Source organism: Streptomyces sp. NPDC007084 (assembly GCF_040703595.1).
Classification (GTDB): domain Bacteria; phylum Actinomycetota; class Actinomycetes; order Streptomycetales; family Streptomycetaceae; genus Streptomyces.
The window spans coordinates 1-57,671 of the sequence record NZ_JBEYFY010000035.1; the positions used below are offsets into that span (position 1 = coordinate 1).

General features: G+C 71.0%; 40 protein-coding genes, 2 tRNA genes and 1 pseudogene (1 of these 43 running past the window's edge). 15 read left to right on the top strand and 28 right to left on the bottom strand.

All coding sequences use genetic code 11. From position 1 onward, the window contains the following. From AB0912_RS24600 to AB0912_RS24610, 3 genes are all read right to left on the bottom strand, one after another. The coding region (locus tag AB0912_RS24600; RefSeq protein ID WP_366703246.1) for an Rne/Rng family ribonuclease at window positions 1–3,754 on the bottom strand (3,754 nt) is incomplete at its 3' end. 260 nt (window positions 3,755–4,014) lie between these two features. Beyond that, window positions 4,015–4,803 carry a TIGR03936 family radical SAM-associated protein gene (locus tag AB0912_RS24605; protein WP_366703248.1) on the bottom strand — a complete coding sequence of 263 codons (789 nt, stop codon included), beginning with the start codon at window positions 4,801–4,803 and terminating at the stop codon, window positions 4,015–4,017. A 48-nt stretch (window positions 4,804–4,851) separates the two neighbouring features. Next, window positions 4,852–6,063 (bottom strand): hypothetical protein, encoded by a 1,212-nt coding sequence (locus AB0912_RS24610; protein WP_366703250.1) that lies wholly within the window; start codon window positions 6,061–6,063, stop codon window positions 4,852–4,854. A gap of 403 nt (window positions 6,064–6,466) precedes the next feature. On the opposite strand from AB0912_RS24610, the gene AB0912_RS24615 reads away from it, so the two are divergent. From AB0912_RS24615 to AB0912_RS24625, 3 genes and pseudogenes are all read left to right on the top strand, one after another. Next, window positions 6,467–7,162 (top strand): DUF899 family protein, encoded by a 696-nt coding sequence (locus AB0912_RS24615; RefSeq protein ID WP_366703252.1) that lies wholly within the window; start codon window positions 6,467–6,469, stop codon window positions 7,160–7,162. Window positions 7,163–7,522: 360 nt separating this feature from the next. Then, a pseudogene (locus AB0912_RS24620) lies at window positions 7,523–7,843 on the top strand (recombinase family protein); the annotation flags it as partial. Between the two features lie 292 nt (window positions 7,844–8,135). Continuing rightward, on the top strand, window positions 8,136–8,603 hold the full coding sequence (locus AB0912_RS24625) for a hypothetical protein (RefSeq protein ID WP_366703254.1): 468 nt from the start codon (window positions 8,136–8,138) through the stop codon (window positions 8,601–8,603). A gap of 310 nt (window positions 8,604–8,913) precedes the next feature. Here AB0912_RS24625 and AB0912_RS24630 read toward each other — a convergent pair whose 3' ends face one another. The 11 genes from AB0912_RS24630 to AB0912_RS24680 all read right to left on the bottom strand — a co-directional run bounded on the left by AB0912_RS24630 (window position 8,914) and on the right by AB0912_RS24680 (window position 25,239). Next, window positions 8,914–10,884 carry a TIGR03960 family B12-binding radical SAM protein gene (locus AB0912_RS24630; protein ID WP_366703256.1) on the bottom strand — a complete coding sequence of 657 codons (1,971 nt, stop codon included), beginning with the start codon at window positions 10,882–10,884 and terminating at the stop codon, window positions 8,914–8,916. A gap of 142 nt (window positions 10,885–11,026) precedes the next feature. Beyond that, window positions 11,027–12,793, bottom strand: a complete 1,767-nt coding sequence (locus tag AB0912_RS24635) for a CYTH and CHAD domain-containing protein (protein WP_366703258.1) — start codon at window positions 12,791–12,793, stop codon at window positions 11,027–11,029. A gap of 265 nt (window positions 12,794–13,058) precedes the next feature. Next, entirely contained in the window at window positions 13,059–14,255 is a 1,197-nt protein-coding gene (gene rodA, locus AB0912_RS24640) for a rod shape-determining protein RodA (RefSeq protein ID WP_366703260.1), read from the bottom strand. Window positions 14,256–14,289: 34 nt separating this feature from the next. Then, on the bottom strand, window positions 14,290–16,554 hold the full coding sequence (mrdA, locus tag AB0912_RS24645; protein ID WP_366703263.1) for a penicillin-binding protein 2: 2,265 nt from the start codon (window positions 16,552–16,554) through the stop codon (window positions 14,290–14,292). 61 nt (window positions 16,555–16,615) lie between these two features. Next, the gene (mreD, locus tag AB0912_RS24650) at window positions 16,616–17,287 is read right to left on the bottom strand and encodes a rod shape-determining protein MreD (protein WP_366703265.1); all 672 of its coding nucleotides are present in this window, start codon (window positions 17,285–17,287) and stop codon (window positions 16,616–16,618) included. 18 nt (window positions 17,288–17,305) lie between these two features. Continuing rightward, a complete protein-coding gene (gene mreC / locus AB0912_RS24655) occupies window positions 17,306–18,247 on the bottom strand; it encodes a rod shape-determining protein MreC (RefSeq protein WP_366703267.1) in 942 nt (313 codons plus the stop codon). Between the two features lie 220 nt (window positions 18,248–18,467). Then, window positions 18,468–19,487: a rod shape-determining protein gene (locus tag AB0912_RS24660; RefSeq protein WP_081217257.1), complete on the bottom strand. Its 1,020-nt coding sequence runs from the start codon at window positions 19,485–19,487 to the stop codon at window positions 18,468–18,470. A gap of 404 nt (window positions 19,488–19,891) precedes the next feature. Next, the gene (gene ndk, locus AB0912_RS24665) at window positions 19,892–20,305 is read right to left on the bottom strand and encodes a nucleoside-diphosphate kinase (RefSeq protein WP_366703269.1); all 414 of its coding nucleotides are present in this window, start codon (window positions 20,303–20,305) and stop codon (window positions 19,892–19,894) included. A gap of 153 nt (window positions 20,306–20,458) precedes the next feature. Further along, the gene (locus tag AB0912_RS24670) at window positions 20,459–20,866 is read right to left on the bottom strand and encodes a DUF4233 domain-containing protein (RefSeq protein ID WP_366703271.1); all 408 of its coding nucleotides are present in this window, start codon (window positions 20,864–20,866) and stop codon (window positions 20,459–20,461) included. 5 nt (window positions 20,867–20,871) lie between these two features. After that, the gene (locus AB0912_RS24675; protein ID WP_366703273.1) at window positions 20,872–22,407 is read right to left on the bottom strand and encodes a folylpolyglutamate synthase/dihydrofolate synthase family protein; all 1,536 of its coding nucleotides are present in this window, start codon (window positions 22,405–22,407) and stop codon (window positions 20,872–20,874) included. A gap of 207 nt (window positions 22,408–22,614) precedes the next feature. Further along, on the bottom strand, window positions 22,615–25,239 hold the full coding sequence (locus AB0912_RS24680; protein WP_366703275.1) for a valine--tRNA ligase: 2,625 nt from the start codon (window positions 25,237–25,239) through the stop codon (window positions 22,615–22,617). Between the two features lie 136 nt (window positions 25,240–25,375). Between AB0912_RS24680 and AB0912_RS24685 the strand changes: the two genes are divergently transcribed. Beyond that, window positions 25,376–26,338, top strand: a complete 963-nt coding sequence (locus tag AB0912_RS24685) for a hypothetical protein (RefSeq protein WP_366703277.1) — start codon at window positions 25,376–25,378, stop codon at window positions 26,336–26,338. Window positions 26,339–26,412: 74 nt separating this feature from the next. On the opposite strand, the gene clpX is transcribed toward AB0912_RS24685, so the two are convergent. The 5 genes from clpX to AB0912_RS24710 form a co-directional block, all read right to left on the bottom strand. Next, a complete protein-coding gene (gene clpX, locus AB0912_RS24690; protein WP_366703279.1) occupies window positions 26,413–27,699 on the bottom strand; it encodes an ATP-dependent Clp protease ATP-binding subunit ClpX in 1,287 nt (428 codons plus the stop codon). A 160-nt stretch (window positions 27,700–27,859) separates the two neighbouring features. Next, the gene (locus AB0912_RS24695) at window positions 27,860–28,540 is read right to left on the bottom strand and encodes an ATP-dependent Clp protease proteolytic subunit (protein ID WP_366703281.1); all 681 of its coding nucleotides are present in this window, start codon (window positions 28,538–28,540) and stop codon (window positions 27,860–27,862) included. Window positions 28,541–28,658: 118 nt separating this feature from the next. After that, entirely contained in the window at window positions 28,659–29,264 is a 606-nt protein-coding gene (locus AB0912_RS24700; RefSeq protein ID WP_060897745.1) for an ATP-dependent Clp protease proteolytic subunit, read from the bottom strand. 424 nt (window positions 29,265–29,688) lie between these two features. Then, entirely contained in the window at window positions 29,689–31,071 is a 1,383-nt protein-coding gene (gene tig, locus AB0912_RS24705) for a trigger factor (protein ID WP_366703283.1), read from the bottom strand. Window positions 31,072–31,281: 210 nt separating this feature from the next. Then, window positions 31,282–31,358: transfer RNA gene (locus tag AB0912_RS24710), tRNA-Pro, on the bottom strand. A gap of 162 nt (window positions 31,359–31,520) precedes the next feature. Between AB0912_RS24710 and AB0912_RS24715 the strand changes: the two genes are divergently transcribed. Next, a tRNA-Gly gene (locus AB0912_RS24715) sits at window positions 31,521–31,594 on the top strand. A gap of 153 nt (window positions 31,595–31,747) precedes the next feature. On the opposite strand, the gene AB0912_RS24720 is transcribed toward AB0912_RS24715, so the two are convergent. Further along, window positions 31,748–31,942, bottom strand: a complete 195-nt coding sequence (locus tag AB0912_RS24720) for a hypothetical protein (protein ID WP_016435177.1) — start codon at window positions 31,940–31,942, stop codon at window positions 31,748–31,750. A gap of 659 nt (window positions 31,943–32,601) precedes the next feature. Between AB0912_RS24720 and AB0912_RS24725 the strand changes: the two genes are divergently transcribed. After that, the gene (locus tag AB0912_RS24725) at window positions 32,602–33,849 is read left to right on the top strand and encodes an acyltransferase family protein (RefSeq protein WP_366703286.1); all 1,248 of its coding nucleotides are present in this window, start codon (window positions 32,602–32,604) and stop codon (window positions 33,847–33,849) included. A gap of 73 nt (window positions 33,850–33,922) precedes the next feature. Here AB0912_RS24725 and AB0912_RS24730 read toward each other — a convergent pair whose 3' ends face one another. Beyond that, entirely contained in the window at window positions 33,923–34,378 is a 456-nt protein-coding gene (locus AB0912_RS24730) for an HD domain-containing protein (RefSeq protein WP_366703288.1), read from the bottom strand. A 70-nt stretch (window positions 34,379–34,448) separates the two neighbouring features. After that, the gene (locus AB0912_RS24735) at window positions 34,449–35,621 is read right to left on the bottom strand and encodes a PP2C family protein-serine/threonine phosphatase (RefSeq protein WP_366703290.1); all 1,173 of its coding nucleotides are present in this window, start codon (window positions 35,619–35,621) and stop codon (window positions 34,449–34,451) included. Between the two features lie 170 nt (window positions 35,622–35,791). Between AB0912_RS24735 and AB0912_RS24740 the strand changes: the two genes are divergently transcribed. Further along, a complete protein-coding gene (locus tag AB0912_RS24740) occupies window positions 35,792–37,021 on the top strand; it encodes a GNAT family N-acetyltransferase (protein WP_366703292.1) in 1,230 nt (409 codons plus the stop codon). Between the two features lie 138 nt (window positions 37,022–37,159). On the opposite strand, the gene AB0912_RS24745 is transcribed toward AB0912_RS24740, so the two are convergent. Continuing rightward, window positions 37,160–37,969 (bottom strand): DNA-formamidopyrimidine glycosylase family protein, encoded by an 810-nt coding sequence (locus tag AB0912_RS24745; RefSeq protein ID WP_366703294.1) that lies wholly within the window; start codon window positions 37,967–37,969, stop codon window positions 37,160–37,162. 212 nt (window positions 37,970–38,181) lie between these two features. Continuing rightward, the gene (locus AB0912_RS24750) at window positions 38,182–38,670 is read right to left on the bottom strand and encodes a ribose-5-phosphate isomerase (protein ID WP_366703296.1); all 489 of its coding nucleotides are present in this window, start codon (window positions 38,668–38,670) and stop codon (window positions 38,182–38,184) included. A 259-nt stretch (window positions 38,671–38,929) separates the two neighbouring features. Between AB0912_RS24750 and AB0912_RS24755 the strand changes: the two genes are divergently transcribed. Beyond that, window positions 38,930–40,429 carry an amino acid permease gene (locus tag AB0912_RS24755; protein ID WP_366703298.1) on the top strand — a complete coding sequence of 500 codons (1,500 nt, stop codon included), beginning with the start codon at window positions 38,930–38,932 and terminating at the stop codon, window positions 40,427–40,429. A 139-nt stretch (window positions 40,430–40,568) separates the two neighbouring features. Here AB0912_RS24755 and AB0912_RS24760 read toward each other — a convergent pair whose 3' ends face one another. After that, a complete protein-coding gene (locus tag AB0912_RS24760) occupies window positions 40,569–42,677 on the bottom strand; it encodes a serine/threonine-protein kinase (RefSeq protein WP_366703338.1) in 2,109 nt (702 codons plus the stop codon). Window positions 42,678–42,860: 183 nt separating this feature from the next. Here AB0912_RS24760 and AB0912_RS24765 point away from each other — a divergent pair, with 183 nt between their 5' ends. Beyond that, window positions 42,861–43,580, top strand: a complete 720-nt coding sequence (locus AB0912_RS24765) for an LPXTG cell wall anchor domain-containing protein (protein WP_366703340.1) — start codon at window positions 42,861–42,863, stop codon at window positions 43,578–43,580. 158 nt (window positions 43,581–43,738) lie between these two features. Here the strand turns inward: AB0912_RS24765 and AB0912_RS24770 are convergent, their stop codons facing one another. Then, window positions 43,739–44,323: a biotin transporter BioY gene (locus tag AB0912_RS24770; protein WP_366703300.1), complete on the bottom strand. Its 585-nt coding sequence runs from the start codon at window positions 44,321–44,323 to the stop codon at window positions 43,739–43,741. 610 nt (window positions 44,324–44,933) lie between these two features. Here AB0912_RS24770 and AB0912_RS24775 point away from each other — a divergent pair. Together AB0912_RS24775 and AB0912_RS24780 are read left to right on the top strand one after the other, a co-directional pair. Further along, a complete protein-coding gene (locus AB0912_RS24775; protein ID WP_366703302.1) occupies window positions 44,934–46,331 on the top strand; it encodes an amino acid permease in 1,398 nt (465 codons plus the stop codon). 341 nt (window positions 46,332–46,672) lie between these two features. Further along, window positions 46,673–46,882 (top strand): hypothetical protein, encoded by a 210-nt coding sequence (locus tag AB0912_RS24780; RefSeq protein ID WP_366703304.1) that lies wholly within the window; start codon window positions 46,673–46,675, stop codon window positions 46,880–46,882. 183 nt (window positions 46,883–47,065) lie between these two features. On the opposite strand, the gene AB0912_RS24785 is transcribed toward AB0912_RS24780, so the two are convergent. Next, the gene (locus AB0912_RS24785) at window positions 47,066–47,734 is read right to left on the bottom strand and encodes a DsbA family protein (protein WP_366703306.1); all 669 of its coding nucleotides are present in this window, start codon (window positions 47,732–47,734) and stop codon (window positions 47,066–47,068) included. Between the two features lie 200 nt (window positions 47,735–47,934). Here AB0912_RS24785 and pepN point away from each other — a divergent pair, with 200 nt between their 5' ends. From pepN to AB0912_RS24800, 3 genes are all read left to right on the top strand, one after another. Beyond that, the gene (pepN, locus tag AB0912_RS24790; RefSeq protein ID WP_366703308.1) at window positions 47,935–50,571 is read left to right on the top strand and encodes an aminopeptidase N; all 2,637 of its coding nucleotides are present in this window, start codon (window positions 47,935–47,937) and stop codon (window positions 50,569–50,571) included. Between the two features lie 459 nt (window positions 50,572–51,030). Further along, the gene (locus AB0912_RS24795) at window positions 51,031–52,083 is read left to right on the top strand and encodes a hypothetical protein (RefSeq protein ID WP_366703310.1); all 1,053 of its coding nucleotides are present in this window, start codon (window positions 51,031–51,033) and stop codon (window positions 52,081–52,083) included. Between the two features lie 184 nt (window positions 52,084–52,267). Next, complete coding sequence (locus AB0912_RS24800; protein WP_366703312.1) at window positions 52,268–52,834, top strand: cysteine hydrolase family protein; 567 nt, start codon at window positions 52,268–52,270, stop codon at window positions 52,832–52,834. Between the two features lie 88 nt (window positions 52,835–52,922). Here the strand turns inward: AB0912_RS24800 and AB0912_RS24805 are convergent, their stop codons facing one another. After that, on the bottom strand, window positions 52,923–54,707 hold the full coding sequence (locus AB0912_RS24805) for a TIGR03767 family metallophosphoesterase (RefSeq protein WP_366703314.1): 1,785 nt from the start codon (window positions 54,705–54,707) through the stop codon (window positions 52,923–52,925). A 794-nt stretch (window positions 54,708–55,501) separates the two neighbouring features. Here AB0912_RS24805 and AB0912_RS24810 point away from each other — a divergent pair. Beyond that, window positions 55,502–57,671, top strand: partial view of a S8 family serine peptidase gene (locus tag AB0912_RS24810; protein ID WP_366703316.1) — the 5' portion only. The gene runs 1,139 nt beyond the window's last position; the window shows 2,170 of its 3,309 coding nt (coding positions 1–2,170); the start codon lies at window positions 55,502–55,504; the stop codon falls past the right edge of the window.

The window sequence follows — 57,671 nt, forward strand, 5'->3', positions numbered from 1 at the left end:
GCGGACGGGCCGGAGCGGCGCTCTCGGCCGCAGCCGGCTCGGGGGCGGGCTCGGCCTCGGGTGCCTCGGGTGCCTCGGCGACGGGCGCCGGAGCGGGGTCCGTGACCGCGACCGTCACGACGGTCTCCTCGGCCTCCTTGGGCGAACCGGCGGGCGCGGACACCTTCCGGGTCGCCCGGCGCCGCGTACGGCCCTTGGGAGCGGCGTCCTCCTCGGCGACGGCGGCCACGGGGGCCGGCGTCTCCTCGGCGGGCGCCTCGGCCACCGGCTGCTCGGCGACCGGCTGCTCGACGGCCGGCTGCTCGGGAGCAGGGGCCTCGACGACCGGGTCCTCGACGGCGGCCGGCTCGGCCTCGGCGGCCTCACGGGACCGCGCGGCGGCCCGCTCGGCCCGCTCCTCGCGGCGGCTCCGGGGAGCGCGCTCCTCGGACTTCGGGGCACCGGCCGGAGCCGAGGCACGCCGGGTGGCGCGGCGCCGCGAACGACCCCGGCCCGCCGCGGCCTCCGCCTCGGCGACGCTGCCGTACAGCTCCTCGTCCGGCTGGAAGTCCGGCTCAACCGCCACGGGCGCGGCGACCTCCGCGGCCAGCTCGGCCTCGGTCTCGACCGTCTCCGGCTCCTCGGCCGTGTCGTGCGTCTCGTGCGTGTCGTGGTCGTGGTCGTGCTCGTGCGTCTGCTCGGCACCGCCACGGCCGCGCTTCTTGCGCTTGCCGCCGCCACCGACGGACGTCGGCTGCTCCATGTGCACGATGACACCGCGGCCGTTGCAGTGGACGCAGGTCTCGGAGAACGACTCCAGCAGGCCCTGGCCGACCCGCTTACGGGTCATCTGGACCAGGCCCAGCGAGGTCACCTCGGCGACCTGGTGCTTCGTACGGTCACGGCCCAGGCACTCCAGCAGGCGCCGCAGGACGAGGTCGCGGTTGGACTCCAGGACCATGTCGATGAAGTCGATGACGACGATGCCGCCCAGGTCGCGCAGCCGGAGCTGGCGCACGATCTCCTCGGCCGCCTCCAGGTTGTTCCTGGTCACGGTCTCTTCGAGGTTGCCGCCCTGGCCGGTGAACTTGCCGGTGTTGACGTCGACGACGATCATCGCCTCGGTCTTGTCGATCACCAGCGAGCCGCCGCTCGGCAGCCAGACCTTGCGGTCCAGCGCCTTCATGAGCTGCTCGTCGATCCGGTAGGTCGCGAAGACGTCGACCTCGGAGGTCCACTTCGAGAGCCGGTCGGTCAGGTCGGGCGCCACGTGCGCCACGTAGCCGTGGATGGTCTCCCACGCCTCGTCACCGCTGACGATGACCTTGGAGAAGTCCTCGTTGAAGATGTCGCGGACGACACGGACGGTCATGTCCGGCTCGCCGTAGAGCAGCGTCGGCGCGTTGCCCGTCTTCGCCTTCTTCTGGATGTCCTCCCACTGCGCCTGCAGCCGCTCGACGTCACGGCGCAGCTCGTCCTCGCTCGCACCCTCGGCGGCGGTGCGCACGATGACGCCCGCGTCCTCGGGGACGATCTTCTTGAGGATGGTCTTCAGACGCGCGCGCTCGGTGTCGGGCAGCTTGCGGCTGATGCCGGTCATGGAGCCCTCGGGCACGTACACCAGGTAGCGGCCCGGCAGGGAGACCTGGCTGGTCAGACGCGCGCCCTTGTGGCCGATCGGGTCCTTGGTGACCTGCACCAGGACCGACTGGCCGGACTTGAGGGCGGACTCGATACGGCGCGGCCCGCCCGACATGCCGAGCGCCTCGAAGTTGACCTCACCGGCGTAGAGCACGGCGTTGCGGCCCTTGCCGATGTCGATGAAGGCGGCCTCCATCGACGGCAGCACGTTCTGGACCTTGCCCAGGTAGACGTTGCCGACGTACGAGGTCGACTGCTCCTTGTTGACGTAGTGCTCCACGAGCACGTTGTCCTCAAGGACGCCGATCTGGGTGCGCTCGCCGCTCTGGCGGACGACCATCACGCGCTCGACGGCCTCGCGGCGGGCCAGGAACTCGGCCTCGGTGATGATCGGGACCCGGCGGCGGCCCTGCTCGCGGCCCTCGCGGCGGCGCTGCTTCTTCGCCTCCAGACGGGTGGAGCCCTTGATGGACTGCACCTCGTCGGACGGGTGGTCTTCCTTCTTGCCGCGCGGCTCGCGGACCTTCACGACGGTGCGCTCGGGGTCGTTGTCGCCCGGCTCGCTGTCGCCGCCGGAGTCACCGGCGCGACGGCGGCGGCGCCGGCGGCGCCGGCTGCTGCTGGAGCCACCCGGCTCCCCGCGCTCGTCGTCCTCGGACTCCTCGGCGTCCTCCTCGACCTGCTCGGCGGTGTCCTCGGCGTCCTGAACGGCCTGCTCGGCCGCGTCGTCGTCCTCGGCGGAGTCGGCCGAGTCGTGGTCGGCGTCGGCGGACTCACCGCGGCGGCGGCGACGGCCACCGCGACGGCGGCGGCGACGGGAGCCCGCGGACTCCTCCTCGCCGTCGTCGCCCTCGGCGATGTCCTCGGCGTCCTCCGCCGGCTCGGCGTCCTCGACGGTCGCCTGCGGCTCCACTACGTCCTGCGGCTCCACGGCCACGGCGACCGGCTCGTCCTCGACGGCCCGGCGACGGCGGCGGCTGCGCCGGCCGCCGGTGGGCTCCTCGACGGCCTCGGCCGGCTCGGGGGCCTCGACGGGCGCGGGCGCCTCGGTGCTCGCTCCGGCCGCCTCGGCTGCGGCGGCTGCCGCCGCCCGCTCCGGCGTCTGGAACATCGGCTCGGTGAACACCGGCGCCTGGAACACGGCGACGGCGGGGCGGCCGGGGCGGCGCGCGGACTCGTCGTTCTCCTTCGGCGCGGGCGCCGAGAAGCCGACGGCGGCCTTGCGGGTGGCGCGGCGGCGGCCACGGCGCGGGGCGCCTTCCTCGGCCGGCGCGGAGTCCGCGACGGCCTCGGGACGCCCGGCCTCGGCGGGCGTGCTCTCCGCGGACCGGGTATCGGCGGACGTGCTGTCCGCGGACTTGCTGTCCGCGGGCTTGTTCTCGCTGGTCACGGGCGCCTCCACACGCTCGTCGGCGGCGTCACCCTCGGGGGCGCCGGCCGGGGCGGAGACGCGCCGGGTGGCGCGGCGGCGGGTACCGCGGCGGGGAGCGGCGTCCTCGGCCACGGTGTCGGCGGGCGCCTCGGCGGCGGCCTCCACGGGGGCGGCGACGGGCTCGGCGGGGGCCGTCACGGTCTCGGCGGCCTCGGCGGGGGTCGCGGTGGGCGCGGTGACCCGGCGGGTGGCGCGGCGGCGCGGACGGGCGGCGGGAGCGGGCTCCTCGACGGCCGCCGGGGTCTCCTCGGCGGCCTGGGCCGCGGGCTCGGCGACGGCCGCGGCGGCGGGCACCACGGTCTCGGCGGTCTCGGCGGCGGCCTCCGGCGTGCCGGCGGGTGCGGAGACCCGGCGGGTGGCACGGCGGCGCGTACGGCGCGGCGCGGCCTCGTCCGCCTCAGGCGCTTCGGTGACCTCAGGTGCCTCGGCGGGCGCTACGGCCTCGGCCGTCTCGTCCGTCTCCTCGGCCTCGGCGTCCACGGTGTCCGGAGCGGCGGCGGACTCGTCCGCGACGGGGCCGGCGGACGCGACGGCCGGTATGGCCGGCGCGGTGGTCTCGGCCACGGCCTCGGCGGCGGCGGTCGGCGGACCGGCGGGGCGCGAGGCGGCACGGCGGCGGCGCCGCGGCGGCAGGGTGTCGCTGGGGGTGTTGTTGTCGTCGGCGCCCGTGGCGGGCGCGGCGGGTTCGGTCGGCTCAAGCATGCGGGTGGATCTCCCGTCAGGCTCCCGGGCGCCGCGCCTGGTCCGGCAGTGCCGGTGACGTCCGCGGCTCGCGCGATGCGCGGTGCCGCCGTCCGGGGCGCGGGCGCCGCACGGGAGCTCTCTGTGTCCTGTCTCGCCGGTTCCGTACGCCATGTGTGCGTACGGCCTGGCGAAAGTCTTGTGGTCGGTGCGCTGCCCGACCCAGGTGGCTCCCGGATACGAGGGCGGCGCTACGACGTGCGTCCTTACGCGGGACTTCCTTACGCCGACGCCTTCGCGGTGGCAGTTTCTGCGGCCCCGGCGCGAACGGCTGGGGCGGCTGCGACTGCCTCGCGGTCGGGCGCGAGCGGGTCGGTCACCGTGCCGGTCTCTTCATCGAACAGCCCCTGCGCCAGCCTGGTCACCGCTGCGGCGACCGGCGGCGCCAGGTCGGCCACGGCGCTGAGACCGGACAGGACGTCGTCGGGTCGAACGGCAGGCGTCACGTGCCGAACAACCAGCCGCAGTATCGCACAGGGCTGGTCGCTCGGCCTATCAGCCTGGGGACCGTGCGTCTCCGGAACCGTCTGGAGAGCCGCCACCGGGCCACGGGCATCGAACGTCCGTACCCCGTTCTTGGTCTTGCGGCGGACCTCGACGGTCTCGGCCGCCGTGAAGGCCTCGACCGCGCGCTCCGCCTCGGCCGGTTCCACTCCGTCCAGGCGCAGCTCCCACACGGAGGCGGTGAGCCGGTCGGCGAGACCCGAGGTGCGGGCCTCGACGGCCTCGATGATGTCGAGGCCCGAGGGCATCGACTCGTCGAGAAGCTCACGCAGGGTCTCCGGGTCGCGGGCCTCGGTGAGCGCGATCTCCAGGTACTCCGCCTCGCTGCCCGTGCCGGTGGGTGCGGCATTGGCGTACGACACCTTGGGGTGCGGGGTGAACCCGGCCGAGTACGCCATCGGGACGGCGGCACGGCGCAGGGCGCGCTCGAAGGCGCGCTGGAAGTCACGGTGGCTGGTGAACCGGAGGCGGCCGCGCTTGGTGTAGCGCAGTCGGATGCGCTGCACCGCGGGTGCGGGAGGCGGGCCTTCGGGCTGTCGCTTCGCCAGTGTCGCTCAGTCCTTCGTGAGTGCGGTCGTACTGCTACCAAGAGTACGTGTCCGGGCGGCGACCGGTTCCCGCGGACCGAGTGGCTCCGCTTCCCGGGGTGCGCCGGGGCGTTGTTCCGGTCCGCCGCCGGGCCGCTCGTGCGGTGCCGGGGCGAGCCGGGGTTCGGCTGCCCGGGCGAGCCGGGGTTCCGGTGCCGGGGCGAGCCGGGGTGCCGGGGGCGGGCCGAAGAGAAGGCGGCGGAAGTCGGCGCGGGCCTGGCGGGCGCCGTCGCGGGCGGCGGCCAGGGCCTGCCGTGCCGCCCGTCCGGCGACGCGCGCCGCCTCGGCGGCGGGCTTGAGGACCAGGTCGCGGACGGTGTGTCCGACCGGCGTCAGCACCGTCCGGTAGGCCCAGCGGGCCGGATCAACCAGGGTCCAGCGCAGCAGCCGTCCGAGGAACCGGCCGACGGCGAGCGAGATGTGTCCGGCGACACGCCAGGCGTGCCCGAGCGCCTCGCCGATCTCCCGGCCGACGACGGCGAGGAACCGGCCGGCCGGGGCGAGCACCCAGCGCCACAGCGCGAGCGCGGGCAGCACCAGCAGCAGGCGGGCCGTCCAGTAGAGGACGGCGCCGACGCCGACCAGGATCATCCGTACGACCCACACGAGCCCGGTGAGTATCAGGACGACCGTCCTGCCGACGGGTGCGAGCACCCAGGTGTAGAGCCATCCGGCGGGCACGACCACCAGGTGGCGGGCCAGCCAGACGAGGGCCGTCCAGATCCCGCCCCCGACGGCGGCGAGGACCAGCCCGATGCCCCGGAGCAGCGCGGCGACGGCGTGCCCGACCGGGGTGAGCAGCCGGGCGTACGCCCAGCCGAGCAGCGCCCCGATCCCGGCGGCGAACCAGGTGACCGCGTGGCCGAGCGGGGTCAGGATCGTGCGGTACAGCCACCCGGCGGGCACGACGAGCAGCACCCGGCCGAGCCAGGCCAGCGCGATGCCGGCCGGGACGAGGACGTACCGCCACAGCGCGACGAACGGCCAGACGAACACGGCCCGCGCCACCCACCCGAGGAGCCGCCCCAGCGGACGCAGCAGGGTGTCCCGGAGGAACCGTCCACCCACGGCACACGCGTCCCACACCATCCGCACCGGCACGACGAGCACGAGCACGACGATCCGCACCGGGACGCGGATCGCGACGGCGAGACAGCCCTCGGCGGCGGCACCGGGCATCTCGGACGGCGCGGGGGTCCCGGGGGTCCCAGGTGGCCCGAGGGGGGTCCCAGGTGGCCCGGCAGGGGTCCCAGGTGGCCCGGCGGGCGGCTTCTCCAGATCCATACCTGCCTAGACGCAGCGCCCGCCCCGATGGATGCGCCCGACGCGCTGCGCGGCCCCCGAAATCGCCGCGCACGCGACACCGACCGAACCGCGCCGGACAAACCGCGCCGGACGAAAAGCGTCGGCCGAACCGCACCGGAGGAACCGTCATACGGGCCCGAGCCATGGGAACTTCACCCCGAACCGATCAGTCCCGCCCTCGCCGGTCGTCGTGGACCGATGAGTTCCCGCTCGCCGCGGAGTCTGCCCCTCGTACGGAAAGCCGGGTACCCGGGTAAGCCGAGCCTTGTGAGGGACCATGACCGTCCACGCACTGCCCCCTGTTGTCGACAGCGCGACCTGGGAGAAACGGCTGGAGGCCCTGCGGGCACGGGAGAAGGCCGCTACGCGGGAGCTGGACGCCATCGCCGCCGAGCGCCGGCGACTGCCGATGGTCGAGATGCCCGCCTACACGCTGGAGGGCGCGGACGGCCCGGTCCGGCTCGCGGACGTCTTCGAGGACAAGCGGCAGCTCATCGTCTACCACCACATGTGGTTCGCCGGCCAGGACTGGCAGTGCTCGGGCTGTACGGGGTTCACCGCCCAGTTCACCCGCCTGGAGTTCCTGGACGCCTACGACGCCCGTTTCGTCATCGTCACCCAGGGCCCCATCGCCGAGGCGCTCGCCTACAAGGAGCGGGTCGGCAACCGGATGCCGTGGTACTCGACGGCGAACAGCCCCTTCGGCGCGGATGTCGGCGCCCCGCCCGGCGGCGGCTTCGCGGTCAACGTGTTCCTGCGCGACGGCGACACCGTCCACCGCACCTGGCACACCGACGGCCGCGGCACCGAGCAGCTGAGCCACACCTTCCCGCTCATCGACCTGCTGCCCTACGGCCGCCAGGAGGAGTGGCAGGACTCCCCCGAAGGCTGGCCCCAGTCCCCCACGTACAGCGGCTGGGCCACGTCCCAGGCCATCGCGACGGCCTACGGCCCCCAGGCGGAAACTCCCTGACCCCACCGGTCCCAAGGCACTCCCTCCCCACGGGGCAGGGGGCGCTTCCCAAACCCCCCAAACACCCGCGCCTGCGACCCGACCCGGCCTCTTTGCCCTGAAAGACAAACGCCGGCGAGCCCCCTTGCCGGTCAGGGCAAAGGGGCTCGCCGGTCGCACAGTCACGCACAGGGCGGTACGGGGCTCAGTCTCAGGCCCGGTGTCCCGCTCACCTCAGTGAGAGTGGCCGGTCGATGCCGGCGTCGGGGCCGCGTTCTTTACCGTCAGCGGAAGCAGTTTCTTGCCTGTCGGGCCGATCTGGATGCTGGTGTCTATCTGCGGCTATATGCCAACATGCCCAAAACCGCTACGGTGCTGAACATGGCGAAGCGAACGAGGACGCGCACCGCAACTGACCGCAGCCAATACTCAGTTGAGGCCGAGTGGACGGCAGCGGACGTAGCCCCTTTAAGAGAGCTGAAGAAGGCTGAAGCACGCTTACCCGACGACGCCCCACGAGCCCTGCTGTCCGTACGGCTGTCCGTGCTCACCGACGACACGACGTCCCCCGTCCGCCAGGAGCTCGATCTCCGAAAACTGGCCCTAGACCGCGGTTGCCGAGTCATAGGCGTGGCCAGTGATCTCAACGTGTCGGCGATGAAGGTTCCGCCGTGGAAGCGCAAGGAGCTCGGGGACTGGCTACTCTTGCGACCTGATCTACGTGCCGAGAGCCTTGAGGACGGCAGCTGTTTCTGCCTGGCCGCCGTCCTTCAGAGCCTTCACGAGGCACCTCACCTCAGTGCTCGAGTCCATTGGTTCGGAGCGCTTGTGACCGCCAGAGGCAGCAACTCCGGGCGCCGACTGAGCAAGCCCCCGGCCCTTGGGCGGTACCCGGCGGGTGCTCGACGCGAAGACGGCATGTTGTAGCCTCAGCGCGCTGACCAGCGGGGTCGTCCCAGAACCGGTCCCGATGCTGGCCCTTCGGAGGGGTGACGTGATCAAGCGAGTACAGAAGATTTCCGGGGCGACCTTGGCGGCAATCGTCGTCTTGTCCGCGTGTAGTGGCACCAAGCCCAAGGAAGTGACGTCCTCCCCGAGGCCGACATCGAGCTCCAGCAGCGAGGCCAGCACGCCCAAGCCTCGGAAGGACAGCGGCAAGGCTGATGCCGCGCTCACCGATAGCTGGGGTTCCTCTCGCGCATCCATGAGCTCGGACGCCGAAGGCATAGTCATACTCCACATCGATGGCCCGCGGGTCGAACTGATCGGGTCTCACCGCTGTCGAGGCAAGGTGGCCAAGGAAGACGGGCTGAACGTCATCAGGCTCAAATGCGATGACGGCAACACCGACCGAACTGTTGGACGGGTGTACGGGCTCTCGGCGAAGACCATGACCGTTGACTGGGAGGGATTCGGGGCCGACATGTTCCTGCGTGCTACACACGCAACTGGTTCGGCCTGAGCTGACGAGTCAAGCCGTCGGTCCGCGGATTCGCTCCCCGGCGAACAGCAACGAGGCTCCCCTTCCCTGTCAGCAAGGGGAGCTCGCAGGGTCGTACACGTCACGCAGAAGCCAATCCGGGCCTCAGACCCACTCCACCTCAGAAAAGATGTACAGCGAGGCCTCAGGGCCCGGCAGAGGCGTCCGGAGGGGTACTGGTGGCACCGACGGGCGAGAGGGCGAGGCGCCAGCCGCGGACAGCGCAGTCGTCACCTCGTCCTCGCTCGCTCCCGCCAGCACCTCCATCACCCGATCGAGTGCCCCGCTCACCTCAGTGAGAGTGACCGCTCGATGCCGGCGTCGGGGCTGCGTTCTTTACCGTCAGCGGAAGCAGTTTCTTGCCTGTCGGGCCGATCTGGATGCTGGTGTCCATCTGGGGGCAGACGCCGCAGTCGAAGCACGGGGTCCAGCGGCAGTCGTCGACCTCGGTCTCGTCCAGGGCGTCCTGCCAGTCCTCCCAGAGCCAGTCCTTGTCGAGACCGGAGTCCAGGTGGTCCCAGGGCAGGACCTCCTCGTAGGAGCGCTCGCGGGTGGTGTACCAGTCGACGTCCACGCCGTACTCGGGGAGCGTCTTGTCTGCGCAGCGCATCCAGCGCTCGTACGAGAAGTACTCGCGCCAGCCGTCGAAGCGGCCGCCGTCCTCGTAGACCGCGCGGATGACCGAGCCGATGCGGCGGTCGCCGCGGGACAGCAGGCCCTCCACGATGCCCGGCTTGCCGTCGTGGTAGCGGAAGCCGATGGAGCGGCCGTACTTCTTGTCGCCGCGGATCTTGTCGCGGAGCTTGGTGAGGCGGGCGTCGGTGTCCTCGGCGGAGAGCTGCGGCGCCCACTGGAAGGGGGTGTGCGGCTTGGGCACGAAGCCGCCGATGGAGACCGTGCAGCGGATGTCGTTCTGGCCGGAGACCTTGCGGCCCTCGGCGATCACGTTCATCGCCATGTCGGCGATCTGGAGGACGTCCTCGTCCGTCTCGGTCGGCAGACCGCACATGAAGTACAGCTTCACCTGGCGCCAGCCGTTGCCGTAGGCGGTGGAGACGGTCCGGATGAGGTCCTCCTCCGAGACCATCTTGTTGATGACCTTGCGCATGCGCTCGGAGCCGCCCTCGGGCGCGAACGTCAGGCCGGAGCGGCGGCCGTTGCGGGTCAGCTCGTTCGCCAGGTCGACGTTGAAGGCGTCCACGCGGGTGGAGGGCAGGGAGAGACCGATCTTGTCCTCCTCGTACCGGTCCGCGAGGCCCTTGGCGATGTCGCCGATCTCCGTGTGGTCGGCGGAGGACAGCGAGAGCAGGCCGACCTCCTCGAAGCCGGTCGCCTTCAGGCCCTTCTCCACCATCTCGCCGATGCCCGTGATGGACCGCTCCCGCACCGGACGGGTGATCATGCCCGCCTGGCAGAAGCGGCAGCCGCGGGTGCAGCCGCGGAAGATCTCCACCGACATGCGCTCGTGGACGGTCTCCGCGAGGGGGACCAGGGGCTGCTTCGGGTAGGGCCACTCGTCGAGGTCCATCACCGTGTGCTTGGAGACGCGCCACGGGACGCCCGACTTGTTCGGGACCACACGGGCGATCCGGCCGTCGGGGAGGTACTCGACGTCGTAGAACGCCGGGATGTAGACGTTTCCGGTCTTCGCCAGGCGGAAGAGGACCTCCTCGCGCCCGCCGGGGCGGCCCTCCGCCTTCCAGGCGCGGATGATCTCCGTCATGTCGAGCACGGCCTGCTCGCCGTCACCGATGACCGCCGCGTCGATGAAGTCGGCGATCGGCTCGGGGTTGAACGCGGCGTGCCCGCCGGCCAGCACGATCGGGTCGTCGAGGGTGCGGTCCTTCGACTCCAGCGGGATGCCGGCCAGGTCGAGGGCGGCCAGCATGTTCGTGTAGCCCAGCTCCGTGGAGAAGGACAGGCCGAACACGTCGAAGGCCTTCACCGGGCGGTGGCTGTCCACGGTGAACTGGGGGACCCGGTGCTCGCGCATCAGCTCCTCCAGGTCGGGCCAGACGCTGTAGGTGCGCTCGGCGAGGACGCCCTCGCGTTCGTTCAGCACCTCGTAGAGGATCATGACGCCCTGGTTGGGCAGGCCGACCTCGTACGCGTCGGGGTACATCAGCGCCCAGCGGACGTCGCAGTCCTCCCACGGCTTGACCGTGGAGTTGAGTTCTCCGCCGACGTACTGAATGGGCTTCTGCACATGCGGGAGCAGGGCTTCGAGCTGTGGGAAGACCGACACAGCGGTTTCGGCAGACATCTCGCGAACCTTCGTGAGCCGACAGGGGTGACCATCCAGCGTAGCGCGGACCGGAGGGCCCTCTGCCCACGGCCAGCCCCGACGGTCGCCCCGGCCCCGCCCCGGTCCGGCTCCGGTCCGTCTGACGGCCGTCAGACGGGCGTCAGACGGACGCCTGTGCCGCCGTCGCCCGCCAGGCCTCCGGCAGCGCCGCCTCCGCCTCCGCCGCGCGCCGCTCCTCGCGCCCGTAGAGCACGCCGTAGGTGAACGCGCTCTCCCCGGCCGCGTGCGCCAGGGCCGCGAGTTCCCGCAGGGCCTCACGGGTCATCACGCTGTCCTGGTGGTCCCCCAGGAGGCCCTGGAGGGACTTCATCGCCTTGGCGAGCGAGGCCGCGGGGGCGCCGAGTGCCGGGGTGGCGGCCTCGGCGGCGTAACGGGTGCGCTTGGCCTTCTTGCGGGCCTCGTGCATCGCGAGGTCGCGGTCGGTGCCGGGCTGTCCGTCGATCGCCTCCGCGACGAGTTCGCCGACCCGGGCGAAGTCCTTGCGGACGGCCTTGGCGATCACCTTTCCGGGGTCCCCGGCGGCGCCCTTGAGCAGCGGCGGCTCGGTGACGAGGGCGTCGAGGGCGGTCAGCAGGGCGAGATAGCGCTTGCCGTCGAGGACGGCGAGCAGGCGGCGCCGGGAGCCGCCGTGGCGGGCGTGCGCCCAGGTGCGCAGCCGGGTGCGGACGGGCCCGGTGACCAGCGGGCGGGGCAGTTCCCCGAGGGCGTGGGTGAGCCGGTCGGTGAGCACCTCCCGGTCCCGGTCGACGCCGAGTTCACCGGCCAGCCACTTCAGCTCGTCGCCGATCGGGCCGGTGACGGCGGGGTCGAGGAGCCTGGCGTACGAGCCGAAGGCGCTGCGCATCCGGCGGGTGGCGACGCGCATGCTGTGCACGGAGTCGGGGAGGTCACGGCGGACGGCGGGATCGAGTTCGACCAGGGCGTCGCGCTGGGTACGGAGGTAGGCGAGGACGTGATCGCCGGCGGTGCGGAGTTCCGCGGCGGGTTTCCGGGCGGGTTCCGCTGCGGAGGCGGGTTCCGCCGCGGAGGCGGATTCGGCCGCGAAGGTGGGCTCCGCCGCGGAGGCGGGTTTCCGGGCCCGCTTCCCGGCACGCTCGCCGGCCCCCTTGCCCGCTGGCACTCCGGTCCCCTTGCCCGCTCGCACTCCGGTCCCCTTGCCCGCCCGCGCTCCAGTCCCCTTGCCTGCCCGCGCTCCGGCCCCCTCGTATGCCCGCTCGCCTGTCTCCGCGAGGGCCTTGGCGAGTTTGGAGGGGGCGGCGGAGCGGCGGAGGCCGGCCTTGCGGAGTTTCTTCTCCACCTTGTCGAGGAAGGCGGGGTCGCCGTCGTCGGCGAGTTCCACCTCGATCTCGGTCCAGGCTGCGGTCGCACCGGCCGAGCGCCCGCCCCCGTCTCCGCCGCCGCCCTCACCCGCGCCCCCGTCGAGCCGCTCCGCGCGGACACGGTCGAGGCTGACCTCGGCGAGCAGCGCGCCTGAGGCGTCGACCAGGTGGCGGACGTCACGGGCGGAGACCAGGCGGACGAGCGGGACGAGTTCCGCCTCGCGCACCCGGGAGCGCACCAGGCCGGACAGGGCACGCGGCACGGTGTCGGAGAGGGGCGCGCGGATCTCGTCGCGGACGCCCTCGGAGACGGGGAGTTTGAGGTGCCAGCCGGCGTCCGCGCCCCCGGTGCGGCGGCGCAGGGTGACGGAGGCGGCGGCGAGGCGCTGGTCGGGCGTGTCGTAGTAGGTGGCGTCGAGTTCGGCGAGGCCCTTGTCGACGACGGCGGCGACACCGGGGACGCCGCTCAGGTCCGGCAGGCCGCCGGCGCCGCTCTCGCTCGCGGGACCTTCGTACTTGCGCTCGATCTCGCGTTTCGTGTCCGCCATGAACCGAATCTAGACGCGATGTACGGCTCTGGGCAGCCCCTGACCGGCCTCTCCTGGCCGATCGAGGACCCGTACGCATACCCGCCACGGCCTCGTACGGGTACCCGCCGCGGCCCCGTACGCGCACCCGCACCCGATCCCGATCCTGACCGGATGTCACGATCCCGATCCCGACCGGATGTCACGATCCCGATCCCGATCCTGACCGGATGTCACCCCACAGCGGCCTGGGCGACACCCGGCAAGGGCTCGTCGCGGCGGCGGCCTACGCCGACATGGGCCGCTGCACCCTGATCGACTGCAACAGCCCCACCGCGACCCACACGGCGAACATGGAGGACCCTCCGTAGGAGACGAAGGGCAGGGGCAGACCGGCGACCGGCATGATGCCGAGCGTCATGCCGACGTTCTCGAAGGCCTGGAAGGCGAACCAGGCGATGATGCCGGCGGCGACGATCGTGCCGTACAGCTCGGTGGTCTCGCGGGCGATGCGGCAGGCGCGCCACAGGACCACGCCGAGCAGGACCAGGATCAGGCCCGCGCCGACGAAGCCGAGTTCCTCACCTGCGACGGTGAAGACGAAGTCGGTCTGCTGCTCCGGCACGAACTGGCCGGTCGTCTGCGAGCCGTGGCCGAGGCCGGTGCCGAAGAGGCCGCCGGAGCCGATGGCGATACGGGCCTGGTTCGTGTTGTAGCCGACGCCGGCCGGGTCGAGGTCGGGGTTGGCGAAGGCGGCGAAGCGGTTGATCTGGTACTCGTCGAGGATGTGGAGCTGCCAGACGGCGACCGCGCCGAGGGCGCCCGCGCCGATCAGACCGAACACCCAGCGGTTGGAGGCGCCGGAGGCCAGCAGGACGCCGAGCACGATGACGACCGCGACCATGATGGTGCCGAGGTCGGGCATGAGCAGCACGATCAACATCGGTACGGCCGCGAGGCCGAGCGCCTGGACCACCGTGCGGTGGTCGGGGTACTGCTTGTCGCCCGCGTCGACCCGCGTGGCCAGCAGCATCGCCATGCCCAGGATGATCGTGATCTTGATGAACTCGGCGGGCTGGAGCGACAGTCCGCCCGCGACGAGCCAGTTGCGCTGGCCGTTGATGGTGGCGCCGAGCGGGGTCAGCACCAGCAGGATCATGAAGACGGACAGGCCGTAAAGGATCGGCACGGCCGTGCGCAGGGTGCGGTGGCCGAGCCAGATTGTGCCGATCATCAGACCGATGCCGATGCCCGTGTTCATCAGATGGCGGATCAGGAAGAAGTACGGGTCGCCCTGGTTGATCTCGGTGCGGTTGCGGGTCGCCGAGTAGACGAGGGCCGAGCCGATCAGCGAGAGCGCGGTGGCCGACAGCAGTATCGGCCAGTCGAGCCGGCGCGCGACCGAGTCACGGGCGAACAGCCGTGTCCAGCCCGCGCGCTCGGGTCCGTACCCGGAGACGGAGAAGTTGTTGGCTCCGGTCATGTCAGGGTCCTCAAGCCGTTGGTCGCCGCGGTCGTCATGTCAGGACCCTCTTCCCCCGTCGCCCGCCCGGGCGGCCCCCGCGCCTGCGGGTGTCCCGGTTGGCGGCCGTCGGTGAGGCGGTGGTGCCCGCGGGCAGGTCCTGGTCCTGGTCGGTCGTGGCGTCCCGCAGGGCGTCGTTGGCCTGGAGGTCCTTGACGGGGTCCTTGGAGACGGGCGGCGAGTCGATCGAGCCGTCGCTCTGGATCTTCGGCAGACCCTTCTGCGGGGTGGGCAGGAGGGCCTTCTTCCTGTCGATGGTGCCGTCGGCCGAGACGCCGTAGAGCGCGTTGTAGATCTTGCGGACGGCCTCACCGGAGGCTCCCGAGCCGGTACCGGCCTGGGAGATCGTCATGATGATCGTGTAGTCCTTGGAGTACGTGGCGAGCCAGGAGGTCGTCTGCTTGCCGTAGACCTCGGCGGTACCGGTCTTGGCGTGCAGCGGGATCTTGTCCTGGGGCCAGCCGCCGAACTTCCAGGCGGCGGTACCGCGGGTGACGACGCCCGCGAAGGCATCGTTTATCCCCTTGAGCGTCGCCTGGTCGACGGGCAGTTTGCCGTTCTTCTTGGGCTTGATCTCCCGGACAGTCTTGCCGTCGGGGCTGACGAGCGCCTTGCCGATGGTCGGGGCGTAGAGGGTGCCGCCGTTGGAGACGGCGGAGTAGATGGCCGCCTCCTGGATCGGGGTGACGAGGGTGTCACCCTGGCCGATGGAGTAGTTGATCGAGTCGCCCTCGCGCATCCGGTTGCCTTCGAGGCAGTTCTCGTACGCGATCTGCTCGACGTACGTGCCGCCCTTCTTGCCGGTCTTGCACCAGACGGCCTTGTTGGCCTTCCAGTAGTCGGCCTTCCACTTGCGGTCGGGGACGCGGCCGGTGACCTCGTTGGGGAGGTCGATGCCGGTCTCCTTGCCGAGGCCGAACTGGTGGGCGGCCTTGTAGAAGTAGTCCTTGGGGGTCTTCTTGGGGTTGATGCCCCCGTCCTTCTTCCACTCGCTGTCGGAGAGGCCGTAGAAGACGGTGTCGCAGGAGACCTCCAGGGCCCGGCCCAGCGAGATGGGGCCGAAGCTCTCGCCCTCGAAGTTCTTGAAGACCTGGTTGCCGACCGAGTAGGAACTCGTGCACGGGTAACGCCCGTCGAAGGCGTATCCGGCCTCGACCGCGGCGGCCGTGGAGACCACCTTGAACGTCGAGCCGGGCGCCGACTGGCCCTGGATGGCGCGGTTCAGCAGCGGATAGTTGGAGTCCTTGCCGGTGAGCGCGGTGTAGTCCTTGCCCGAGATGCCGCCGACCCAGGCGTTCGGGTCGTACGAGGGGTTGGAGGCCATGGCGACGACCCGGCCGGTCTTGGCCTCCATCACCACGACGGCACCGGAGTCGGCCTTGTAGTTCTCGCCGGTGATCTTGTCGAACTGGGTGCGGGCGACCTTCATCGCGTCGTTCAGCTCGTACTCGGCGACGCGCTGGACGCGGGAGTCGATGCTCGTGACGAGGTTGGCGCCGGGCTCGGCCTTGTCGCTCTTGGCCTGGCCGATGACGCGGCCGAGGTTGTCGACCTCGTAGCGGGTGACGCCGGCCTTGCCGCGCAGCTCACGGTCGTACTGGCGCTCCAGGCCGGAGCGTCCGACCTGGTCGGAGCGCAGGTACGGCGAGTCGGTGTCCTTGGCCTTGGTGATCTCGGCGTCGGTGACCGGGGAGAGGTAGCCGAGCACCTGGGCGGTGTTGGCCTTGCCGGGGGCGGCGTAGCGGCGGACGGCCTCGGGCTCGGCGCTGATGCCGGGGAAGTCCTCGGAGCGCTCGCGGATCTGGAGGGCCTGCTTGGCGGTGGCCTCGTCGGTGATGGGGATGGGCTGGTAGGGGGAGCCGTTCCAGCAGGGCTGCGGCGTCTTGGCGTCGCAGAGGCGGACCTTCTCCATGACGTCCTTGGGCTTCATGCCCAGGACGCCGGCGAGCTTGGTGAGGACGGCCCGGCCGTCGTCGCGCATCTTCAGCAGGTCGGTGCGGGAGGCGGAGACCACGAGGCGGGTCTCGTTGTCGGCGATCGGCACGCCGCGGGCGTCGAGGATCGAGCCGCGCACGGCGGGCTGGACGACCTGCTGGACGTGGTTGCCGGAGGCTTCCTTGGCGTATTCGTCGCCGTTGCGGATCTGGAGGTACCAGAGGCGTCCGCCGAGGGTGCCGAGGAGGGAGAGTACGAGAATCTGGATGACGACGAGCCGGATCTGGACCCGTGGGGTCCGGCCGGTCTCCGGGATGTTGGTCACTGCTGGTGCCTCCCCCTCTCAGTGTGTGTGCGTGCCCCGCGTGTGCGTGCCCTCGGTGTCATCACAGGCGCTTCACGCCCTTGATGCGGCCGGCGCGGGCGACCCGCGCCCTGGCCGCCTTCACGCGCAGTCCGCCGCGCTGGCCGCCGATGCGCAGTCCGGTGCCGGCGCCCGCCCAGCCCGTCGAGACGTCGGCGGCCTTGGCGGCGGAACCGGCGTCGGAGAGCGGGTCGTTCTCGGCGCGCCGGGCCAGGGCCATCACGACGGGGACGACGAACGGGGCGAGCAGCAGGTCGTAGAGGGTGGCCGTGAACAGCAGGCTGGTGAGCCCGACGTGACGGGCGGCGGTGTCGCCGACGAGGGCGCCGACACCGGCGTAGAGCAGGGTGGAGCCGATCGCGGCGACGACGACCACGGCCATCGGGCCGGTGGCCGACTTGAGCCGGCCGTTCTCGGGCTTGACCAGGCCAGCGCAGTAGCCGATGACGCAGAGCACCAGGGCGTAGCGTCCGGCGGCGTGGTCGGCGGGCGGGACGACGTCGGAGAGGAGACCGGCGCCGAAGCCGATGAGGGCGCCGCCGACATGGCCGTAGACCAGGGCGAGGGCGAGCACGGTCAGGAGCACCAGGTCCGGGACGGCGCCCGGGAGGTGCAGACGGGCGAGAACGCTCACCTGGATCACCAGGGCGACGACCACCAGGGTGACGGAGAGCAGCATCCTGTTGAAACGCATGGGATTCGGCTCCTCCTGCTACTGCTGCTGCTGGCCGTCGACGGGGGCGTTCGCCGAGGGGGTGACCGTGACGGTCACCGTCGGCGTGGGCGTGGGTCTGGGTTTCGGCGGCAGCACGGTGTCGCGCGGGTCGCTCTTCGGGGCGGTGACGACGACCCCGAGGATGTCGAGCTTGGTGAACGAGACGAACGGCTTGACGTAGACCGTGCGGGTGAGGTCGCCGCCGGAGGGGTCGACCCGGGAGACGACGCCGACGGGGACGCCGGGCACGAACGGCTTGTCGGCCTGCGAGCCGAAGGTGACCAGCCGGTCGCCCTTCTTGATCTTCGCCTTGGCGTTGAGGAGTTCGACGCGCAGCGGGCTGTCGCCCTGGCCGGAGGCGAAGCCGAGTTCGTCGCTGGACTCCATCCGGGTGCCGACGGTGAAGTCGGGGTCGTTGGCGAGCAGAACGGTGGCGGTGTGCGGGCCGACGGTGGTGACGCGGCCGACGAGTCCGTCGCCGTTCAGGACCGTCATGTCGCGGGTGATGCCGTCGCGGGCGCCGACGTCGATGGTGACGGTCCAGGAGAAGCCCTGGGCCGCTCCTATGGCGATCACTTCGGCGCCCTTGATGCCGTACTGGCCCTCGCCGGCCACCTTGATCATCTTGTCGAGCTGCTTGAGGCGGCTGCGGTTGCGGTCGTCGCTGCCGAGCTTCGCCTTCAACGCCGCGTTGTCGCGCTCCAGTTGGGCGACGCGGTCATGGCGGCTGCCGGAGTCGCGGACCGCGGCGATCGCGTTGCCGACGGGGTCGACCGCGGACGACACCCCGTTCTCGATCGGGCCGAAGACCGTGGCGGCGGCCTGGCGGGCACCGTCGACCGGTGAGTCCTGCCCGCCGCGGATGTCCACCGTGATCAGTGCGAACGCGATGGCGATCAGCAGCACCAGGAGCAGCCGGCTCTCTCGTGTGTCCCTCACGTGCGGCGGCCGTGCCTTCCTCGTCGGAATGGTTCAACAGGGGCGCACCCCGGGCGAGTAGCGGGCCCGCGGGTGCGGTGAGGCTGGGGGGATGGAACGGAGGACGGGGTGACTGGTATGGGAGAGGTTATGTCTCTATGTCGCAGGAGTTTATGCCTCCACACCAATGATCCGCCGTACGAGAAGAGATCATCTCGTACGGCGGGATCGAAGCGTTACGTCATCGGCGCGGCTGGGCGTCCAGAACCTGCTGGAGCGCCTCGAATTCCTCGACGCACTTCCCGGAGCCGAGCGCCACGCTGTCGAGGGGGTCCTCGGCGATGTGGATCGGCATGCCGGTCTCGCGGCGGAGCCGCTCGTCCAGGCCGCGCAGCAGGGCTCCGCCGCCGGTCAGAACGATTCCGCGGTCCATCACGTCACCGGACAGCTCGGGCGGGCACTTGTCGAGTGTCGTCTTCACGGCGTCGACGATGGCGTTGACCGGCTCCTCGATCGCCTTGCGGACCTCCGCCGCGGAGATGACGACCGTCTTGGGCAGTCCGGACACGAGGTCCCGGCCGCGGATTTCGGTGTGCTCGTCAGTGTCGAGGTCGTACGCCGAACCGATCGTGATCTTGATCTGTTCGGCCGTCCGCTCACCGAGGAGGAGGCTGTACTCCTTCTTGATGTGCTGGATGATCGCGTTGTCCAGTTCGTCGCCTGCGACGCGGATGGACTGGGCGGTGACGATGCCGCCGAGCGAGATGACCGCGACCTCCGTGGTGCCGCCGCCGATGTCCACCACCATGTTGCCCGTGGCCTCGTGGACCGGCAGGCCGGAGCCGATGGCCGCGGCCATGGGCTCCTCGATAATGTGCACCTGGCGGGCGCCGGCCTGGGACGACGCCTCGATGACGGCACGGCGCTCGACGCCGGTGATGCCGGAGGGCACACAGACGACGACACGGGGACGGGCGAGGTAGCGCCGCTTGTGGATCTTCAGGATGAAGTAGCGGAGCATGCGCTCGGTGATCTCGAAGTCGGCGATCACACCGTCCTTCAGCGGGCGCACGGCAACGATGTTGCCCGGCGTCCGCCCGATCATCTTCTTCGCTTCCGCGCCGACCGCGAGAATGCCACCGGTGTTGGTGTTGATCGCGACGACGGACGGCTCGTTGAGTACGATCCCGCGACCCCTGACGTACACCAGCGTGTTGGCGGTCCCGAGGTCGACAGCCATGTCACGGCCGATGAACGACATTGAGTTCCCCATCAGGATTCGTCTGGCCTTCCCAAGTGGAGCTTTGACGGCTTTTTAGGACGGCGAAGTGGGTGCAGTGACGTGAAGGCTTCCATCGTAGACGCGCCTGCCCGAACACTGCGCGAGGGTCTTCGCCATTCTCAGCAGATGACGCGCCCTCTCGCTTCTGGAGACGGGCCATCGGAGGCACACGTTCCCCCGATCGGCACGCATATGCCACGGGACGGCCGTATTTTTCACGGCCGCCCCAGGTCAGACAGACGGAGAGCGGCTGACGGCCCCTCAGAAAAATTCTCGAAACTTTGCCGCGCGCCGCGCAGGTCGCCCCTCGGCGGGCCGCCCCTCGGCGGGCCGCCCCTCGGCGGGCCGCCCCTCGGCGGGCCGCCCGCTCTCGCCCCGGACGGTCAGGAGCGGCCCGGGAAGAAGATCTTCACCTCGCGCTCGGCGGACTCCTCGGAGTCGGAGGCGTGGATCAGGTTCTCGCGGACGATCACACCGTAGTCACCGCGGATGGAACCGGGGGCAGCGGCGATCGGGTCGGTCGGACCGGCCAGGGCGCGCACTCCCTCGATGACCCGCTCGCCCTCGACGATCAGTGCGACGACGGGGCCGGAGGCCATGAACGCCACCAGCGGCTCGTAGAAGGGCTTGCCCTTGTGCTCGCCGTAGTGCTGCTCCAGCGTGTCCTGGTCCAGGGTGCGCAGCTCCAGCGCGGTGATCTGCCAGCCGGCCTTCCGCTCGATACGGCTGATGATCTCGCCGGTCAGACCGCGACGGACGGCGTCGGGCTTGAGGAGGACGAGGGTGCGCTGGCTCACGGGGTGGCTCCTTCGGGTCACAAATGTGCGGGTCACCGAGGCTACAGGGCGTGTCGGGGGAGCTGTCACGCAGCGTCAGGTGATACGCGCGCGCCCGCCCTCCCGTCCCACGACCGGCCCGGGGCGGCGCGTCGCCGCCCCCTCCCGGCAGACCTACGCCGGCGTGCCGCCCGCCTCCGCCTGCGGCTGGGAACGGGTCCGCTCCGGGGCGGTGCCCTCCCCCGCCGACGCGGCCTGCGCGGCGAACCGCGCCTTCGCCTCGTCGATCTTCCGCCCGTAGTGGACGGACGCCCACCACAGGGCGGCGAAGATCGCGCCCAGCACGAACATCGACGGCACGAAGAAGCCGCCGGCGATCAGCAGGATCTGGAGCGCCCAGCCGAGCTGGACCCCGCCGGGCCGGGTGATCATGCCGCACAGCAGCACGCTCAGCAGCATGAGGACCCCGCACACCGTCCAGACCGTGGCCGTGGACAGATCGGGTTCCTTCATGGCGACGAGCCCGGCGAAACCGAGCACGAAGAACTCGCCGATCAGCGTGGAAGCACAGAGCGTACGCACGACAGTCAGCCCCTTCCCAGGAGCAGCCGGGCCTCGCCGACCGTGATGACGGAACCGGTGACCAGCACGCCGCCGCCCGCGTACTCGCCCTCTTCCTCGGCGAGCGTGATCGCGGCCTCCAGCGCGTCGTCGAGCCGCGGCTCGACCTGCACCCGGTCGTCGCCGAAGACCTCGACGGCGATCGCGGCCAGCTCGTCCGCGTCCATCGCGCGGTGGCTGGAGTTCTGCGTGACGACGACCTCGGCGAAGATCGGCTCGAAGGCCTCCAGTACCTCCCGCACGTTCTTGTCCGCGCTCGCGCCGACGACCCCGATCAGCCGGCTGAAGTCGAACACCTCGCTCACCGCCTCGGCGGTGGCCCGCGCGCCCGCCGGGTTGTGCGCGGCGTCGAGCACCACGGTCGGCGACCGGCGCACGATCTCCAGCCGCCCCGGCGAGGTGACGCCGGCGAACGCCTTGCGCACGGTGTCGATGTCCAGCTTCTCGGAGCGGGCCGCGCCGACCCCGAAGAACGCCTCGACGGCGGCGAGCGCCACGGCCGCGTTGTGCGCCTGGTAGGCGCCGTGCAGCGGCAGGAACACCTCCTCGTACTCGCCGCCGAGCCCGCGCAGCGTGAGGAGCTGGCCGCCGACCGCGACCTGACGTGCGACGACGCCGAACTCCAGGCCCTCGCGGGCCACCGTCGCGTTGACCTCGACGGCCTTCTTCAGCAGCACCTGCGCCGCGTCGACCGGCTGCTGCGCGAGGATCACCGTGGAGTCCTGCTTGACGATCCCGGCCTTCTCGACGGCGATCTCACCGGGGGTCTCGCCGAGCCGGTCGGTGTGGTCGAGGTCGATGGGGGTGACGACGGCTACATCACCGTCGATCACGTTCGTGGCGTCCCAGCTCCCGCCCATGCCGACCTCGACCACGGCCACGTCGACGGGCGCGTCCGCGAAGGCCGCGTAGCCCATGCCGGTCAGCACCTCGAAGAAGGACAGCCGGTACTCCTCCTGGCTGTCGACCATCTCGACGTACGGCTTGATGTCGTTGTACGTCTCGATGAACCGCTCGGCGGAGATCGGCGCCCCGTCCAGGCTGATCCGCTCGGTGATCAGCTGGACGTGCGGGCTCGTGTAGCGGCCGGTGCGCAGGTCGAAGGCGCTCAGCAGGGCCTCGATCATGCGGGCGGTGGACGTCTTGCCGTTCGTGCCCGTGATGTGGATCGAGGGGTACGCGCGCTGCGGCTCGCCGAGGAGGTCCATCAGCGCGGCGATCCGCCTGACGGAGGGCTCCAGCTTGGTCTCGCCCCAGCGGCCGGCCAGCTCCGTCTCGATGTCGCGCAGCGCCTTGTCGACCTCGGGGTCGGCGGGGCGGGCGGGGACGTCGGCCTGGCGGCCGGTGCCGCCCTGGGTGCGCAGGGTGCGGCTGCCGGCCTCGATCACCGCGAGGTCCGGGTCGCGGTCTGTCTCGGCCTCGACGATCTCCTCGAAGAGGCCGAGCGGGTCGCGCTCCGGGTCGTCGGGGGCGCTGCTGTCGTTCGGGGGGAGGTCGCTCACGGGGCCAGTCTACGGAGGGGGTGGGGTGTGCGGACGTCTGGGGTTTTTCGCCCCCTCCGCCCCTGCCCGACCCGTAACCGGGGGCTGCCGCCCCCGGCCCCCCGCATCGGCCTGAACGGCCTCGTCCTCAAACGCCGGACGGGCTAGGGGACAGCCCCTCCTGCGTTTGAGGAGCGGGGGCCCGGGGGTGGGGCCCCCGCTACGGGACTACGCCTCGGGGAGTTTCTCCAGCTGGGACTGGATGCGGGTGATGTCCTCGTCCGCCTTGGCGAGGCGGGTGCGGATCTTGTCGACCACCTGGTCGGGGGCCTTCGCGAGGAACGCCTCGTTGCCGAGCTTGGCGTTGGCCTGCGCCTTCTCCTTCTCGGCGGCGGCGAGATCCTTGGCGAGCCGCTTGCGCTCGGCGGCGACGTCGATCGTGCCCGACAGGTCGAGCGCGACCGTGGCACCGCCGACCGGCAGGGTCGCCGTGGCCGCGAAGCTCTCGCCCTCCGGCTGGAGCCGCAGCAACTGGCGGATGGCCGCCTCGTGCGGGGCCAGCGCGGTCCCGTCGAGGGTCAGCCGGGCCGGAACCCGCTGACCGGGCTGGAGACCCTGGTCGGCGCGGAAGCGGCGGACCTCGGTGATCACCGACTGGAGCGTCTCGATCTCCCGCTCGGCGGCGAGGTCCCGGAAGCCGCTGTCCTTGGGCCAGTCGGCGACGACGACGGACTCGCCGCCCGTGAGGGTGGTCCACAGCGTGTCCGTGACGAACGGGACGATCGGGTGGAGCAGCCGCAGCGTGACGTCGAGGACCTCACCGAGGACCCGCCCGGAGACCTTCGCGGGCTCGCCGCCGGCCATGAAGGTCGTCTTGGACAGCTCGACGTACCAGTCGAAGACCTCGTCCCACGCGAAGTGGAACAGCGCGTCGGAGAGCTTCGCGAACTGGAAGTCCTCGTAGAGCGCGTCGACTTCGGCGACGACGGAGTTGAGGCGGGAGAGGATCCAGCGGTCCGTCGCCGACAGGGCGGAGGCGTCCGGCAGGGGCCCGTCCACCGTCGCGCCGTTCATCAGCGCGAAGCGGGTGGCGTTCCAGATCTTGTTGGCGAAGTTGCGGGAGCCCTGGACCCAGTCCTCGCCGATCGGGACGTCGACGCCCGGGTTGGCGCCGCGCGCGAGGGTGAAACGGAGCGCGTCGGAGCCGTACTTGTCCATCCAGTCCAGCGGGTTGACCGCGTTGCCGAAGGACTTGGACATCTTCTTGCCGAACTGGTCGCGGACCATGCCGTGCAGGGCGATGGTGTGGAACGGCGGGGTGCCGTCCATCGCGTACAGGCCGAACATCATCATCCGGGCGACCCAGAAGAAGAGGATGTCGTAGCCGGTGACCAGGACGGAGTTCGGGTAGAACTTCGCGAGCGACTCGGTCTGTTCGGGCCAGCCGAGCGTGGAGAACGGCCACAGGCCGGAGGAGAACCAGGTGTCGAGGACGTCGGTGTCCTGGTGCCAGCCCTCGCCGGTGGGCGCCTCGTCGTCGGGACCGACGCAGACGACCTCGCCGTTCGGGCCGTACCAGACGGGGATGCGGTGGCCCCACCACAACTGCCGCGAGATGCACCAGTCGTGGAGGTTGTCGACCCAGTCGAAGTACCGCTTCTCCATCTCCTGCGGGTGGATCTTGACCCGGCCGTCGCGGACGGCGTCACCGGCGGCCTTGGCCAGCGGGCCGACCTTGACCCACCACTGCATGGACAGGCGCGGCTCGATTGTCGTCTTGCAGCGCGAGCAGTGGCCGACGGAGTGGACGTAGGGCCGCTTCTCGGCGACGATCCGGCCCTCGGCGCGCAGCGCGGCGACGATCGCCGAGCGGGCCTCCAGCCGGTCCAGGCCCTGGAAGGGACCGTGGGCCGTGATGACGGCGTGCTCGTCCATGACGGTGAGGGACGGCAGGTTGTGGCGCTGGCCGATCTCGAAGTCGTTCGGGTCGTGGGCCGGGGTCACCTTGACGGCGCCGGTGCCGAACTCCGGGTCGACATGCGTGTCGGCGACGACCGGGATGAAGCGGTCGGTCAGCGGGAGGCGGATCTCCTTGCCGACCAGGTGCTTGTAGCGCTCGTCGTCGGGGTGGACGGCGACGGCGGTGTCACCGAGCATCGTCTCGGCGCGGGTGGTGGCGACGACGATGGTGTCGTCCCCCTCGCCGTACTTCATGGAGACGAGTTCGCCGTCGTCGTCCTGGTACTCGACCTCGATGTCGGAGATCGCGGTCAGACAGCGCGGGCACCAGTTGATGATGCGCTCGGCGCGGTAGATCAGCTCGTCGTCGTAGAGCCGCTTGAAGATGGTCTGGACGGCCTGGGAGAGGCCCTCGTCCATGGTGAAGCGCTCACGGGACCAGGCGACGCCGTCACCGAGGCGGCGCATCTGGCCGCTGATCTGGCCGCCGGACTCGCCCTTCCACTGCCAGACGCGCTCGACGAACGCCTCACGGCCCAGGTCGTGGCGGGACTTGCCCTCCTTGCCCAGTTCGCGCTCGACGACGTTCTGCGTGGCGATGCCGGCGTGGTCCATGCCGGGCTGCCAGAGCGTCTCGAAGCCCTGCATGCGCTTACGGCGGGTCAGGGCGTCGATGAGGGTGTGCTCGAAGGCGTGGCCCAGGTGCAGGCTGCCCGTGACGTTCGGCGGCGGGATGACGATGGTGTACGGGGGCTTGTCGCTCTTGGCGTCGGCCTCGAAGTAACCCCGCTCCACCCAGCGCTCGTACAGCGGCCCCTCTACGTCGGCCGGCGCGTACTGGGTCGGCAGTTCGGTGTGGGGCGCTGATGGCTGCTGCTGAGCGTTGTCGGTCACGGGGTCAGTTTAGGGGCGTCACGCCCGTGTCCCGAAACGGGATTACTTCGTAACGGTGCGGCCCCCGGAGACCTGGCCCCCCGGCCGGTGCGCCAGGATGTCAGGAACACATAAGCATCTGGAGGGGAACCCAGGAATGAGCTACAACCAGCCGGGCCCGTACGGCGGGCAGCCCCAGCAGCCCGGGCCGTACGGTCAGCCGGCCGGCGGGCAGCCCCCGCAGCCCGGACCCTACGGTCAGCCGGGCCCCTACGGTCAGCCCCCGCAGCAGGCCCCTCAGCCGGGCTACGGCTACCCGCAGCAGGCTCCCCCGGCGCAGCCCGGCTACGGCTACCCGCAGCAGCCGCAGACCCCTCCCCCCGGCCAGCAGCCCGCGTACGGCCAGCAGCCGCCGTACAACACGGTCCCGATGCCTCCGGCACCGTCCGGCGGCAAGAAGAAGACGGGTCTGATCATCGGCGGCGTCGCCGTGGTGGCGGCGATCGCGGTGGGCGTGTACTTCGCGATCGGCGGGGGCGGCGGTTCGAACGTGGCCGACGACGGGCCGCACAAGCTGACGACGCCCGCGTCGGTCCTCGGCGGTGAGTACAAGAAGTCCAGCGACTCCGACAGCGGCGGTTTCGACGCGAACGACGTCAAGGACGCCGAGAAGCACGGCGTGAAGAACGCCCAGGACGTGCACGCCCCCTACCAGTCCGGGGACAAGAGCAACCCGCTGGCCCTGAAGATGATCAACTTCATGGGTGTGTACGGCGACATCGCCGATCCCGAAGGGGTCGTCGACGGCATGTTCGCCGAGATGAAGAAGAGCGCGGACAAGGACAGCGACGGCGAGGTCGTCGGCAGCCCCAAGGCGTACACGCCGAGCGGCCTCGACGGCGCGGTGCTCAAGTGCCAGGAGATGAAGGTCGACAGCGACTCCTCCGGCAGCGGCCCGAGCGAGATCCACATGCCGGTGTGCATCTGGGGCGACCACAGCACGCTGGGCGTCATCATCGACGTCGACCTGGCCTCCGCCATGACGGGCAAGAGCCCCGACCTGAGCGCGGCGGCCGACCTCACGGCCAAGTTCCGCAAGGACGTACGCGTCAAGGCCTAGCGGTGCCCGGCAGGACATGACGAAGGGGCGCCCGGCGGATTCCGCCGGGCGCCCCTTTCGCGTCAGGTGTCGCGTTACGCCGTCTTCTGCTCGCCCGGGCCGCCGCGGCGGGCGTCCCTGGGGATCAGGGTGGGGTTGACGTTCGACAGGACGACGTCGGCGGTGATGACGACGCGGGCGACGTCCTTGCGGGACGGGACCTCGTACATCACGGCCTGGAGGACTTCCTCCATGATGGCGCGCAGGCCGCGCGCGCCGGTCTGGCGCAGGATGGCCTGGTCGGCGATGGCCTCCAAGGCCTCGCGCTCGAAGTCCAGCTCCACACCGTCGAGTTCGAAGAGCCGCTGGTACTGCTTGACCAGCGCGTTGCGCGGCTCGACGAGGATCTGGAGGAGGGCCTCGCGGTCCAGGTTGTGGACCGAGGTGATCACCGGGAGGCGGCCGATGAACTCGGGGATCATGCCGAACTTGACGAGGTCCTCGGGCATGACGTCCTCGAACTGGTCCTTGGACTCCAGCTCGCGCTTCGAGCGGATCGTCGCGCCGAAGCCGATGCCCTTCGCGCCCGCCCGGGACTCGATGAGCTTCTCCAGGCCCGCGAAGGCGCCGCCCACGATGAACAGCACGTTCGTCGTGTCGATCTGGATGAACTCCTGGTGCGGGTGCTTGCGTCCGCCCTGCGGCGGCACCGAGGCCGTGGTGCCCTCGAGGATCTTGAGCAGGGCCTGCTGGACGCCCTCGCCGGACACGTCACGCGTGATCGACGGGTTCTCGCTCTTACGGGCCACCTTGTCGATCTCGTCGATGTAGATGATCCCGGTCTCGGCCTTCTTGACGTCGTAGTCGGCGGCCTGGATGAGCTTCAGCAGGATGTTCTCGACGTCCTCGCCGACGTACCCGGCCTCCGTCAGCGCCGTCGCGTCGGCGATGGCGAACGGGACGTTCAGCATGCGGGCGAGGGTCTGGGCGAGGAGCGTCTTGCCGGAGCCCGTGGGGCCCAGCAGGAGGATGTTGGACTTCGCCAACTCGATGGCGTCCTCGCGGTTCTGGCCCGTGCTGTTCTCGCCGGCCTGGACTCGCTTGTAGTGGTTGTAGACCGCGACGGAGAGCGCCTTCTTGGCGGACTCCTGGCCGACCACGTACCCCTCGAGGAACTCGTAGATCTCGCGGGGCTTGGGGAGTTCCTCCCAGCGGACCTCGCTCGTCTCGGCGAGTTCCTCCTCGATGATCTCGTTGCAGAGATCGATGCACTCGTCGCAGATGTACACACCGGGGCCTGCGATGAGCTTCTTGACCTGCTTCTGGCTCTTGCCACAGAACGAGCACTTGAGCAGATCGCCGCCGTCACCGATGCGTGCCACGGTGTGCTTCCCCTTCGCCTGGGAGCCGCCTGGGTCCAGCGGCTCCTGGTGCTGCCTTATGTCCGACGGTACCTTGCCGAGCCCCTCGTTCGGGCCCCCCTTGGCGCGGTTCACTTCGCAGCGAACCGCGCCGGGGAACGGCAGACGATACAGCGGTACGTCAGACAACCGCCGAGTTGTTCATCTTCCGGGTGGAGATGATCTGGTCGATCAGGCCGTACGACAGCGCGTCCTCAGCCGTGAGGATCTTGTCGCGCTCGATGTCCTCGCGGATCTTCTCGATCGGCGTGGTCGAGTGCTTGGCCAGCATGTCCTCCAGCTGCGAGCGCATCCGGAGGATTTCGTTGGCGGCGATCTCCAGGTCGGAGACCTGGCCGCGGCCGGTCTCGCTGTAGGGCTGGTGGATCAGCACGCGCGCGTTCGGCAGGGCCATGCGCTTGCCCGGGGTGCCGGCGGCCAGCAGGATCGCGGCGGCCGAGGCGGCCTGGCCCATGCAGACCGTCTGGATGTCCGGCTTCACGAACTGCATCGTGTCGTAGATGGCCGTGAGGGCCGTGAACGAGCCGCCGGGGCTGTTGATGTAGACCGAGATGTCACGGTCGGGGTCCATCGACTCCAGGCACAGGAGCTGCGCCATGACGTCGTTGGCGGAGGCGTCGTCGATCTGCACGCCGAGGAAGATCACCCGCTCCTCGAACAGCTTCGCGTACGGGTCGTACTCGCGCACGCCCTGCGAGGTGCGCTCGACGAAGCGCGGGATGACGTAGCGGGACTCCGCACGAGGACCGGTGTACTCGGCCTCCGTGCGGGCGAAGAGGCCGCTGCCGGGGAAGTCGTTCACTGTGTCTCCTGAAAAGCCTGAAAAGGGCTGAGCGGTCGGCTGGGGGCCGCGCCGGGGCCCGGTGTCACCCGGGGGGCGACGAGGGGCCCTGCGCCGCTCCCGGGGGCGCTGGAGGGGCTTACGCCGCCCCGGTGCCGCCGCCGCCCGGCATTCCGGCAGCGGTGGGCATGATGTCGTCGATGAGGCCGTACTCCTTGGCCTCGATCGGGTCGAACCAGCGGTCGCGGTCCGAGTCACGAGTGATCTGCTCGACGGTCTGACCGGTGTGGAAGGAGGTCAGCTCCGCCATCCGCTTCTTGGTGTGCAGCAGCCGCTCGGCGTGGATCTTGATGTCCGAGGCGGAGCCCGCGAGACCCGCGGACGGCTGGTGGATCAGGATCTCGGCGTTCGGCAGGGCGAAGCGCTTGCCGGGCGTACCGGCGCTGAGCAGGAACTGGCCCATCGAGGCCGCCATGCCCATGGCGATCGTCACCACGTCGTTCTTGATGTACTGCATGGTGTCGTAGATCGCCATGCCGGCCGTGATCGATCCGCCGGGGCTGTTGATGTAGAGGTAGATGTCCTTGTCCGGGTCGGAGGCAAGGAGGAGGAGCTGTGCCGTGATCTTGTTGGCGATGTCATCGTCGACCGCCTGGCCGAGGAAGATGATTCGCTCGCCGAGCAGTCGGTTGTAGACCTGGTCGCCGAGGCCACCACCGATGGGGTCGCCGGCAGCTGTGGGCATCAGATTCGTCACGTATCCACCTGCTCGTCTTACGACGGCGCCGGGCCGTCTCACGTCTTCTGCTGGGGGCGTGGGACCCCGGTGCTTCACACCGCCCGGGGCGGCTTCGGGGACTCCCCTGCCCTCGTATTCATGGACCCTAACGCGCGGGTCCCTCCGGGGAATCCCGCAGAGGGAACTGTTCGCTGTGAGCGCATGCGCCGCGCTGGCCTGACCGGGGTTTTGATCCCGTCCCCGGAGGGGCTCGGAGAGCCTGTGGGGGCCTTGACGGGCCGCGCCGTCCGACGGCCCTGACACCTGTGGCGCGACTGCGGGGCGGTGGGGGTCGCTCGCGCAGTTCCCCGCGCCCCCGGTACGCCGCTGGGCCCCGGAGACGAGAACGTCCCCGGGGCCCAGCGGCTCTCAGGCGTACAAGATGAGGTGATCAGGCCTCGGGCTTGTCCTCGGCCTCGGCCTCGGTGGTCTCCGTGGCCTCGACCGTCTCGGCGGTCTCGTCCTCGTCGTCCAGGTCCACGATCTCGCCGTTGGTGTCCTTGACCGTGGCGGCCTCCACGACGACCGCGAGGGCCTTGCCGCGGGCGACCTCGCCGACCAGCATCGGGACCTGGCCGCCCTCGACGACGGCCTGCGCGAACTGGTCGGGGGACATGCCGGAGGAGGCCGCGCGCCGCATGAGGTGCTCGGTCAGCTCCTCCTGGTTGACGTTCAGCTTCTCCTTGTTGACCAGCTCGTCCAGGACGAACTGCGTCTTGATGCCCTTGACCGCGGCTTCCTTGGTCTCGGCGTCGAACTCTTCCTCGGTCTTGCCCTGGATCTCCAGGTACTTCGCGAGGTCGAGGCCCATCTGACCGAGCTGGTGGTGCTCCAGGTTGTGCTTACGGGTGTTGATCTCGTCCTCGAGCAGCTTCTCGGGGACGGGCACCTCGACCAGCTCCAGCAGCTTCTCCAGGACGCGCTCCTGGGCCTGCGTCGCCTGGTCGTACTGCTTCATGTTCTCGAGGCGCTTGCGGCTGTCCGCCCTCAGCTCCTCCAGGGTGTCGAACTCGGAGGCGAGCTGCGCGAACTCGTCGTCCAGCTCGGGCAGTTCGCGGGCGGCGACCTGGGTGACCTTGACGGTGACCTCGGCCTCCTTGCCGGTGGCGGAGCCGCCCTTCAGCTCGGAGGTGAAGGTGGTCTCGCCACCGGCCTGAAGGCCCTTCACGGCCTCGTCGATGCCGTCGAGCAGTTCGCCCGAGCCGATGGTGTACGAGACACCGCTCGCGACGCCGTCCTCCAGCACCTCGCCGTCGACCTTGGCCTCCAGGTCGAGGGTAACGACGTCACCGTCCTCGGCGGCGCGCTCGACCGGGGAGGTCGACGCGAAACGCTCACGCAGGTCGGCGACGGCCTTCTCGACGTCCTCGTCGCTGACCTCGATGGCGTCGACCTCGACCTCGATGCCCGAGTAGTCCGGGATCTCGATGGCGGGACGGACGTCGACCTCGGCGGTGAAGTTCAGCGTCTCGCCGTCCTTCAGCTCGGTGATGTCCACCTCGGGCTGGCCGAGGACGTTCAGCTCAGCCTCGTTGACCGCTTCGGTGTAGAACTTCGGGAGCGCGTCGTTGACGGCCTCTTCGAGCACGGCGCCGCGACCGAACCGCTGGTCGATGACGCGCGCCGGGATCTTGCCCTTCCGGAACCCCTTCACCGTGACCTGCTGGTTGATCTTCTTGTACGCCGCGTCGAGGCTGTCCTTGAGCTCCTCGAAGGGCACCTCGACAGTGAGCCGAACCCGGGTCGGGTTCAGGGTCTCCACGGCGCTCTTCACGGTTCGGTCTCCTTGTGGCTGACTTCTTGGGGGTTCTGCGGGGTTCTGCTGCGTGCTTCTGCCGGTCGGGCAGAGCCTTGGCGGATTCGCGCGGCCCTTGAGAGACTTAACAGCGCAGACATACGGGCACGCAGCTTGCATAGTAACCGCAGGCGGTACACGCCCCAAAAGGTGATCTTGCCGAGGCAGGGCCCCGGCGCGTTCTGCCGGTGGTCGGGGTGGCGGGATTTGAACCCACGGCCTTCCGCTCCCAAAGCGGACGCGCTACCAAGCTGCGCCACACCCCGTCGGTGCGACACGTAGGGTACATGCCCGCAAGCGGTGCGGCTGCCGCATTTCGGCTGGCCGACACGGCGGCGGACGCGAACGGAAACGGGGTGTGCGCCGAGGGGGGCCGACCCGCTACGATGCATCCTGTGCCGCGGTCGCTGACCTGCGGCGCGCCCTGTGCGGGCGTAGCTCAATGGTAGAGCCCTAGTCTTCCAAACTAGCTACGCGGGTTCGATTCCCGTCGCCCGCTCCATATGACGTAGGGCCAGGCAGAGGTTCGATCCTCTGTCTGGCCCTGAGTCGTTTCCGGGGCGGGTTCAGCCGCGCGACAGGACCCCCGGTGCCGGCGCGGAGGCGGGCCCCGGCGTGGTCGGCGCGGGGGCGGGGGGCCTGCCTGGCGGTGGCCTCAGAAGCTGATCGAGTTGATCGTCTCCGCTATCGAGTTGAGGAACCGGTTGATGGACGGGGCCATGCCGGTCGACGCGAGGAAGAAGCCGAAGAGCACCGCGACGATGGCGGGTCCCGCCTTGATCGATCCTCCTCGGATCAGCACCACGAGGATGATCGCCAACAGGAGCACCACTGACAGCGAAATGGCCACAACTGATCACACCCTACGGTCGGTCCGCTCTCCCGGCCCGGAGGTGCAGCCCCGCACACCCCCGCCAGAACCATCGTGCCACCAACGAGCCGCTCGTATGCGGCAGGTGACGCATCGTTGGCCAAGGACAGACCCAAGAGTCGGCCAAGGACTCACCGGTTCGCGGCGTCGCCCGCAGGTCCCGCCCGCTCACCGCGCGTCGGCCCCGCTCCCCCGTACGGCAATTCGGCGAGGGCCCCCAACAGGAAAAACAATAGGGATCGTTGCCGTGTCCACACATGCTGTTCGCAGGTAATTCGAATTGTCGCCACCGGCACACCACCGCTCCGCCGCAGCGCCCCCGAGACGGGTAACTAAAGCCCAATGAACCGGACATATGACCAGAGTCCCCCGCGGGCGTTATGCACCCTTTAGTTGGGATGAAGGGGGACAGAACACCCCTTCCTGGCAAGGGAATCGGCATACCGGAGCTTGTGCGAATCGACAGGCACACATCTTCAAATCCGGGGTAGGCGCAGACGATAAGCAGGAATGGGATCGAAGGTTTTACGAGAACACACAGAGAACGCTAGGGTGCCTCAGATGTCCCACGACGCCACGTCTCCCGTATGCGCAGTGAGGCTCAGGACCGCCCCCGGACGTTCGTGGCGGGAGGGCCTGTGACCGACACACTCCGAACCCAGGGCCGCACTGGGTCGCCCCTCCCTCCGGCCGTGCGGCCGACGGAGGGGGTGCCGGGCCCGCGCGCACCCGAACCGCCCGCGGCCACCGGCCCCGCGACCGCCGGCCCGGCGCCGGACGCCACGCCCTCCCAGCCCTCCTCGCCCGCCGCCCAGCCCGCCAAGAGCCGGGACGCCTTCTTCGACAACGCCAAGTACCTGGCCATCGTGCTCGTGGCGATGGGCCACACCTGGGAACCGTTGAAGGGGCAGAGCCGCACCGTCGACGCCCTCTATGTGCTCGTCTACGGCTTCCACATGCCGGCCTTCATCATCGTCTCCGGCTATTTCTCCCGGAACTTCGACATGCGCCCCGACCGCCTCAGGCGGCTGGTCACCGGCGTCCTCGTCCCCTACGTCCTCTTCGAGACCGCGTACTCGCTCTTCGACCGCTATGTCGGCGGCAACGCCGACCAGACGATCAGTCTGCTCGACCCCTGGTATCTCACCTGGTTCCTGGTCGCGCTGTTCGTCTGGCGGCTGACGGCCCCCCTGTGGAAGCTGGTCCGCTGGCCCGTGCCGGTGGCGCTCGGCCTGGCCGCGCTCGCCTGTGTCTCGCCGGAGATCGGCAACGACCTGGACCTCCAGCGCGTGCTCCAGTTCCTCCCCTTCTTCGTCCTCGGCCTGGTCATGAAGCCCGAGCACTTCCAGATGGTGCGCCGCCGCGAGGTGCGCGTCCTGTCGGTGCCGGTGCTCGCCGCCGCCCTCGCCGTGGGCTACTGGGCCGCGCCCCGGATGAACGACTCCTGGTTCTACCACCGGGACGCCGCGCAGGAACTCGGCGCTCCGTGGTGGGCCGGTGTCGTCATGACCCTGGCGCTCTTCGGCTGCTCGCTGCTGCTCACCGCCTGCTTCTTCGCCTGGACCCCCGGGCGCCAGTACTGGTTCACCGCGCTCGGCGCCGGCACCCTGTACGGCTATCTGCTGCACGGTTTCGTGGTGCGGGCCTCCCGGCAGTGGGACTGGCTCGACCACGCCTGGGTGCGCACCCCCGCCGGGGAGATCTTCGTGACGGTCGTCGCGGCGGCCCTGATCACCGTGCTGTGCACCCGTCCCGTCCAGCGGGTCTTCCGCTTCGCGATGGAGCCGAAGATGGCGTGGGCGTTCAAGCAGGACGCGACGGAACTGGCCCGGGAGCGGACCAAGGCAAACGCCAAGGCCAAGGCCAGCGCCGGCGCCAACGCCTAGGCGGGCGAGCGGGCGGGCGGGCGAAGGGTGTCCGCCCGCCGTGTGAGTCCGGGCGCCCGCCGGGCAACTCCGGTCAGGCGGGCGGGAGTCCGAGCAGGGAGCGCATCGCCGCGTACTTCTTCGTCAGGCGGGCGCGGGTGTGCTCGTCGAGGGCCGCGAGGCGGTCCGGGTCCGCGTTGTGGGCCAGGTCGGAGGCCTTGACCAGGAGGGCGCCGCGGGTGGTGCGGATGCGCCGCGCGTAGGACTCCGGGGATTCGCCGTCCTGTTTGGTGAGCGCCAGCACGATGTCCTTCGTCCGGGGGGTCAGCGCGGCTTCGGCGAGCCACTCCTCGGAGAGGGCGTCGTCCTCCACGGCGTCGTGCAGCCAGGCCGCCGCTATCTGGTCGTCGTCGCCGCCGCGTTCACGGACGCCGTCCGCCACCGCCTGGAGGTGCTCGGCGTACGGGCGGCCGGCCTTGTCGGTCTGGGCGGCGTGCGCCTTACGGGCGAGCGCCTCGACTTCGGCGAGGGTCAGGAGAGGTTGCGTCACCCGTTCAGTGTCCCCTCGGAACGCGCCGCTGCCGACCTCTTGCCGAAAACACCCGGCAGGCGCACCGGGGTCAGCGGGCCGCGTTCAGGCCCTCGCGGCAGATCAGCAGCAGGGCCCGGTCGTCGTTGACGTCCTTGGCGACGGCCTCGATGAGATGCCAGGCGGCGCCGTGAAAACCGCCGGCGACATAGCGGTCGGCCTCTCCGGTGAGCCGGTCGATGCCCTCCACGATGTCGCGTTCGGCTGTTTCGACCAGGCCGTCTGTGAACAGCATCAACACGTCTCCGGGCCGCAGCGAGCCCTTCACGGGGTCGAACTGGGCGCCGTCGTACACACCGAGGAGGGGGCCCTCGGCCGCCTTCTCCTCCCAGCGTCCGGTGCCCGCGCTGAGCTGGAGGCCCGGCGGGTGCCCGGCGGAGAAGAGTTCGTAGTCGCCCGAGTCGAGGTCCAGCACCAGGTGGATCGAGGTGGCGAAGCCCTCGTCCCAGTCCTGGCGCAGCAGATAGCCGTTGGCGGCGGGCAGGAAGGCGTGCGGCGGGAGCGAGCCGAGCAGGCCGCCGAAGGCGCCGGAGAGCAGCAGGGCGCGGGAGCCGGCGTCCATCCCCTTGCCGGAGACGTCGGTGAGGACGACTTCGAGGGTCCGGCCGCCGTTCGTGCGGGCGGCCACCACGAAGTCGCCGGAGAAGGACTGGCCGCCGGCCGGGCGCAGCGCCATCTCGCGGTGCCAGCCGACCGGGAGCTGCGGGAGCTTGCTCTGTACCCGGATGCGTTCGCGCAGGTCGAAGAGCATGGTGCCGCCGCGCCGCCACGGCACGCCGACCCGGCTGCGGAACTGGGCGATCAGCAGGCCGAAGAAACCGCAGGCCGCGACGACCAGGACCACGCCGGGGGTGACCCGGGAGGGGCCCTCGGTGTAGGGGCCGAGCTTGACGGACTCGACTATCAGCGCGCTGGCGGCGGCCGCGTACAGGCCGAGGAGGCTGGCGGGGCGCAGCAGCAGGCCGCCGGCGACGATCGGCAGGACGAGGACGGCGGGTGAGCACCACACCGAGTTGACCAGGGTGGTGGCGGCGATCAGGGGGATGGTGATGAGCAGGCCGACGAGCGCGATCCAGTCGGAACCGTCGCCGCGGAAGTAGTCCACGGCGGATCTGCGCAGCCCTGTGCGGGCCCGGTGCCACTGCTTCTTGACCCGGGCCGCGAACGTATCGGCTTCCGAGCGCCGCTCTCGTCCTGCTGCCATTAGTTCGGGACCCTATCCATCGGACCAGGTGCTTGGCACGGGAGGTCCCACTTGTCCCCCGTCCGAGCGCTCAACTTCACAGAGAACTTCACCGACATGTTCCGCTCGGGGGGCTCGGTGCGGGGCGAAATTCCCTCGCTCGCCCCGCATTGCCCTGGTAGGCATGGGCTATGACGACTGACGTCCGGGTGCTCCGGCAGGCCGACTGGGACAAGTGGTACGACAACCTGATCCGCGCGTTCGGAGGTGTGGCGGAGTCGTCCGAGGAGCGCGAACTGTGGAACGCGCTCACAGAGTACGACCGTTCGCTCGGCGTGTGGGACGGGACGGAGTGTGTGGGTACGGCGGGGGCCTTCTCCTTCCGTGTCACCGTCCCGGGCGGCGCCTCGGTGCCGGCGGCCGGGGTGACGATGGTGAGCGTGGCCGCGACGCACCGGCGGCGCGGGGTGCTCACCGCGATGATGCGCAGGCAACTGGACGACGTCCGGGCCGCGGGTGAGCCGCTCGCCGTCCTGACCGCCTCGGAACCGGCGATCTACGGCCGGTTCGGCTACGGCGTCGGCACCCTGCGGCTCAGCGCCGAGATCGACACCGGCCACGTACGGATGTCCGTACCGGCGGGGACCGACGACGTACGGCTGCGGTACGCGGCGCCGGGCGAGGTGCTCGACGCGTGCGAGGCGGTGTACGCGCGGCGGGTGCCGGAGCGGCCGGGGATGCTGGCCCGGCAGCCGGGCTGGGACCGGCTCCAGGTGCTCGACCCGGAGGGCGACCGGGACGGGGCGTCCCCGCTGCAGTGCGTGGTCGCCGAGCGGGACGGCGCCGTCGTCGGGTACGCGCGCTTCCGGGTCAAGCCGAGCTGGAGTCCGGCGGGGCACGACGGCGTGGTGCGGCTGGACGATCTGGAGGGAACCGATCCGGCGGCGCGGGCCGCGCTGTGGAGGTTCCTGTGCGACATCGACCTGACGACCGCCCTGCACACCCGGGGCCGTCCGCTGGACGAGGAGTGGCAGCACCTGGTGTCCGACATCCGGCGCTGTCAGGTGCGGGTGCGGGACGGGCTGCATGTGCGGCTCGTGGAGGTCGGGGCGGCGCTGGAGGCGCGGACGTACCAGGCGCCGGTGGACGTGGTGTTGGCGGTCGAGGACGCCTTCTGCCCCTGGAACGAGGGACGTTGGCGGCTCACCGGCGACACCAAGGGCGCCTCGTGCGTACGGACCGAGGACCCGGCCGATCTCGCGCTGTCCGTACGGGAGTTGGGCTCGGCCTATCTGGGCGGGGTGTCGCTCGCCTCACTGGCGGCGGCCGGACGGGTACGGGAGCTGCGGCAGGGCGCGCTGGCGGAGGCGTCCCTCGCGTTCGGCTCGCCGGTCGCGCCCTGGCTGCCGCACGGGTTCTAGGCCGCGGGGGTTCTGGGCCGCCGGGGTTCTGGGCCGCCGGGGTTCTGGGCCGCCGGGGTTCTGGGGCCGTACCGGTTCCAGAGGGGCGGCCCAACCGGGGCCGGGGTCGGGCCTGTTGGCGCCCAACCGGGGCCGGGGTCAGGCCTGTTGGCAGGTGGGGCACCAGAACAGGTTGCGGGCGGCGAGGCCGGCGGTGCGGATCTCGCCGCCGCAGATGTGACAGGGCAGGTGGGCCCTGCGGTACACGTAGACCTCGCCGCCGTGGTCGTCCACGCGCGGCGGGCGGCCCATGGCCTCGGGGGTGTGTTCCGGGCGGACGGTGTCGATGCGGTTGTCGCGGACGCCGTCGCGCATGAGGCCGACGAGATCGGCCCAGATCGCGTCCCACTCCCCCGCGCGCAGGTCCTTGCCCGCGCGGTACGGGTCGATGCCGTGCCGGAAGAGCACCTCGGCGCGGTAGACGTTGCCGACGCCGGCGATGACCTTCTGGTCCATCAGCAGGGCGGCGATCGTGGTGCGGCTGCGGGAGACGCGGCGGTAGGCGGCCGCGGGGTCGGCGTCGGGGCGCAGCGGGTCGGGGCCCAGCCGGCCGTGTATCGCGGCCTTCTCCTCGTCGGTGATGAGGGCGCAGGTGGTGGGGCCGCGCAGGTCGACGTAGGCGGTGTCGTTCGCGAGGCGGAGGCGGACGGTGTCGGTGGGCGGCGGGGCGGGGGCGGCGCCGAAGCCGACCTTGCCGAAGAGTCCGAGGTGGATGTGGACCCAGTCCGTGTCGCGGAAGCCGAGGAAGAGGTGCTTGCCGTGGGCCTCGGCCGTGGTCAGCGTGGCGCCGTCGAGGAGGGCCGCGGCGTCGCTGAACTTGCCCTGGGGGCTGGTGACCCGGGCCGGACGGCCGCCGAACGCGCCGAGGTAGTCCGCGGCGAGCCGGTGGATGGTGTGCCCCTCGGGCACGGCTCCTCCTGGTGGCCCCTGTGGGGCCCTGCTCGTGATCGTGTTGCCGGTCCTGTTGCTGAGTCTGCTGTGGTCCCGCCGCCGGTCCTGCTGGTCCCCGCGGCTGGTCCTGCGCCGCCCGGTGGCCCGGTGTCCCGGGCCCCGGACGATTCCGCCGTCTTACGGCGCTACGGCCGCTACGGCCGCCACGGCCGTTACGGCTGCCACGACCGTTACGGCTGCTGCGGGTGGTGGGCGGGGATCGGCGGGAGTTCCCGCGTCGTCTCGTAGTCCGACAGCATCTTGATGCGGCGGACGTGCCGCTCGTCGCCGGAGAACGGGGTGTTGATGAACGTCTCCACGAACTTCGTCGCCTCGTCCGCGGTGTGCATGCGGGCGCCGACGGCGACGACGTTGGCGTCGTTGTGCTGGCGGCCCAGCGAGGCGGTCTCCTCGCTCCAGGCGAGGGCGGCGCGCACCCCGGCGACCTTGTTCGCCGCGATCTGCTCGCCGTTGCCGGAGCCGCCGATGACGATGCCGAGGGAGCCCGGGTCCGCCACGGTGCGCTCGGCGGCGCGGAGGCAGAACGGCGGGTAGTCGTCCTGGGCGTCGTAGATGTGGGGCCCGCAGTCGACGGGCTCGTGGCCGGCGGCCTTGAGCCACTCGACGAGGTGGTTCTTCAGTTCGAGACCGGCATGATCGGAGCCGAGATACACGCGCATGGTCCGAGTGTGACACGCCCGTCTCGGCTCGGCTCCGCCGGGGCTGGGGGCCGAAAAGAGTGACCCACACTACAGAACCTCAAGGAAACCTCAAGTAACGATCTGGATTCGAAGGTTCACGAATTCCTTTGCCTCCGTTTCACTGGACCGACTCGTACGCCGGTCCACACGATGGAGCGATGCGTTCCCCGTACACCGCTCGTACGGAGGGGACGCCGTGTACGGGAATCTGCTCATCCGGCGCAAAGGAATCCCCCTCATGACCTCGCAGCCGACCCCCACGAAGGCCGCATCGGCCCCCGGAGGCCCCGGAGAACCCGGCGGCGGCCTTCAGGCCGGACTCAAGAACCGTCATCTGTCCATGATCGCCATCGGCGGCGTCATCGGAGCCGGGCTCTTCGTCGGCTCCAGCACCGGCATCGCCACCACGGGCCCGGGCATCCTCCTGTCGTACGCGCTCGTCGGCACCCTCGTGGTGCTGGTGATGCGGATGCTGGGCGAGATGTCCGCCGCCAATCCGACCTCGGGTTCGTTCTCCGCGCACGCGGACCGGGCGCTGGGCCGCTGGGCCGGTTTCTCCATCGGCTGGCTGTACTGGTTCTTCTGGGTGGTGGTGCTGGCCGTGGAGGCCACCGCCGGTGCCACGATCCTCGAAGGCTGGATCCCCGCCGTACCGCAGTGGGGCTGGGCGCTCATCGTGATGACCGTGCTGACCGCGACGAACCTGGTCTCCGTCGGCTCGTACGGCGAGTTCGAGTTCTGGTTCGCCGGGATCAAGGTCGTGGCGATCGGCGCGTTCATCCTGGTCGGCGCGCTCGCGGTCTTCGGTGTGCTGCCCGGGGTCGACGCCCACGAGGCGGGCCTCGGCAATCTGACCGAGCACGGCGGCTTCCTGCCGCACGGGCCCGGCGCGATCCTCACCGGCGTGCTGCTGGTCGTCTTCTCCTTCATGGGCAGCGAGATCGCGACGCTGGCGGCCGGCGAGTCCGAGGACCCGCAGCGCGCGGTCACCAAGTCGACGAACAGCATCATCTGGCGTATCGCCGTCTTCTACCTGGGCTCGATCCTGGTGGTCATCACCCTGGTGCCGTGGAACGACCCGTCCATCAAGGACAAGGGCTCCTACGTCGCCGCGCTGGACTCCCTCGGTATCGCGCACACCGGTCAGATCATGAACTTCATCGTGCTGACGTCGGTGCTGTCCTGTCTCAACTCCGGTCTGTACACGGCCTCCCGGATGGCCTTCTCGCTCGGTGAGCGCCGGGACGCGCCGAGGTCCTTCGCCCGGACCACCCGGCGCGGGGTGCCGATGACGGCCATTGTCGTCTCGGTCGTGTTCGGCTTCGTCGCGGTCTTCTTCAACTACAAGTTCCCGGACTCGGTCTTCCTGTTCCTGGTCAACTCCTCCGGTGCGGTCGCCCTGTTCGTGTGGCTCGTCATCTGCTTCTCGCAGCTCCGCATGCGGAAGATCATCCAGCGTGAGGCGCCGGAGAAGCTCGTCGTGAAGATGTGGCTCTACCCGTATCTGACGTGGGCGACCGCCGCTCTGATCGTCTTCGTCCTCGGCTACATGCTGACCGACACCGAGCACGACGGCCGGACGACCGTCCTGCTGTCGCTGCTGGTCGCGGCCGTCGTGCTGGTCATCGCCGTGGTCCGGCAGAAGCTCGGCGCGGGTTCGTCCCCGGCCGCGCGGGTGCTCCCGGACGCGGGGCGCGACGACAAGCGGACGGAGAAGCAGGCCGGGGTCGGCGCCTGACCCGTCCTCCTGGCCCGCACCGGCAGGGGCCCGCGGCAACCCGCCGCGGGCCCCTGCCCGTTGTCGTCCTTTTCTCTTACGTGTCGTACCTGTCGCAGGGGGTCCTACGGGGCCGGCTCTCGCGCCGGCGCGTCCGCGTTCACAGCACGGTGAAGCTCTCCTTCACCCGGTCGTAGACCTCGACGGCCTGGTCCTCGATGCCGCCGTGGTACCAGGTGTTGATCTGGTACGACTTCCCGTCGGCGTCGAAGCCGAGCAGTCGCGCGTGCCAGCCCACGCCCCTGAGGGTGAACGTGTACTCCCACACGACCGCGGGCCGGCCCCGGAACGTGGTCTCCTCCAGCCGGATCTTCCGGTAGTCCCTGCCCTGCCGGGCGTTCTGCTCCGAGGTCTGCCAGGTGTCCATCAGGTTCCCCCGGGCGAGGGACGACTTGGCCGCGAGTTCCTGGGTGCCGTCGGGCGAGGTGTAGTGGACCTCCGAGCCGGTCTGCGGCTCGCGCCGCCAGCCCTCCGGCGTCACCCACGCGTATCCCCCGGCCTCCCGGTGCGCTCCCGGGGGCAGGCTGGGCGGGCGGGAGGTGCCTTCGACGGTGGGCGAGGCGGAGGTTGCCCCGGCGGTCGAGGGGGTGGCTCCGCCGGCGGGGCCGGCCGTGGCCGCGGACGAGCCGCCGGGCGAGGCCGCGCTCCCGCTCTGCGGTGAGCCGCCGCCCGACAGGGCGATGACGACTCCGGCGACCGCCCCCGCGACGAGCACACCGGCGGCGGCCAGCACGACGCGCCGCCTGCCGCCCCGTGAGCCCGGGTCCGGCCCCCCGCCGCTGCCGCCCGCGTCCGGGCCGTCGTGGGCCACGATGTCGAGGTCGCCGTATCCGGCGGAGCCGGGGGCCGGGGGCAGCGCGGACGGGGTTTCCGAGACGGCTTCGCCGCGGGGCTCGGACGGGGCTTCCGTGGAGGCGTTGGCGGCGACCCCGTCCCGCAGTACGCGCGTGGCCGACTCGACGGGGTGACGCTCCGGGGAGGGAGCGGGGGCGGGGGCGGGCTCCGGGGTGGTTACGGGGTCGGGCGCGGGTTCGGGGGCGGGTTCGGGGGCGGGCGCGGGTGCGGGTTCGGGGGCCGGTTCCGGCGCACGGTTTGGCTCCGGTTTGGGGGGCGGGGCCGGTTCGCGGCTTGGTTTCGGCTCGGGGGGCGGTTCCGGCTCCGGGGACGGTACCGACTCGGGACGCGGTACCGGCTCGGGATGGGGTTCCGGCTCGCGATGGGGTTCCGGCTCAGGGTTCGGCCCCGGCTCGCGGTGTGCCTCCCGCTCTGGGAGCGATTCCGCCGTCGGCGTCTGCGGTGCCCCGGAGGACTGTTCCGGCGCCCGTGCCTGCCGCATCTCCGGGACCGGCTCGCTCGGGGTGACCAGGGTGGGGACGTAGCCCGGGCCGCGCTCACGCTCCCGCGTCGGTGGGCGGAGGATCTCGGTGAGAGTCGTCTCCAGTTGCTCCAGACCGGGGCGGGTGTCCGGCTCCTTCTGGAGGAGGGCGGCCAGGATGTCCCTCAACTCGCCTGCCGCCACCGGGAGTTCCGGCTCCTCGTAGAGGACCGCGTGCAGGGTCGCGTAGGTGGTGGCGCGGGAGAAGGGGGACCGGCCGCCGAGGGCCGCGCACAGGGTGGCGCCGAGGGACCACACGTCGGAGGGCGGGCCCTGCGGGCGGCCGGAGATCCGCTCGGGCGCCATGTAGTCGGGGGAGCCGACGAGCATGCCCGCCATGGTGAGCGCCTCGGCGTCCTGGAGCGCGGCGATGCCGAAGTCGGTGAGGACCACCCGGCGCCGTCCGGCGCGCTCGACCAGTACGTTGCCGGGCTTGATGTCGCGGTGCAGCACTCCCCCGGCGTGCACCTGGCGGAGCGCTCCGACCAGTTCGAGCCCGACGCGGGCCGCCTCGCGGGGGTCCAGTGGGCCGTCCTCGGCCACGATCCGTTCGAGGGAGCGGCCGGCGACGAGTTCCATCACGATCCACAGCCGCTCGCCCGCGTCCACCACGTCGTAGACGCGGACGACTCCGGGATGGTCGATCCGGGCGGTGGCCCGGGCCTCGCGCAGGGTGCGCTCGCGGCGGGTGCGGGTGTCCTCCGGGTCGAGTCCGTCGATGCGCATTTCCTTGACCGCGACCTGCCGGTCGAGCATTTCGTCGGCAGCTCGCCACACCCGCCCCATTCCCCCCTGGCCAATACTCTCGACCAGCCGATAGCGCCCGGTCACCAGTAATCCCGGAACACCACCCCGTACGTTCGCCGACATTCCCTCCACCCCCTCAACATCAGTCACATTCGCCCGTCACAGCAGAAACACAATGGTCACACTTCAGGTCGTACCAGCATAGTGCGGAGAAATCTTGTGGTACCTCTTCAAGTACTGCGAATTCAGGCGCAGCCAAGGGGGGCGAACATGCGTTCTCGTCATAGGACGACCATTACCGGATCTCTGCTCACGGCCTGTTTCTCGGCCGTGGTGATCCTTTCCCACACCGCCGTCGCGGACGACCAGGGACCCGGCAGCGGCAAGGGCGGCAAGGCGGTGGACAAGGCACCGGCGGGCGTGAAGGTGACCACGGCGCTGCCGTCGAGGATCTCGGTCGACAACAGTACGCGGAAGACGTCGATTACCGCCACGGTGAAGAACGAAGGGACGAAGGAAAGCGGTGACATCAGGCTTTTGGTGGTCGGTTTCGACGGCCTGGAGGTCAAGAGCGTAAAGGGCTGCACGGCACTGGGGAAAAAGGATCTCCCACCGGGTTCGAACAGTGGTTTCGTCTGTTCCGTCGGAAATCTCGCGGCGGGCGCGTCGAAATCGTACGCCGTCGACGGGACGTTCGATCTGGGCAAGACCGGAAAGATCTGTCTTCCGGTGCAGACGGGCGACGGGAAGAAGACGTACTGGCAGCAGGGGCCGGTTCCGTTCGGGACGACGAACCCCTCGCCGAACGCGCCGGCCACCCCGCTGCTGCTCGGCACGGACAACAAGCCGGTGGCGCCGGGCGGGGACGCGCTGCCCAAGACCGGTCCCGGCGGTTCGGTGCTGCCGTACGGCGCGGCGGGCGCGGCCCTGATCTCGGCCGGCGCGGCCGGCCTGTGGTGGGTCCGCCGCAGGCCGCGCCAGGAGGCGTGAGCGCCGGAGCCGGCAAGAGGTGAGCCGGGCGCGTGATCACCGGACGCGACACCGGCCGGGAACGAGAAAGAGGCTCGCCGGGCGGGATGGGAACCCCGCCCGGCGAGCCTCTCTCGCCGAGCCTGGATGCGCCGAGCCCTGGATGGGGCCGACGTACGTCACTTCTTGTCGACGAGCTTCCAGGCCGTGGGCAGCAGACCCATCGCCAGGGCGGCCTTGAGGGCGTCGCCGATCAGGAACGGGGTGAGGCCCGCCGCGACGGCCGCGCTCGCCGACATCCCGGTGGCGAGGGCCAGGTAGGGCACGCCGATCGCGTAGACGATGGCCTCGCCGATGAGCATCGTGCCCGCCATGCGCAGGACGGAGCGGTCGGCGCCGCGGCGGGCCAGGGCACCGACGACCGTCGACGCGAGCAGCATGCCGAGGACGTAGCCGAAGGACGGCGCCGCGGCACCGGAGCCGCCGCCCGCGAACCACGGGACGCCGGCCATGCCGACCAGCGCGTACACCGCGAGGGAGAGGAAGCCGCGGCGCGCGCCGAGCGCCGTGCCGACCAGCAGCGCGGCGAAGGTCTGGCCGGTCACCGGCACCGGGGAGCCCGGGACGGGCAGCGAGATCTGGGCGGCGAGACCGGTGAGGGCGGCACCGCCGACCACGAGCGCGGCGTCGCGGACGCGGGAGGCCGGCAGAAGGTCGGCGAGGACCTCGCCGGGTCGGGAGGAGGTGGCGGCAGCGGTGCTCATGGGGACTCCGGCGAAGGGGATGCCCCGGGCTCCTGGGGAGTTCGGGGGAGGACAGGTCGGGACACGGTGACGCTATCCCAGGGGCGTGCGCGTGATCACCGTCAGCGCTCGACAAAGGCCGGAGCGCGGGCTTGGTGGGCTCCTCACAAAGAACGGTCCGTACACCCGCGCGAAGGTGATGCTGGTCACTGCGATGACGTGCTCCGCGCCTCGGTCGGGCGCCGGGCGCGACTGTGGGGATTCACCAAAGGGGTTGGCCCCGGCAGAGTTCGCCTCCGGCGTGAACGGAGGCTTACGCTCCGTACGTAGCGCGTCCGCATCGTGGGCGGCCTTGCCCTCCGGGTGGCCGGGCTGCCCAGACTGTGGGCGTTTTGCCGCACGCACGCACCGCGCGTATGGACCGCATGCACGCATCGCACGTATGGACCGCATGCGCGCACCGCATGCACGCACCGCAAGCACGCACCGCGCGTATGCGCCGCACGCGTACCCAGGTGCACACCGCAGGCGCACACAAGTACGCACCGCACGCGTACGACAGATACGCACCGCACGCCCGCCCCCTCGCAGTTGTTCACCCGCACTCGCACGTAAGGGACCCCCCGCTCGTATGTCCCGCACCACCCTCGACACCCCGCCCGGCGCCGCCGACGACGAGGCGCGCCTGTCCCACGGTCTGAAACAGCGCCACCTCTCGATGATCGCCCTCGGCGGGGTCATCGGCGCCGGACTCTTCGTCGGCTCCGGCGCCGGGATCGCCGCCGCCGGTCCGTCCATCGTCATCGCGTACGCCGTCTCCGGTCTGCTCGTCATGCTGGTGATGCGGATGCTCGGCGAGATGTCGGCCGCGTATCCGTCGTCCGGTTCCTTCTCGGCGCACGCCGAGCGGGCGATCGGGCCCTGGGCCGGTTTCACCGCCGGCTGGGCGTTCTGGGTGCTGCTGTGCACGGCCGTCGGCCTGGAGGGCATCGGTGCCGCGAAGATCGTCACCGGCTGGCTGCCCGGCACGCCCGAGTGGGCCTGGGTCGCGCTGTTCATGGTCGTCTTCTGCGCGGCCAACCTCGCCGCCGTGAAGAACTTCGGCGAGTTCGAGTTCTGGTTCGCCGCCCTCAAGGTCGGCGCCATCGCGCTGTTCCTCGTGCTCGGCGTGCTGGCCATCACCGGTGTCCTGCCGGGTACGGACGCGCCGGGCACCACGAACCTCACCGGCGACGGGGGCTTCCTGCCGAACGGCGGCGAGGGGCTCGTGATCGGGCTGCTCGCCTCGGTGTTCGCGTACGGCGGGCTGGAGACCGTGACGATCGCGGCGGCCGAGTCGCGGGACCCCGTCAAGGGCGTCGCGAGCGCGGTCCGCACCGCGATGTGGCGCATCGCCCTCTTCTACGTCGGGTCGATGGCCGTCATCGTCACGCTCGTGCCGTGGGACTCCAAGGAGGTCGTCGCGCGGGGCCCGTACGTCGCCACCCTCGAACACCTGGGCATCCCGGGCGCCGGGCAGGTGATGAACGTGGTCATCCTCGTGGCACTGCTGTCCGCGATGAACGCGAACATCTACGGCTCCTCGCGCATCGCCTACTCGCTGGTCGAGCGCGGGCAGGGCCCGAAGGCGCTCGGCCGGGTCTCGTCGGGAGTGCCGCGGATCGCCGCGCTCGTCTCCTGCGTCTTCGGTTTCGCCTGTGTCGTGCTCAGCTACTGGCGTCCGGACGACGTCTTCCCGTGGCTGCTGAACATGATCGGCGCGGTGATCCTGGTCGTCTGGATGTTCATCGCCGTCTCCCAACTGCGGCTGCGCCGCCGCCTGGACCGCGAGGCGCCGGAGAAGCTGGTCGTCCGCATGTGGGCGTTTCCCGCGCTGACCTGGGTCGCGCTGGCCGGCATGGTGGCCGTCTTCGTCCTGATGGCCCGGGAGCCGGACACCCGGGTTCAGCTCTACTCCACGGGCGGCATGACGCTGTTCCTGGCGGCGCTGGGTTACGCCCGGCAGCGCGCCCGGGCCGCCCGCGCCTGAGCGGCCCGGCCGGCCGCCTCCCGAAAGGGCCCCCGCGCGACGGACACCTTCGCGCGAGGGCCCATTCGCGCGCTCGGGCGCGCATGCCGCCCCTCTTGCTGCTAGCGTGCAGTTGCGAGGCCTTCGCAATAAGCCGGGCGAAGGCGCTGAGTGTCCTGCTCGTGATCGTCTTCTCACCTTTCACGGAGCAGGCGGAAAAAAGAAGACCCCCGCGAGGACGTGACTCGCGGGGGTCTTTCCCTGCCGCCGGGAAACGCGCCGCCGGTGACACCACGCGCCCTTCCGCCGGACTCCGGGGAGCGCGTACGCTCGCGGCCCCGGTCTCACACGGAGGTGTCGCCGTGGACGTGCGCTGCCCGAACTGCGGGGGACCGCCGCTGCGGCGGTTCTGCAAGCTCACCAAGGACGAGGAGGCGCACGTGCGCCGCATCATGGAGGTGGACGACCCGGCCGCCTACCACCGCTGCACCACGACGGGCTGCCGCCGCTTCCAGCGCTGGAGCAACTGGCGCGAGGGCGGCGACTTCCCGGAGGACCTGGCGGCCCCGTAGCCCCCTGGACACGCGGCGGGCCGGGGACGGGCCCGGCAGGCTCACCCGCCGGACCGCCCCGACCGACTACCGGCCCTGATCGGCTACCGGCCCCGACCGACTACCAGCCCTGACCGACCGCCGGCCCTGACCACTACCGGCCCTGACCGGCTACCGCCCTGATCGGCCCCAGGCCCTGACCGGCTACAGGTTGCTGAAGTCCGGGCCGACGGTGCGCGAGCGCTTCAGCTCGTAGAAGCCCGGCACGGAGGCGACCAGGAGCGTGCCGTCCCACAGCTTCGCCGCCTCCTCCCCCTTGGGGGCGGGGGTGACGACCGGGCCGAAGAAGGCGATCTGCTCGCCGTCGGCGCCGGGCACGGCGATGACCGGGGTGCCGACGTCCTCGCCCACCTTGTCGATGCCCTCCTTGTGGGAGGCGCGCAGCTCGGCGTCGAACTCGAAGTCGTCCTGGTCGGCGTAGTCGATGAGGTCGGCGGGCAGCCCGACCTCGTCGAGGGCCGCCGCGATGGCCTCCTTGGTCGGACCCGCGCCCTCGTTGTGAATACGGGTGCCGAGCGCGGTGTACAGCGGGCCGACGACGTCGTCGCCGTGCTTCTGCCAGGCGGCGGTGACGACCCGGATGGGCTGCCAGGCCTTGGTGGAGAGCAGCTCGCGGTACTCCTCGGGAAGCTCGTCCAGCTTCGGCTCGTTCAGTACGGCGAGGCTCATGATGTGCCAGCGCACCTCGATGTCGCGGACCTTCTCGACTTCGAGCACCCAGCGCGAGGTCATCCAGGCCCAGGGACACAGCGGGTCGAACCAGAAGTCGACGGGGGTCTTGCCGGAACTGGGCTGAGCGGTCTGCTCGGACATGGCTCTCCTCGGAACTCGGTCGTTGTCCGGACAACGCGCGGGGCCGCCCGCGCCATTCCCGCCGGGGGCCACCGTTCCGCGCGTCCCGCCCGCCGGTGCCGGCCAGGCGGGTCCCCGGCGCCGCGGTGTCCGGTGTCGGGGGCCCATGGCAGGATCGGTGCCGTTCACACATGTCTATGACGCCATGAGGGAGTGCCGCCGTGCCCGGTGAGAACCTGTCCCGCGACGAGGCCCAGGAGCGGGCGGCGCTGCTGTCCGTCGACAGCTACGACGTCTTCCTCGACCTGCGCTCGGCCGTCGGCGGGGCGGAGCCCGGCGAGACGGAGCCCGGCGGCACGGAGTCGGGCGGCACGGACGGCGGTCCCCGCACCTTCCGCTCGGTCACCACGCTCCGCTTCCGCTGTGCCGAGCCGGGCGCCGCGAGCTTCGCGGACCTGATCGCGCCGAGCGTGACGGCCGTGTCGCTGAACGGCCGGGACCTCGACCCGGGCGAGGTCTTCGACGGCGTACGGATCCGGCTGGACGACCTCGCGGCCGAGAACGAACTCGTGGTGGACGCCCAGTGCGCCTACTCCCGTACCGGCGAGGGCATGCACCGCTTCGTCGACCCGGAGGACGGCGAGGTCTACCTGTACACGCAGTACGAACCGGCCGACTCCCGGCGGGTGTTCGCCAACTTCGAGCAGCCGGACCTGAAGGCGCCGTTCCGTTTCGCCGTACAGGCGCCGGAGGGCTGGACGGCCTGGAGCAACGGCGCGGGTGAACTCACCGACGGGATCTGGCGGTTCGCCGAGACCAAGCCGATCTCGACGTACATCACGGCCGTCGTCGCGGGCCCCTACCACTATGTGACGGACTCCTACACGCGCACCCTCGCCGACGGTACGACGCTGGAGATCCCGCTCGGCGCGATGTGCCGCAAGGGCCTGGCCCCGCACTTCGACGCCGACGACGTGTTCCTGGTGACCAAGCAGGGGCTGGACTTCTTCCACGACCACTTCGACTACCCGTACCCCTTCGGCAAGTACGACCAGGCGTTCGTGCCCGAGTACAACCTCGGCGCGATGGAGAACCCGGGGCTGGTCACCTTCCGCGAGGAGTACATCTTCCGGGGCAACGTGACGCGGGCGTCCTACGAGGCGCGGGCGAACGTCATCCTGCACGAGATGGCGCACATGTGGTTCGGCGACCTGGTCACCATGGTGTGGTGGGACGACCTGTGGCTGAAGGAGTCCTTCGCGGACTTCATGGGCACGTTCGCCAACGTGGGCGCGACCCGCTTCACCGACGCCTGGATCACCTTCGCCAACCGGCGCAAGGCGTGGGCCTACCGCGCCGACCAGTTGCCCTCCACGCACCCGATCACCGCCGACATCCGCGACCTCCAGGACGCCAAGCTCAACTTCGACGGCATCACCTACGCCAAGGGCGCCTCCGTCCTCAAGCAGCTCGTGGCGTACGTGGGGCAGGACGCCTTCCTGGAGGGCGCCCGCCGCTACTTCAAGCGGAACGCGTACGGCAACACCCGCCTCGGCGACCTGCTGTCGGTACTGGAGGAGACCAGCGGCCGGGACATGGCCGCCTGGGCCCGCTCCTGGCTCCAGACGGCGGGCGTCAACTCCCTGACCCCGCAGGTGGTGCTGAGCGCCGAGGGCCGGATCGCCGAGCTGGCCGTGCTCCAGGAGGCCGCCGAGTCGCACCCCGAACTGCGCCCGCACCGCGTGGCCGTGGGCCTCTACCGGCGTGCGGCACTGGCCGAGGGCGGCGAGGGCGCGCTCGTCCGGTACGCCCGCGCCGAGGTGGACGTCGACGGTCCCCGTACGGTCGTCGCGGAGCTGGCCGGCGCCGAGGCACCGGACCTGGTCCTGGTGAACGACGACGACCTCACCTACTGCAAGATCCGCTTCGACGAGGGCTCGCTGGCCACGCTGCGGGACGGGCTCGGGGAGATCACCGACCCGCTGGCCCGGGCGCTGTGCTGGTCGGCGCTGTGGAACCTGACGCGCGACGCGCTGATGCCGGCCCGGGACTTCATCGGTCTGGTGCTGCGTTTCGCGGGCCGGGAGTCCGACATCGGCGTCCTGCAGACCCTGCACGGCTGGGCGAACTCCGCGCTCGTCCACTACGTGGCGCCCGACTGGCGTGCCGAGGGCGCGCGGCTGCTCGCCGACGGCGCGCTGGAGGAGCTGCGGCTCGCCGAGCCGGGCAGTCAGCACCAGCTCGCCTGGGCCCGTTTCTTCGCGCGCGTGGCGTCGGGCGAGGCCGACCTCCAGCTTCTCCAGGGCCTGTTGGAGGGGACGGCGAAGATCGACGGTCTGGAGGTCGACCAGGAGCTGCGCTGGGCCTTCCTGGAGCCGCTGGCCGCGCACGGCGTGGCCGACGAGTCGGTGATCGGCGCCGAACTCGCCCGCGACGACACGGCGTCGGGCAAGCGGCACCAGGTCCGCTGTCTGGCCGCGCGCCCCTCGGCCGCGGTCAAGGCGCAGGCCTGGGCGGCCGTCGTGGAGTCGGACGCGCTGTCCAACGCCCTGGTCGAGGCGACCATCTCCGGCTTCGCCCAGCCGTCGGCGCGCGAACTGCTCGCCCCGTACACCGAGAAGTACTTCGGGGCGATCGGCCGGGTGTGGGCGGAGCGGTCCATCCAGATCGGCATGGACGTGGTCAGCGGGCTGTTCCCCGGGCTCCAGGACTCGCCGGAGACCCTGGAGGCGACGGACGCGTGGCTCGCCGCGCACGAGGACGCGGCCCCCGCGCTGCGCCGGCTGGTGCTGGAGTCCCGCGACGACCTGGCGCGGGCGCTGCGCGGCCAGGCCTGCGACACCGCCGCCGCGGGCTGACCCCGTCCGGCGGTACTTGACTGCGAGGGCACCGGCGCACCGCGCGCCCGGTGCCCTCGCCGTTTCCCGCCGCCACTGCCCCCGCCTCGGCCACTGCCCCCGCCTCGGCCGCTGTCTCTGCCTCCGCCGCTGTCTCTGCCTCCGCCGCTGCCCCGTCTCCGCCGCGGCCCCCGCGTCCGTCTCCGCCGCTGCCCCCGCGTCCGTCTCCGCGCCCGCGTCCGTCTCTGCGCCCGGCTCTCTCCGTGCCCGTCTCCCGTGCCCGTCTCTCCGGTGACTTCATCGGACGGATGCACTGGTTACGAAATACAGGTATTCAGAGCCGTAACCCCTATTACTCCCCATCCGGACCAGCGCCTTTCGGCAGTCGAACGCCCGTACTTTAGGGCGAGCTTGTCCGGGTTTGTCGACGAGCGTGTAACAGCGGTTAGAGAACCGCCTCCGGGCGGGAAACCCCGGGTCATGAACCACAACACCCCGCTCTCCCCCCGCCCCCTGCGTCACCTGCCCCACGTGTGGCGCCGGGTCCTGACCACCGCTCAGCTCCGCAGCCACGGTGTCAGCGCCGCCGAGACGAACGAGCGGTGCCGGGCGGGCGGAGCCTGGCAGCAGATCCTCCCGGGAGTGGTCCTGCTGCACCCCGGCCCGGCCACCGCCGAGGAGAAGCTGCACGCCGCCCTGCTGTACACCGCCCGCTCCCCCGCTCCCGAGCGGGCGGCCTCCATCCCGGCGCAGCCGGGCGCCGAGGACCCGCACGCCGCGCAGCCGTTCGCGGACGTGCTGGTCACCGGCCTGGCCGCGCTGGCCCTGCACGGGTTCACCTCGGCGCCGCCGCTGCTCTCCCTGGAGACGGTCGACGTGCTGGTGCCCCGGCTGCGCCGGCTGCGTTCGACGGGCTGCGTCCGTATCGTGCGGACGCCCTCGCTGCCCGCCCCCGCCTTCGTCACCGGCGTGCCGGTCGCCCCGGTGCCCCGCGCGCTGGCGGACGCGGTGGCCGGGCTCGACGACGCCGATGCCGCACGGCGGCTGCTGACCGAGGCGGTACGCGGCGGGCACTGTGAACCGGCGGCGGTGGTGCGCGAGTTGACGGCGGCCCGGCTGCTCGGCCGACCGCACGTGGTGGACGCGGTTGACTCGCTGCGGGCGGAGGGCCGGGCGATCGCGGAGGACCGGCTGTACCGGATGGTCCGCGAGTACGGGCTGCCCGACCCGGTGTGGAACGTCGACCTGCGGCTGCCCGGCGGCCCGCACATCGGCGGTCTGGACGCGTACTGGCCCGAGCAGGCGGTGGCGGTCGAGCTGGACACCCGCGCCCCGCGCCAGGACGAGGACGCGCTGTGGTCCGAGTACGTCCGCAAGCGCGAGGTGCTGGAGCGGCTCGGGATCACCGTCGTCCACCTCACGCCGGGCAAGCTGCGCGAGGCGATGGAACAGCAGGCCACGGTCGTACGCACCGCCCTGATGGCGGCGGACGACCGGGAACCCGCGGCGCATGTCGTGGTGCTGCCCCGGTAGTGACGGACCGGGGCGGTCGCAGGAGGGGAGGGAAGGGGCCCGCGAACGGTCGCGGGCCCCTTCCCATGGGCTTCCCGCCCTGTTCGGGAGGCGTTGTCAGTGGGCCGTTCTAGGGTGGGTGGGACAGGAGATTCAGGACCGACGTGCCTGCCCGGACGCGCAGGACGTCAGACGGGAGAGTCCGATGACCACCCTGCCCGGCCGCCCGGACACCGCCCTGCTCGTGATCGACATGCAGCACGGCGCGGTGGACGGCGCCCACAACCGCTCCGACGTGATCGAGAACATCAACAGCCTGGTCGCCAGAGCCCGCGCCGAGGGCGTTCCGGTGATCTGGGTGCAGCACTCCGACGACGGGATGAAGGAGGGCAGCCACGCCTGGGAGTACGTGCCCGAGCTGGTCCGCGAGGACACCGAGCCGGTCGTCCACAAGAACTACGGCGACTCGTTCGAGGCCACCGACCTGGAGAAGGTGCTCGCCGAGCGGGCCGTCGGCCATCTGGTCGTCACCGGCGCCCAGACCGACGCCTGTGTCCGCTCCACCCTGCACGGCGCGTTCACCCGTGGATACGACGTCACTCTGGTCGCCGACGCGCACACCACGGAGGACCTCACCGCCTACGGAGCCCCCGGCCCGGCCGAGGTGATCGCCCACACGAACCTGTACTGGCAGTACCAGAAGGCGCCGGGCCGGCAGGCGGCCACGGTCGACACCGCGAAGGTGAGCTTCGCAGCGACGGCCGGGGAGTAGGACGCCGGGCGGCTGTGCGGGTGCGCGGCCGGGGAGTAGGACGCCGGGCGGGGGCGCGGCCGGCCGCCGCCGCTGTCTCCCTCGCCGGTCAGCCCTTCTTCAGAATCAGTTCCGTGTTGCGGTCGCGCGAGGTGCCGGCGAGGTCGGTGCGGGCGCCGGGGGTGTTGAAGGAGATCTCCCGGTAGAGCGCCGCGAGGCCCGTCTGGCTGAGGTCGGCGAAGTTCGTGGCGTGCGGGGCGGCGGACTCGATGAGGGTGGTGAACAGGGAGATCGTGCCGTCCTTGTTGTCCACCAGCTCGATGACACGGGCGAGCTGGGGGAAGTCGACGTGGGAGGCGGTGGTGATCTCCCAGAAGGACCGGTTGCCCGGGGCGGCGTGCGGGATGATCTCGTTCTTGTGGGAGTGGCCGTTCACCCAGGCCAGCACGTTGCCGAAGCTCGCCAGCAGGGCGACGACCTCCTCACCGCGGTGCCGCTTCTCGGTGGGGCGGCGCGGGTCGGTCTGCGTGTTGCGCATGGACTTGCTGGTGTGGTGGCTGAAGACGACGACGTACGAGTCCTTGTTCTCGCGCAGCGTCCGCTCCAGCCAGCGCAGTTGGGCCGTGCCGAGGGAGCCCTCGTAGTGGCCGCCCGGGTCGGTGGTGTCGAGGCTGACGCCGATGACGTCCTCGCTGATCCGGAACGTGTAGTACTGGGTGCCCGCGGAGAGGTTCGCGGAGGAGTAGCCGTGGCCGATCGGGCCCGGGCCGGTGTGCGCCGGGTCGAGATGCGCCTTGAGGTACTCGGCGGGGGTGAAGGGGGCGCGCTTCTCGTCCGGGGTCACCGACCGCATCTGCCGGGTGTGCGCCTTGAGCAGGTCGTGGACCTCCTTGCCCTTCGGGCTGGTGCCCTTCTTCAGGCTCTTGGCGAGCGCGGCGGCCTCCGGGGCACTCGCCGACATGAGCTTCTTGCCGCCGACGGCGAACTCGGTGAGATAGGAGTCGCCGCGGGTGGCGTAGCAGCCCATGGGGAGCGCGTCGTGGTTGCCGACGGTGGAGTACCAGGGCAGGCGCAGGCCGGGGCTGCGCAGCTCGCGGATCGCCGCGGCGAGGAAGCCCTCGATCCGGGGGAAGCCGCGCTGCTTGTCGGCGTCGCGCAGGGCCGCGTCGGGCTGCCAGTAGCTCTTCAGGCCGCTCGCCTGGACGCCCTCGTAGTGCCGGGGGTCGCCGCTGTTCGGGCTGATGCGGCCGCCGCTCATGACCTTCAGGAACCACTCCAGCTCGGTCTTGGAGTTGTTGTCCGTGTTGTCGCCGGTGGTCATGACGAAGTGCAGCGGGGAACCGGTGACGGGGGCTCCCCGCAGGGAGTTGACGCGCTCCACGAGGGAGACGGCGCCGGCGACCGTCAGGGTCTCCTGGGGGCGCCAGGCGCTCGCGGTCTGGGCGCGCAGGAACTCCAGCCGCAGCGGGTGCTGGGCGTCGGTCAGATGCAGGTCGGTGAGCTGTACGAAGGAGGCGAGCGCGGTGCGCCGGTCGGCGCGGCCCTTCTTGCCCGCGGCCAGTTCGTCCCGGACGACGCGCTTCCAGCCGGCGCCGTCGCCGAGCCGCCGGTATCCGGCGGGGCCGGAGCGCGGGGCGGCGACACCGCTCAGGGTGGTGCCCCGGGTGTAGGGGACCGGCTCGGGCGGGGCGATGGGGGTGACGGCCGCCGAGCGGGCCTCGGACCGGGCGACGGAGTCGGCGACGGTCTCCCGTCCCGGGGTCGCGGCGTGCGCCGGGGACTCCGGGCGCAGGGCGAGGCCGACGCCCGCGGAGAGCGACAGCGCTCCGGTGGCGGCCAGCAGGGTGCGGCGGTTGAGAGCGGGTACGGCGGCGACAGAGCGTGTGCGCGACATGGCGCGGTCTCCCCGAGTGCGAACGCGTCGGCTGTGGTCGCGGGGCGCCCGGACCGAACACCCCGCTCACCATGGATCGTTGGCAGCGGGGGTGACCTGCGCGTTAACTCGGCAGCAACGCCCGGCGCCGATCGCCGTACGTGGATCTTGGCGCACCTGCGCGTCCATGGAGCCCTGTCCGAACGGCCGGTGGCCGGTCACTCCGCGTTCATCTTCCGGGGTAGGGGAAGCGGCACTCTCCGCTGAGCCGGCCGTTCCGGGCGGTCGGACGCGACGGGCCCGGGGGCAGGGGGCCGAGGGGCAGGGGGCCGAGGGGCAGGGGGCCGAGGGGCAGGGGGCCCGGGAGCCGGGCCGGGGAGCCGGAGAGCCGGGGAGCCGGGGAGCCGAGGGGGTTCTCCAGGGCGGCGGGCCCAAGAAGCGGCCGGAGGGATCAAAGGGGCCCCAAGAGACGGTCGTCGCCCGGCAAAACCGGCCGCGTCACGGACATCTGACGTCGGATCAGGGTCACCGCGTGAGACCGGCCTGCCACGGCACGCGCACGGAAGGGAGCCGGATCGGCGGAGGCGGACGGCACGCCGTCCGGTATGTCAGGCCATAGCGGGCGATCAACGGCGTGACGTATGGCGGAAGTACGCCATGACTCCATCCCGCCTCGGTCAACTCTCCCCAAACAACTGCCCCTTAGGCAAAGCTGAGCGGTCATCCGGGTTCACATACCGGACTGTCGCGGCCGGCCCCATCGACCGTCGGAACCGGCCGCTCCACGCTCGTTCCTTTACCTACAAGGGATGCAGATGATCTCCGACCCTCAGCGCGCCCCGATATCGGGCGCGAGACGCGTGGCCCGCATCGCCGTGGCCGCGGGCCTGGTGGCCGCACTTTCCGCGGCCGGGCCGATACCCATGGCCTTCTCCGCGGACTCGGGCACGCCCACCGCCGACCCCGGGACCAAGTCCGCCGCCGCCAAGCTCGGTTCGAGCGATGCCGACCTCCTCACCGAGGCCAAGGCGAACGGCGACAAGAACGTCACGATGATGATCGCCACGGCTCCCGGCCAGACCGAGCAGGTCGCCAAGGAGCTGAACGCGGTCAAGGGCGGCTCGGTGGGCCGTACCTACGACAAGCTCGGCTACGTCCGGGCGACCGTCCCGACGGGCAGGGCGGACGCGGCCATCGCCGCCGCCGCGAAGCTTTCCTCGGTGCACGGGATCGACCTGCGCCAGGAGATCGCGCTGGACGACCCGACGCCGAGCGCCGACACCGCCCGGCACGGCAGCAACCACACCACGGCCGTCACCTACCGGGGCCCCGGCAAGAACACCCCCGCCGAGAACCCGTACAACCCGTCCTTCGAGACGGGCGCCGTCGACTTCGTGAAGGACCACCCGAAGGCGGACGGCCGCGGGGTCACCATCGGCATCCTGGACTCCGGTGTCGACCTCGGTCACCCGGCGCTCCAGAAGACCACCACCGGCGAGCGCAAGATCGTCGACTGGGTGACCGCGACGGACCCGATCCTCGACGGCGACGCGACCTGGCGCCCGATGATCACCCCGGTGGCCGGGCCCACCTTCACCTACAGCGGCAAGACGTGGACGGCGCCGGCGGGCTCGTACGAGATCAGCACCTTCCGGGAGTCGGCGACGGCCGGCGGCGACGCGCAGGGCGACGCGAACCGCGACGGTGACACCACCGACGCGTGGGGCGTCCTCTACGACCCGGCGGCGGGCACGGTCACCGTCGACCTGAACAACAACAACGACTTCACCGACGACAAGCCGATGAAGCCGTACAAGGACGGCTTCCAGATCGGCTACTTCGGCACCGACAACCCGGCGACCGACGTCGTCGAGCGGCAGCCGTTCGTCGTCGAGATCCGCAAGAGCGTCCCGATGGACCCCTACGGCGGGGACTGGGTCGGCAAGACGGCCGACTTCGTCAACATCGGTGTCATCGAGTCCGAGCACGGCACCCACGTCGCCGGCATCACCTCCGCGAACGGGCTGTTCGGCGGCAAGATGAGCGGCGCGGCCCCCGGCGCGAAGATCGTCTCCTCGCGTGCCTGCACCTGGACCGGCGGCTGCACCAACATCGCGCTGACCGAGGGCATGATCGACCTCGTCGCCAACCGGGGCGTCGACATCGTCAACATGTCCATCGGCGGTCTGCCCGCGCTCAACGACGGCAACAACGCGCGCAGCGAGCTGTACACGCGCCTGATCGACACCTACGGCGTCCAGCTGGTGATCTCCGCGGGCAACTCGGGCCCCGGCGCGAACACCATCGGCGACCCGGGCCTGGCCGACAAGGTCATCTCGGTCGGCGCGACCATCTCCAAGGAGACCTGGGCGGCCAACTACGGCTCCCAGGTGGAGAAGAAGTACGCGATGATGCCCTTCTCCTCGCGCGGCCCGCGCGAGGACGGCGGCTTCACGCCGACGCTGAGCGCGCCCGGCGCCTCCATCAACTCCACCCAGACCTGGCTGCCGGGCTCCCCGGTCGCCGAGGCGGGCTACACGCTGCCGGCCGGCTACTCGATGCTCCAGGGCACCTCGATGGCCTCCCCGCAGGCCGCGGGCGCCTCCGCGCTGCTGCTCAGCGCCGCGAAGCAGAAGGGCCTCGCCCTCGCCCCGGCCACCCTGCGCACCGCGCTGACCTCGACCGCCGACCACATCAAGGGCGTCCAGGCGTACGAGGAGGGTGCGGGCCTCATCAACATCCCCGACGCCTGGGACTCGATCCGGCACGGCGCCACCGCGCACGACTACACCGTGAAGGCGCCCGTCGACACCGCGATCGACTACGCGCTGAAGACGCCGGGCTTCGGCACCGGCCTCTACGACCGCGAGGGCGGCCTCAAGGCCGGTGAGCGCAGGACGTACGACGTCACCATCACCCGTACGTCGGGCGAGAACCGGGCGATCCGGCACGAGCTGTACTTCGAGAACAACGCCGAGGGCACCT

What these genes read in the sequence shown, in the direction of transcription:
- AB0912_RS24750 (WP_366703296.1), bottom strand. Translation starts at nt 38,670, where the DNA reads ATGCGCGTGTATCTCGGCTCCGATCATGCCGGTCTCGAACTGAAGAAC.
- AB0912_RS24735 (WP_366703290.1), bottom strand. Translation starts at nt 35,621, where the DNA reads ATGGCAGCAGGACGAGAGCGGCGCTCGGAAGCCGATACGTTCGCGGCC.
- AB0912_RS24635 (WP_366703258.1), bottom strand. Translation starts at nt 12,793, where the DNA reads ATGGCGGACACGAAACGCGAGATCGAGCGCAAGTACGAAGGTCCCGCG.
- AB0912_RS24615 (WP_366703252.1), top strand. Translation starts at nt 6,467, where the DNA reads ATGACCGTCCACGCACTGCCCCCTGTTGTCGACAGCGCGACCTGGGAG.
- AB0912_RS24685 (WP_366703277.1), top strand. Translation starts at nt 25,376, where the DNA reads ATGAGCTACAACCAGCCGGGCCCGTACGGCGGGCAGCCCCAGCAGCCC.
- AB0912_RS24795 (WP_366703310.1), top strand. Translation starts at nt 51,031, where the DNA reads ATGAACCACAACACCCCGCTCTCCCCCCGCCCCCTGCGTCACCTGCCC.
- AB0912_RS24700 (WP_060897745.1), bottom strand. Translation starts at nt 29,264, where the DNA reads ATGCCCACAGCTGCCGGCGACCCCATCGGTGGTGGCCTCGGCGACCAG.
- AB0912_RS24805 (WP_366703314.1), bottom strand. Translation starts at nt 54,707, where the DNA reads ATGTCGCGCACACGCTCTGTCGCCGCCGTACCCGCTCTCAACCGCCGC.
- AB0912_RS24740 (WP_366703292.1), top strand. Translation starts at nt 35,792, where the DNA reads ATGACGACTGACGTCCGGGTGCTCCGGCAGGCCGACTGGGACAAGTGG.
- AB0912_RS24660 (WP_081217257.1), bottom strand. Translation starts at nt 19,487, where the DNA reads ATGTCGTTCATCGGCCGTGACATGGCTGTCGACCTCGGGACCGCCAAC.
- AB0912_RS24755 (WP_366703298.1), top strand. Translation starts at nt 38,930, where the DNA reads ATGACCTCGCAGCCGACCCCCACGAAGGCCGCATCGGCCCCCGGAGGC.
- AB0912_RS24800 (WP_366703312.1), top strand. Translation starts at nt 52,268, where the DNA reads ATGACCACCCTGCCCGGCCGCCCGGACACCGCCCTGCTCGTGATCGAC.
- AB0912_RS24775 (WP_366703302.1), top strand. Translation starts at nt 44,934, where the DNA reads ATGTCCCGCACCACCCTCGACACCCCGCCCGGCGCCGCCGACGACGAG.
- AB0912_RS24630 (WP_366703256.1), bottom strand. Translation starts at nt 10,884, where the DNA reads ATGTCTGCCGAAACCGCTGTGTCGGTCTTCCCACAGCTCGAAGCCCTG.
- mreD (WP_366703265.1), bottom strand. Translation starts at nt 17,287, where the DNA reads ATGCGTTTCAACAGGATGCTGCTCTCCGTCACCCTGGTGGTCGTCGCC.
- AB0912_RS24785 (WP_366703306.1), bottom strand. Translation starts at nt 47,734, where the DNA reads ATGTCCGAGCAGACCGCTCAGCCCAGTTCCGGCAAGACCCCCGTCGAC.
- AB0912_RS24610 (WP_366703250.1), bottom strand. Translation starts at nt 6,063, where the DNA reads ATGCCCGGTGCCGCCGCCGAGGGCTGTCTCGCCGTCGCGATCCGCGTC.
- AB0912_RS24765 (WP_366703340.1), top strand. Translation starts at nt 42,861, where the DNA reads ATGCGTTCTCGTCATAGGACGACCATTACCGGATCTCTGCTCACGGCC.
- rodA (WP_366703260.1), bottom strand. Translation starts at nt 14,255, where the DNA reads ATGACCGGAGCCAACAACTTCTCCGTCTCCGGGTACGGACCCGAGCGC.
- AB0912_RS24770 (WP_366703300.1), bottom strand. Translation starts at nt 44,323, where the DNA reads ATGAGCACCGCTGCCGCCACCTCCTCCCGACCCGGCGAGGTCCTCGCC.